The sequence below is a fragment of the Bartonella sp. AU55XJBT genome (genome assembly GCF_028618525.1).
The window spans coordinates 1-57,671 of the sequence record NZ_JAQITC010000005.1; the positions used below are offsets into that span (position 1 = coordinate 1).

Annotated in this window: 48 protein-coding genes (1 of these 48 running past the window's edge); 25 read left to right on the forward strand and 23 right to left on the reverse strand. The window is 36.8% G+C overall.

The window, feature by feature from the left end; genetic code table 11:
- Positions 1 to 329, reverse strand: a 329-nt coding sequence (locus PVV70_RS03520) for an ABC transporter transmembrane domain-containing protein (protein WP_273757915.1), incomplete at its 3' end; no start/stop codon positions are given.
- A 253-nt stretch (positions 330 to 582) separates the two neighbouring features.
- Between PVV70_RS03520 and PVV70_RS03525 the strand changes: the two genes are divergently transcribed.
- Positions 583 to 891 carry a hypothetical protein gene (locus PVV70_RS03525; protein WP_273757916.1) on the forward strand — a complete coding sequence of 103 codons (309 nt, stop codon included), beginning with the start codon at positions 583 to 585 and terminating at the stop codon, positions 889 to 891.
- Between the two features lie 1,444 nt (positions 892 to 2,335).
- Here PVV70_RS03525 and PVV70_RS03530 read toward each other — a convergent pair.
- Complete coding sequence (locus PVV70_RS03530; protein ID WP_273757917.1) at positions 2,336 to 2,743, reverse strand: ABC transporter transmembrane domain-containing protein; 408 nt, start codon at positions 2,741 to 2,743, stop codon at positions 2,336 to 2,338.
- 251 nt (positions 2,744 to 2,994) lie between these two features.
- Here PVV70_RS03530 and PVV70_RS03535 point away from each other — a divergent pair, with 251 nt between their 5' ends.
- Positions 2,995 to 3,318 carry a hypothetical protein gene (locus tag PVV70_RS03535; RefSeq protein ID WP_273757918.1) on the forward strand — a complete coding sequence of 108 codons (324 nt, stop codon included), beginning with the start codon at positions 2,995 to 2,997 and terminating at the stop codon, positions 3,316 to 3,318.
- Positions 3,319 to 4,436: 1,118 nt separating this feature from the next.
- Here PVV70_RS03535 and PVV70_RS03540 read toward each other — a convergent pair.
- The 4 genes from PVV70_RS03540 to PVV70_RS03555 all read right to left on the reverse strand — a co-directional run bounded on the left by PVV70_RS03540 (position 4,437) and on the right by PVV70_RS03555 (position 9,534).
- Complete coding sequence (locus PVV70_RS03540; protein ID WP_273757919.1) at positions 4,437 to 5,222, reverse strand: DUF1499 domain-containing protein; 786 nt, start codon at positions 5,220 to 5,222, stop codon at positions 4,437 to 4,439.
- 1,015 nt (positions 5,223 to 6,237) lie between these two features.
- Entirely contained in the window at positions 6,238 to 6,777 is a 540-nt protein-coding gene (locus PVV70_RS03545; protein WP_273757920.1) for a hypothetical protein, read from the reverse strand.
- Positions 6,770 to 7,366, reverse strand: a complete 597-nt coding sequence (locus PVV70_RS03550; protein WP_273758028.1) for a DUF1214 domain-containing protein — start codon at positions 7,364 to 7,366, stop codon at positions 6,770 to 6,772. The genes PVV70_RS03545 and PVV70_RS03550 overlap by 8 nt, the downstream gene beginning before the upstream one ends.
- Before the next feature lie 17 nt (positions 7,367 to 7,383).
- Positions 7,384 to 9,534: a transglycosylase domain-containing protein gene (locus PVV70_RS03555; protein WP_273757921.1), complete on the reverse strand. Its 2,151-nt coding sequence runs from the start codon at positions 9,532 to 9,534 to the stop codon at positions 7,384 to 7,386.
- A 347-nt stretch (positions 9,535 to 9,881) separates the two neighbouring features.
- Between PVV70_RS03555 and PVV70_RS03560 the strand changes: the two genes are divergently transcribed.
- The 12 genes from PVV70_RS03560 to PVV70_RS03615 all read left to right on the forward strand — a co-directional run bounded on the left by PVV70_RS03560 (position 9,882) and on the right by PVV70_RS03615 (position 24,964).
- Positions 9,882 to 10,118 carry a hypothetical protein gene (locus tag PVV70_RS03560; protein ID WP_273757922.1) on the forward strand — a complete coding sequence of 79 codons (237 nt, stop codon included), beginning with the start codon at positions 9,882 to 9,884 and terminating at the stop codon, positions 10,116 to 10,118.
- An 18-nt stretch (positions 10,119 to 10,136) separates the two neighbouring features.
- Positions 10,137 to 10,805: a response regulator transcription factor gene (locus PVV70_RS03565; RefSeq protein ID WP_273758029.1), complete on the forward strand. Its 669-nt coding sequence runs from the start codon at positions 10,137 to 10,139 to the stop codon at positions 10,803 to 10,805.
- Positions 10,802 to 12,220: an ATP-binding protein gene (locus PVV70_RS03570; RefSeq protein WP_273757923.1), complete on the forward strand. Its 1,419-nt coding sequence runs from the start codon at positions 10,802 to 10,804 to the stop codon at positions 12,218 to 12,220. The genes PVV70_RS03565 and PVV70_RS03570 overlap by 4 nt, the downstream gene beginning before the upstream one ends.
- Before the next feature lie 286 nt (positions 12,221 to 12,506).
- Positions 12,507 to 13,280 carry a tetratricopeptide repeat protein gene (locus tag PVV70_RS03575; protein ID WP_273757924.1) on the forward strand — a complete coding sequence of 258 codons (774 nt, stop codon included), beginning with the start codon at positions 12,507 to 12,509 and terminating at the stop codon, positions 13,278 to 13,280.
- Between the two features lie 301 nt (positions 13,281 to 13,581).
- A complete protein-coding gene (gene ccmE, locus PVV70_RS03580; protein ID WP_273717646.1) occupies positions 13,582 to 14,061 on the forward strand; it encodes a cytochrome c maturation protein CcmE in 480 nt (159 codons plus the stop codon).
- Between the two features lie 7 nt (positions 14,062 to 14,068).
- Positions 14,069 to 16,048, forward strand: coding sequence for a heme lyase CcmF/NrfE family subunit (locus tag PVV70_RS03585; protein ID WP_273757925.1), 1,980 nt, complete (start codon positions 14,069 to 14,071; stop codon positions 16,046 to 16,048).
- Position 16,049: 1 nt separating this feature from the next.
- Positions 16,050 to 16,502, forward strand: a complete 453-nt coding sequence (locus PVV70_RS03590) for a cytochrome c-type biogenesis protein (RefSeq protein WP_273757926.1) — start codon at positions 16,050 to 16,052, stop codon at positions 16,500 to 16,502.
- Positions 16,503 to 16,675: 173 nt separating this feature from the next.
- Positions 16,676 to 18,187: a Do family serine endopeptidase gene (locus PVV70_RS03595; protein ID WP_273757927.1), complete on the forward strand. Its 1,512-nt coding sequence runs from the start codon at positions 16,676 to 16,678 to the stop codon at positions 18,185 to 18,187.
- Between the two features lie 82 nt (positions 18,188 to 18,269).
- Complete coding sequence (locus PVV70_RS03600; RefSeq protein WP_254472850.1) at positions 18,270 to 18,956, forward strand: response regulator transcription factor; 687 nt, start codon at positions 18,270 to 18,272, stop codon at positions 18,954 to 18,956.
- A complete protein-coding gene (locus PVV70_RS03605; RefSeq protein WP_273757928.1) occupies positions 18,953 to 20,335 on the forward strand; it encodes a HAMP domain-containing sensor histidine kinase in 1,383 nt (460 codons plus the stop codon). Before PVV70_RS03600 ends, PVV70_RS03605 begins: the two co-directional genes overlap by 4 nt.
- A gap of 98 nt (positions 20,336 to 20,433) precedes the next feature.
- Positions 20,434 to 23,358: a bifunctional [glutamine synthetase] adenylyltransferase/[glutamine synthetase]-adenylyl-L-tyrosine phosphorylase gene (locus tag PVV70_RS03610; RefSeq protein WP_273757929.1), complete on the forward strand. Its 2,925-nt coding sequence runs from the start codon at positions 20,434 to 20,436 to the stop codon at positions 23,356 to 23,358.
- 781 nt (positions 23,359 to 24,139) lie between these two features.
- Positions 24,140 to 24,964: an outer membrane protein gene (locus PVV70_RS03615; RefSeq protein ID WP_273717639.1), complete on the forward strand. Its 825-nt coding sequence runs from the start codon at positions 24,140 to 24,142 to the stop codon at positions 24,962 to 24,964.
- 1,413 nt (positions 24,965 to 26,377) lie between these two features.
- Here the strand turns inward: PVV70_RS03615 and PVV70_RS03620 are convergent.
- The 5 genes from PVV70_RS03620 to PVV70_RS03640 form a co-directional block, all read right to left on the reverse strand.
- A complete protein-coding gene (locus tag PVV70_RS03620) occupies positions 26,378 to 27,268 on the reverse strand; it encodes a metallophosphoesterase (protein WP_273757930.1) in 891 nt (296 codons plus the stop codon).
- Positions 27,269 to 28,053: 785 nt separating this feature from the next.
- Complete coding sequence (locus tag PVV70_RS03625) at positions 28,054 to 30,150, reverse strand: glutamine amidotransferase (RefSeq protein WP_273757931.1); 2,097 nt, start codon at positions 30,148 to 30,150, stop codon at positions 28,054 to 28,056.
- On the reverse strand, positions 30,147 to 32,945 hold the full coding sequence (locus tag PVV70_RS03630) for a DUF4159 domain-containing protein (protein ID WP_273757932.1): 2,799 nt from the start codon (positions 32,943 to 32,945) through the stop codon (positions 30,147 to 30,149). Before PVV70_RS03630 ends, PVV70_RS03625 begins: the two co-directional genes overlap by 4 nt.
- Positions 32,942 to 33,853 (reverse strand): DUF58 domain-containing protein, encoded by a 912-nt coding sequence (locus PVV70_RS03635; RefSeq protein WP_273757933.1) that lies wholly within the window; start codon positions 33,851 to 33,853, stop codon positions 32,942 to 32,944. The genes PVV70_RS03630 and PVV70_RS03635 overlap by 4 nt, the downstream gene beginning before the upstream one ends.
- On the reverse strand, positions 33,854 to 34,885 hold the full coding sequence (locus tag PVV70_RS03640; RefSeq protein ID WP_273757934.1) for a MoxR family ATPase: 1,032 nt from the start codon (positions 34,883 to 34,885) through the stop codon (positions 33,854 to 33,856).
- A gap of 247 nt (positions 34,886 to 35,132) precedes the next feature.
- On the opposite strand from PVV70_RS03640, the gene PVV70_RS03645 reads away from it, so the two are divergent.
- Positions 35,133 to 36,386 (forward strand): CCA tRNA nucleotidyltransferase, encoded by a 1,254-nt coding sequence (locus tag PVV70_RS03645; protein WP_273757935.1) that lies wholly within the window; start codon positions 35,133 to 35,135, stop codon positions 36,384 to 36,386.
- 355 nt (positions 36,387 to 36,741) lie between these two features.
- Here PVV70_RS03645 and PVV70_RS03650 read toward each other — a convergent pair whose 3' ends face one another.
- Complete coding sequence (locus PVV70_RS03650) at positions 36,742 to 37,218, reverse strand: tRNA (cytidine(34)-2'-O)-methyltransferase (protein ID WP_273757936.1); 477 nt, start codon at positions 37,216 to 37,218, stop codon at positions 36,742 to 36,744.
- A 576-nt stretch (positions 37,219 to 37,794) separates the two neighbouring features.
- On the opposite strand from PVV70_RS03650, the gene petA reads away from it, so the two are divergent.
- The 4 genes from petA to PVV70_RS03670 all read left to right on the forward strand — a co-directional run bounded on the left by petA (position 37,795) and on the right by PVV70_RS03670 (position 41,039).
- Positions 37,795 to 38,343: a ubiquinol-cytochrome c reductase iron-sulfur subunit gene (gene petA / locus PVV70_RS03655; protein ID WP_273757937.1), complete on the forward strand. Its 549-nt coding sequence runs from the start codon at positions 37,795 to 37,797 to the stop codon at positions 38,341 to 38,343.
- Positions 38,344 to 38,347: 4 nt separating this feature from the next.
- Positions 38,348 to 39,604, forward strand: a complete 1,257-nt coding sequence (locus PVV70_RS03660) for a cytochrome b N-terminal domain-containing protein (RefSeq protein WP_273757938.1) — start codon at positions 38,348 to 38,350, stop codon at positions 39,602 to 39,604.
- Positions 39,598 to 40,488: a cytochrome c1 gene (locus tag PVV70_RS03665; RefSeq protein WP_273757939.1), complete on the forward strand. Its 891-nt coding sequence runs from the start codon at positions 39,598 to 39,600 to the stop codon at positions 40,486 to 40,488. Before PVV70_RS03660 ends, PVV70_RS03665 begins: the two co-directional genes overlap by 7 nt.
- 110 nt (positions 40,489 to 40,598) lie before the next feature.
- Entirely contained in the window at positions 40,599 to 41,039 is a 441-nt protein-coding gene (locus PVV70_RS03670; protein WP_273757940.1) for a PRC-barrel domain-containing protein, read from the forward strand.
- A gap of 158 nt (positions 41,040 to 41,197) precedes the next feature.
- On the opposite strand, the gene ychF is transcribed toward PVV70_RS03670, so the two are convergent.
- Complete coding sequence (ychF, locus tag PVV70_RS03675) at positions 41,198 to 42,301, reverse strand: redox-regulated ATPase YchF (RefSeq protein ID WP_273757941.1); 1,104 nt, start codon at positions 42,299 to 42,301, stop codon at positions 41,198 to 41,200.
- Between the two features lie 268 nt (positions 42,302 to 42,569).
- Here ychF and PVV70_RS03680 point away from each other — a divergent pair, with 268 nt between their 5' ends.
- The gene (locus tag PVV70_RS03680) at positions 42,570 to 43,310 is read left to right on the forward strand and encodes a L,D-transpeptidase (protein WP_273757942.1); all 741 of its coding nucleotides are present in this window, start codon (positions 42,570 to 42,572) and stop codon (positions 43,308 to 43,310) included.
- Positions 43,311 to 43,729: 419 nt separating this feature from the next.
- Here the strand turns inward: PVV70_RS03680 and pth are convergent, their stop codons facing one another.
- Both pth and PVV70_RS03690 read right to left on the reverse strand, forming a co-directional pair.
- Complete coding sequence (pth, locus tag PVV70_RS03685; RefSeq protein WP_273757943.1) at positions 43,730 to 44,311, reverse strand: aminoacyl-tRNA hydrolase; 582 nt, start codon at positions 44,309 to 44,311, stop codon at positions 43,730 to 43,732.
- A 76-nt stretch (positions 44,312 to 44,387) separates the two neighbouring features.
- Complete coding sequence (locus PVV70_RS03690; protein WP_273757944.1) at positions 44,388 to 45,017, reverse strand: 50S ribosomal protein L25/general stress protein Ctc; 630 nt, start codon at positions 45,015 to 45,017, stop codon at positions 44,388 to 44,390.
- A gap of 286 nt (positions 45,018 to 45,303) precedes the next feature.
- Here PVV70_RS03690 and PVV70_RS03695 point away from each other — a divergent pair, with 286 nt between their 5' ends.
- Entirely contained in the window at positions 45,304 to 46,803 is a 1,500-nt protein-coding gene (locus PVV70_RS03695) for an ATP-binding protein (RefSeq protein WP_273757945.1), read from the forward strand.
- Here the strand turns inward: PVV70_RS03695 and PVV70_RS03700 are convergent.
- The 4 genes from PVV70_RS03700 to lgt all read right to left on the reverse strand — a co-directional run bounded on the left by PVV70_RS03700 (position 46,800) and on the right by lgt (position 51,125).
- Complete coding sequence (locus PVV70_RS03700; RefSeq protein WP_273757946.1) at positions 46,800 to 47,732, reverse strand: ribose-phosphate pyrophosphokinase; 933 nt, start codon at positions 47,730 to 47,732, stop codon at positions 46,800 to 46,802. The two genes, PVV70_RS03695 and PVV70_RS03700, sit on opposite strands and share 4 nt — an antisense overlap.
- Before the next feature lie 581 nt (positions 47,733 to 48,313).
- Complete coding sequence (gene pgeF, locus PVV70_RS03705; protein WP_273757947.1) at positions 48,314 to 49,093, reverse strand: peptidoglycan editing factor PgeF; 780 nt, start codon at positions 49,091 to 49,093, stop codon at positions 48,314 to 48,316.
- Between the two features lie 99 nt (positions 49,094 to 49,192).
- Positions 49,193 to 50,272 (reverse strand): class I SAM-dependent methyltransferase, encoded by a 1,080-nt coding sequence (locus PVV70_RS03710; protein ID WP_273757948.1) that lies wholly within the window; start codon positions 50,270 to 50,272, stop codon positions 49,193 to 49,195.
- A complete protein-coding gene (gene lgt / locus PVV70_RS03715) occupies positions 50,247 to 51,125 on the reverse strand; it encodes a prolipoprotein diacylglyceryl transferase (protein WP_273757949.1) in 879 nt (292 codons plus the stop codon). Before lgt ends, PVV70_RS03710 begins: the two co-directional genes overlap by 26 nt.
- Positions 51,126 to 51,188: 63 nt before the next feature.
- Between lgt and PVV70_RS03720 the strand changes: the two genes are divergently transcribed.
- The 3 genes from PVV70_RS03720 (at position 51,189) to PVV70_RS03730 (ending at position 52,586) form a co-directional block, all read left to right on the forward strand.
- Positions 51,189 to 51,329 (forward strand): hypothetical protein, encoded by a 141-nt coding sequence (locus tag PVV70_RS03720; RefSeq protein WP_273757950.1) that lies wholly within the window; start codon positions 51,189 to 51,191, stop codon positions 51,327 to 51,329.
- A 99-nt stretch (positions 51,330 to 51,428) separates the two neighbouring features.
- Positions 51,429 to 51,707: an accessory factor UbiK family protein gene (locus PVV70_RS03725; RefSeq protein ID WP_273757951.1), complete on the forward strand. Its 279-nt coding sequence runs from the start codon at positions 51,429 to 51,431 to the stop codon at positions 51,705 to 51,707.
- A 378-nt stretch (positions 51,708 to 52,085) separates the two neighbouring features.
- Positions 52,086 to 52,586 (forward strand): YbjN domain-containing protein, encoded by a 501-nt coding sequence (locus PVV70_RS03730; protein WP_273757952.1) that lies wholly within the window; start codon positions 52,086 to 52,088, stop codon positions 52,584 to 52,586.
- Between the two features lie 46 nt (positions 52,587 to 52,632).
- Here the strand turns inward: PVV70_RS03730 and PVV70_RS03735 are convergent, their stop codons facing one another.
- Together PVV70_RS03735 and PVV70_RS03740 are read right to left on the reverse strand one after the other, a co-directional pair.
- The gene (locus PVV70_RS03735) at positions 52,633 to 53,973 is read right to left on the reverse strand and encodes an ATP-binding protein (protein ID WP_273757953.1); all 1,341 of its coding nucleotides are present in this window, start codon (positions 53,971 to 53,973) and stop codon (positions 52,633 to 52,635) included.
- A gap of 12 nt (positions 53,974 to 53,985) precedes the next feature.
- Positions 53,986 to 54,690, reverse strand: coding sequence for a response regulator (locus tag PVV70_RS03740; protein WP_273757954.1), 705 nt, complete (start codon positions 54,688 to 54,690; stop codon positions 53,986 to 53,988).
- A 154-nt stretch (positions 54,691 to 54,844) separates the two neighbouring features.
- On the opposite strand from PVV70_RS03740, the gene PVV70_RS03745 reads away from it, so the two are divergent.
- Entirely contained in the window at positions 54,845 to 55,495 is a 651-nt protein-coding gene (locus tag PVV70_RS03745; RefSeq protein WP_273757955.1) for an MBL fold metallo-hydrolase, read from the forward strand.
- A 62-nt stretch (positions 55,496 to 55,557) separates the two neighbouring features.
- Here the strand turns inward: PVV70_RS03745 and PVV70_RS03750 are convergent, their stop codons facing one another.
- Positions 55,558 to 56,280, reverse strand: a complete 723-nt coding sequence (locus PVV70_RS03750) for a BA14K family protein (RefSeq protein ID WP_273757956.1) — start codon at positions 56,278 to 56,280, stop codon at positions 55,558 to 55,560.
- 1,150 nt (positions 56,281 to 57,430) lie between these two features.
- Positions 57,431 to 57,671: the end of an excinuclease ABC subunit UvrB gene (gene uvrB / locus PVV70_RS03755; RefSeq protein ID WP_273757957.1), read on the reverse strand. The gene runs 1,895 nt beyond the window's last position; only the last 241 of its 2,136 coding nucleotides appear in the window; its start codon lies off the right edge, out of view; its stop codon occupies positions 57,431 to 57,433.

The window sequence follows — 57,671 nt, forward strand, 5'->3', positions numbered from 1 at the left end:
GAGAGACTTAAAAGATGGGTGTAAATGCGCCGTCCAAATTCTAGCGTAAGCCGATTGGCTAAATAAGCTCCTAAGTAGCCTGAAAGAGTGCTAAGAGCTGTGCTAAACAGCATGATAGCAACCATCAAGACAACGATAGCATAGAGACTTTCAATACGCTGAAAAGGGAGAATACGGTCGATAATCGCTTGAAAAATAAAAGGATTCACCAAGCCCAGCAAACGCAAAACAACAGCAACGCAACTGAGTTCGATGACATAATAGATATATTTCTTTGTTGTTCTTGTAAACCAAGAGAAGGATACTGGTTTTTCTTGTGAATGACTCATTTGAATTTATGATTTTGTTTAAGAGAAAGAGCGATTGATGTCGCATACTTAAACAGTATTGTAAATAGTATTATTGCTTAATTTAAATATACATTTTATATGAATATAATATAAACATAATGTATTTATTATTTATAAAGTATTTTTATTGTTATTTTTACAAATTATATTTGACATTTGCTAAAATGAATAATAACAGAGTTACCACTGTATCGTTGTGATGCAGTTTTTTAATAATATAAGGAGACTAAAAATGGGTAGTTCAAGCTCGTCACATGGCTCGAATCTTTCATGTAGCCCTTCGGGTTATTGGGACGAAATGAAAACAACAGGAACAGTAGGAAGAGAGGTAGGCACAGTTGTTGGGGCAGCTGGAGGAGGTGTGCTTGGAGCAGTCGCAGGAGTAGCTGCGACAGCTGCAACAGGCGGTATAGGTGCAGTGACGCTCCTTTCGTCGTCTGCAGCAGGTTCTGTAATAGGTGCAGCAGGTGGTGCTCTCAGTGGCTCTTTATTAGGAGCAAGCGTGGGAGCTATACATCATACTTATCTTTGTTTCCGGTAAATTATGAAATATTTAGCACTATATATCTAAATTTATGGTAATATTGTAGGCATGTTATCAGTAAACATGTCTACATTCACTGATAAAATAATATATATTTTAATTAAGAAATTTTATGTGTTATGGATAAGTTAAATATAATTAATAATTTATTTTTATCATTAAGCTCTATAGTTATATTTATATCTTTATTTAAATTATATTATGGATCTAATTCGTATATTAAAAATAACATTATACAAAAATCATTAATAAGAGTAATTTCATTTTTTATATTATTCTTTATGTTGTTTTATTTAGTTAATTTTTATTTAATGGGGTTACTTAATAAAGATTATAAAATATTTTTTATATATATATTATTTTTTAAAATATATTTTAGTGGAAATATTATAACTTATATTACTTTTATTGTTAAAAACGCATTGTTTGCAACAAATATTTTTGTACTTTTAAGTATATATTTTTATAAATTAAATTTTCCTACTTGGTGGCAGTCTATAAAATTAGGATCAGTTATCATTATTACATACTGTATAATATATTTTGGACTTTATTATTTGTTTAATTAGTATCAATTATTTCATAATTATTAACAGTATTCCTACTTTTTCAACTGTAAAAATCGTATAATGAAAGCTTTATAAGAGTCAATACGGTGTTTTCAATAGATTTTATTGAAATATTTGTATATTTTAGTTTCTAATTGTTATGGTGGATATTATTGATGTGGATAGATTTTATTAACTTTATTTTAGAAATATTGCGTTCAATTCTTATCGTTTTTACTGTTATATTCTCAATTATTTTGTATTTTGAATCTAAAGGATACAGTAAAAAAGAAACTAAGAAAAAACTATTATCATTAGTTAAGTTATTTTTAATATTTATGTCCATAACTTCTTTTATTACATTAATTATTATTATAATATATCTATATTATAGATAAATATATTATATTTTGGTGCTTTCTTATTATGGATAATTTAGAAATTATTAAAACTGTGTTAGTTTTAATAAGTATTATTGGTTTTTTTAAAATTTTTTCTTATATACTTAGATTCAGAAGTTGGAAAAAATATATAAAATCAGATTTAATTGAGTTAAGTTTATTATTTATAGCATTCTCAATTTCTGTCTATATTTCTATATATATAAAATCATTCGTAAAGTAGATAAATTATTTTAAATTAAAATATTATGATATATGATATGTTTTTTATCAGGTTAAATAAGATTTATTTTTAGTAATTTTTTTATATCTATATCTATGTAGAATTTTACATTTCAAAAAATGAGTTGCCTTAGTTAAAAAGAGATAGAAAAAACAACATTTTATACGAGAATTCTATTTTTTGTTATAGATTATTTGCGTATCTATAAATTTATGTAGCTATAAGTTTATAATGAAATTTGCTAAATTTATTTTTTACAGAGTTTTTTCTTAAAAAACACAAATTGTATCAACTTCTCCAATACGTGACAACAGTTTCCCCACTTGCCAATGGCGTAAAGTGGGCAAGGAGAGACTTAAAAGATGGGTGTAAATGCGCCGTCCAAATTCTAGCGTAAGCCGATTGGCTAAATAAGCTCCTAAGTAGCCTGAAAGAGTGCTAAGAGCTGTGCTAAACAGCATGATAGCAACCATCAAGACAACGATAGCATAGAGACTTTCAATACGCTGAAAAGGGAGAATACGGTCGATAATCGCTTGAAAAATAAAAGGATTCACCAAGCCCAGCAAACGCAAAACAACAGCAACGCAACTGAGTTCGATGACATAATAGATATATTTCTTTGTTGTTCTTGTAAACCAAGAGAAGGATACTGGTTTTTCTTGTGAATGACTCATTTGAATTTATGATTTTGTTTAAGAGAAAGAGCGATTGATGTCGCATACTTAAACAGTATTGTAAATAGTATTATTGCTTAATTTAAATATACATTTTATATGAATATAATATAAACATAATGTATTTATTATTTATAAAGTATTTTTATTGTTATTTTTAAAAATTATGTTTGACAGTTGTTTAAACCGCATGCTAGCCATTTTAATTGTATCGCTCTGATACGTTTTTTTAATAAACAAGGAGGTTTTATATGTTTCGTTCATTTGGTTCTAGTTTTTCTAATGGTTGGTCTTATGTTTCTAATACGTGGTCAAATATTTCATCAATGAATTTTTCAAGCAGTGGATCACGACCTGGGTGTACTGTTGGGGATTACCTCACTACAGCAAATTCATACGGAGGGGTGGGGAGAGATATAGGAAGAACTGGTGGAGTATTTGTAGGCGGTATAGCCGGAGGTATTGCATCAGGCGGATCGGGTATCGTTTTAGGTGCAGGAATCGGTGCAGGTCTTGGCTATGGGGTAGGAGCAGGTATAGGTTTAAATGCTCAGTATAACGCGTGCTATTATTAATTATAATATTTTAATAAGTTTTTAAATTGTTAATGATGTTGTAGATATATTTTAGTGAATATATCTACAAACATTTGTAACTAAAATATATTATTAGTAATAATTTAAATTATAATTATATTAAGTTGGAAATTTGTACATTATGTATATTTTAAATATTATTAATGAATTATTTTTATTAGTTTGCTTTTTAATTATATTTATATATTTATTTGAATTGTATTATAAATCTAAGGGATGTAATGAAAAAAACATTAAAATAAAATCATTAATAAGAATAATTTCATTTTTTATATTATTCTTTATACTATTTTCCCTAGTTCAAGTTTTATATTAATACAATTTAATTAAATATATATATTTATTTTATATAATTTTAAGTGGAATTTATTATGGGTGATATTTTATTTAATATTAAAAATGCATTACTTGCAACAAATATATTTCTATTTTTAAGCATATTTTCCTCTAAATTAAAATTCCCTACTTGGAAAAAGTCTATTAAATTAGGATTTATTATAATTATCATATACTTTACAATATATTTTGGACTTTATTATTTTATAAACTAATATCATATAAAATATCTATGTATTTTATATTTTTATTGTCGATTATTGTAGTTGGTATGGTTAATGTGGACAGATTTTAGTAATTTTGTTGTAAATATGTTATTTTCAATAATAAGTGTAGTTACAATTATATATTATTTATTATTACTAAATAAATATAAAAATTATAATAAAAAAGAATACAAAAAAAATATATTATTGTTAGTGATAGGTTTAATTTTTGTAATTGTTTTTATAATAATTTTTATGAATATATACTATAAATTTAATTTATTTAATAGCATATAATCTTAAAAAAATGTTTGCTGATTACAGTGAGACAGTGTCTTTAATAAATATCAAGCATTATCATCAAGAGTTCTGTTTTTTATTTCCTATTTTTGAATCTTTTTAATTATTTCAAGCATGGGTTATTTTGAGATTATTGTCTTTTGTATAAGCATTGTCAGTTTATAGTTTTTGAAAAGTGATTGTTTGCTTATGTATCATGATTTATTGAAAAATAAGCAATTTTTATGAAATAAAGTGTCTTATCTCTCTTGATTTTTATCCATCATCTTGAGAAAGAGGGAGAGAAGCGATTTCTGTATCAAGTGCATCCATAAAATTGATAATAAAAGCAGCATTCATTCCCAAATCTCTTGGTAAATAGCGAGAAGCAGAGCGCATATCAACAAAAGTAGTATCCCCTTCATCAGTTAAACGAATGATAATGTCTGAAATAAAACCAAGGTAAAAAGTTTTAGCTCTTGTTTCAATATAAATCTCATTGTCTTCGCCTTTGAATTCTCGTTGTGCGACAATAGGCCAATCATAGGCTTCTAAAACATTGAGAACGGATTCGCGAATACGGTTAGGTGAGCCATCATAACGGCGCCCCGACATTTCTGGCCATTGTGAGCTCTGTAATGTTGCTTGTTCAGTTAAGGTACTTTTAACTGGCAAAGCATCATTGGGGCGTATTGTGCGAAAAAAAGCCGGTGGCCTTTGTGTATCGGTAGAAACATCATAAAGAGCAGGTAAGGTAAACCAAAGTCCAAAAAAGAGCATCAATGGTGTCGCAGTTATTAATGAATAAACGATCCCCTTTAAAGCTTTCATTCCTCCTAGGGCTCCATAGACCCATAAACTATGAAGTGCTTTAATCGCGAGAAAAAGAGAAATAATCACACAACAAGTAGAGATTCCTATCAAAATTATAAAGTCGCTTACGTTAAGCACGGAAAAACGTTGTAAGATGATCGAAAATAATAAAATAAAAAACGCTAATCCACCAAAGCGAGGGGACCATACCGCTGCTCTTGAAATTAATCGAACATATTTCTTCTTCATGAAGTTTTTCCCCTCAATTGTAAATTATAAGCAAAGTTTTTTCAGATTACCTATCTTACAAAAAGCTTTTGCTTATAAGACAAAAGTAAAGCACTTATTTTTGAGGTCAAGGATGCGAGATGTCTCATCAATTTCTAGCGATTATTTTAGCGCTTCATTGAAGGTAATAAGTATTTCTTCAGCACTTTATTATGTCATTGATCGAACTTTATAAGAATGTTCGTAAATACGTAAAAATAAGATCAACGAACAAGTTTTCCAGTTGTTATCAGCATATAGAACTTTCCTCTTTTTCCTCTCATTGCGGAAAATTTTTTCTGTCAGATAAGCCTATCGAATAACGCAACACCATTAGGTTGCCAATTTACGCACTTGTTTTTAAGATATATCTCTTAACGCTTGTCACACTCATTGCGCGACAGTGTCTATGAAGGGTAATAACGATAAAGCGATTCAACATCCCCACTTTTACGTTTATGAAGAAGAAAACCAGCATTATCATTCTATTTGTTCGCTCCAATGTTGCGATAGCTTTTGAGCAGACGGTTCATAAGAGACATCTTTAGTTCTTTCTCGTACAGTTTTTATTTACACGCCAATCTCGCTTTTGACGTGCAAAAGACATGGTTTTGATTGATTCAATATGGAATAAGTTTGGAATGAGAGGATTCTGCGATATTCGGAGCACTCATTCAACAGTTAAAGAAATAAATTATCATTATAAATAAAAGTATTTTGCAAGTATAATATGAATATGTAAAACAGAGATTTTATCTTATATTACTAATTAATAGGCTACTTTTTTCTTTATACATGTGGTTTGTATTTTAATAGAGGATTATGTGAGAGGATTAAAAATATTTTTCTATCTCAATAAAAAATTTAAGCATCTAAAATCAGACAAACCGGAATTCGAGTATTCGCTGAATAGAGGAAAAAGATAACCGTTTTGATAGATTTTGTTTCGTTTTTATTAAGAAATAGGTCGTTGTACAAATGAGAAGTGAGAATATTTTTATTCATAAAATATGCGGCAGGTAGCAGATGAAAGAAAAGCTTCACTTTCTTTTTTTGCAAGGGAAGAAGGGAAAAAAATGCGTAAAATGACAAAACCTTCATTCAAATTTTTAGCAACCAAAACTGAATTGGCATTTTTTTGAGGCTTTGACTTTTTGAGTTCTATGATTTGTATTGGTTTTCCAATGATAAGATCGAGTGTAGCATCAGGGGCTGTTCGGTCATTAAGGCTATAGAAAATAATTCCGTTGTGTGTATAGGCTGCCAGTGACCAAAATTGTCGTGTTTTTAAAGCTTTTAAATGAACAGGTCCATTTTCAAGATTAAATCTGCAGACTTTAAGAAGAAAGAGTGGATCAGCAGATTGTTGAATAGGATTATCGGGAGGTAAATCAACAAATTGATAAGGGGCTCCAGATTTTTTAAGGCTTGTCCATATATTATTTTGTGCCCAAGTGGGGATCATAAAGAGAACACAAATATGAACGATAATAGCGCCAATGATTGCAAGAAGTGCGATATAAATGAATCTAGTCACAATTTATTTGTCCTGATGGAATTTGTTCTATTGATGGCATTGTAAGCTTTTGTAATGCCGTTGCTGAGATGATTGAGGTATCGTATAAGGTGAGAATAAGCCCGAATTCTTTTTGGCTCACTGCTGCAAGCCAATTTCCCGCTTGCGGTGTGGATGAAATATTGATGCGCAAGGAGCCATCATGTTCATAAGTAATAGCGTTCGTGTGGAGTTCAAAAGGTATATCTTCCGATGAAGTATAGGGTTTAAGGGATTTATCTGCGGTATAAAGGGTAAAAAGACGGGTTTCAGGGATGGTGCCTTGGAGCAAATAATGACAGCGAGGGTGGAGTGGGCGCCCTTGGTTATCTTGCCAAATCTGGAACCTAATACCTTCAGTGCGTCCGAGTGATACAATGCCTTGTTTGGCGGTGCGGGCACGGGTGTAAGGATCCATATTGGCGGTTCCTACTTGTGGGTAAGCACTCCATTTTCCAATTGTAAAGCGTCCAAAATGAGGAAAGGAATTGAGCACATAATCGACGCTCAGTATTCCCCATAAAACCGAAAACGCGAAGATAAAAAAGAAAATGGTAATATTAAAAAGCAACCGTGAATATCTTGAATTCAAAATGTTGAATCTCCCGTTGTTTTCATTTTAAAAAAAATTGCAGATTGTTTTTTCAGATCTTTGTTAATCAATCGCACGATATGCAATGTTTCAGGAGAAAGCGTAGAGGGTATTGGGGGGGAAAATTCAGAATTAGCATGGGAGGGAAGTGCTGGGGGCTGATAAGGAAGGAGGGAATCTTTAACACCGTAGAGCTGCTTGAGCATGATATTTTGGTGTGCTGCGAGCATGATGCGATGCCATATCATGGCAGGAACGCCCCCCCCAAAAGCACGATTCATTGGTGAAAAGTTATCGTTTCCTATCCATACCGCTCCAGTATAATTGCCCGTAAAGCCAACAAACCAAGCATCACGATAGGATTGTGATGTTCCAGTTTTTCCAGCAACAAGAGTCATGGGTAGAGCAGCACGCTTACCGGATCCTCGTGTTGTGACACCCACCATCATTTGGTTCATATAAGCCGCTGATTGACTGCTGAGAACTCGGTGTAGTTTTTTTCCGTTATGTTCGAAATCCCACACTAAATGACCATCGAGTGTTCTGATTTGCGTGAATCCATGACGATTACCAGCTATCCCACCATTCGCAAAGACATTAAAGCCAGTTGCTTGATCCATGGGGGTCATGTTGGAAGTACCAAGAACCATCGTTTTGTGTGATAAAATATGTGCGTTGATCCCCATATTCTTGATGAGATCTATGATGGGTTTTGTATCGCGGTGAAGATATTGATAGGTGAGGTAAACAGGAACTGTGTTAATGGAAAAGGCTAAAGCCGTTGCTAAGTCGATTTTTCCCATATAACGGCCAGAATTATTTTTGGGTGTCCAACCGCCCCAATTGATAGGGGCATCTAAAACAATTGTTGAAGGTGAAAGACCGTGTTCCAGTGCGGTTGCGTAAACATAAGGTTTGAATGAAGAACCAGTTTGCCGTCCACCTTGTGTTGCTCTATTAAATTGACTCTTTTTATAGTCTAGTCCTCCAACAATTGCACATACAGCACCGTTATTATCAAGTATAACAGTGGCGGCTTGTGTTACGCGATATTGTTGACCATATTGATGTAAATGATAGGCGATTGATTCTTCTACTACTTTTTGAAGTGCTGGATCAAGGGTTGTTTGAATGACTAAACTATGGCTTGGAAGTTGATCACGCATTTTTTTGACTTCTTCGAATGCCCAATCAAGAAAATAATCCGGTTGATTATTGTCTATTTGGGGAAGTGCCCTAGCAGGGTGGCGATGTGCATTGATAATCTGGCTCTCCGTCATGAAGCCACTGTTAACAAGATTAGAAAGGACAACATTGGCACGTGTTTGAGCCGCAAAGAGATGACTATGAGGAGCATATTTTGTTGGGGCTTTAAAGAGTCCTGCTAACATCGCCGATTCACTTAAAGAAATATGACGTATGTTTTTTCCAAAATAAAATTTTGCTGCTGCTGCAATACCAAAATTATTTCCTCCCATATAAGCACGGTCAAGATAAAGTTGCAAAATCTGTTTTTTGCTAAAGTTAGCTTCGAGCCAAAGAGCAAGATAAGCTTCTTTGATTTTACGTGTTATGGTTCTCTCGTTTGTTAAGAATAAATTTTTCGCCAATTGTTGTGTAAGAGTTGAACCACCTTGTACCACACCTTTCGCTTGCATGTTTTGTGAAATCGCTCGTGTAAGTCCCTGAAAATCAATGCCCCAATGATCGAAAAAACGACGGTCTTCTGTAGCGAGAACAGCTTTAATAACAGTGTCAGGCATTTCTTCAACGGGAACAGAGATCGCCGGCAGTGCACCACGATGACCAATGGAATTTCCATAGCGATCGAGAAAAAGAATGGAAAAATTTTGTGGAGAAGACCAATCTATTTTGGTTAGTTCAAAAACAGAAATTCCCAAAATGGTAAAAAGAGTAAAGCCTATCAACCCTAATGTGAGTATTTCATCAAAAACCTCAACAATAAGGCGTTTCCATCCTTGAAGATGAAAATTTTGTGAGATGATTTTTGCCTTTTTCCAGAAAAAACTGTTAGCGAGGCGAACACGATAAAGCGCTGTATCTAATCGTGCATCTAATTCGATAAGAGTAGGACTGTGAAATGGTTTATACTGTTGTCCTTTCTTTTTTTTTAAAAATTTAAACATTTAAAAAGAGCCTGTGGCAAAGCAATAAAACCAAACAAATCTATAAAATTTATATGGAGTAGAAGTATTTTTTTTCTATAGTGATACAGAGAAAGAGTTTATTGGAGAATTATTTATTTCTTGTAAGACTGTGTATTAAGATTTTATTGTTTTATCCAATAAAATCTATTGTCATTATTAAAAATATTTTATTTTGAATTTTTAAAAATTTGGAGTAATATTAATACGTTATTCTGTAAGACAGAGGATAAATTATTTTTCATTTTTGGTTTTTTAATTGACCCGAAAAAAAACATTATTTCTTTTATCTTATCAGAAGATTAAGAAGATAGGTTATTGAAATATCTATGATGAAAAAAATTTTCTCGTTCGTGATAATAGCATCTTTTTTAGGAGCCGATTCTGTTATGGCTGCTGGGTGTGCTGATGTGGGTAAGAAGATTGCAACTCAGGAGAAGGGGGTTCTCGTTCGTTCAAAACTGGTTGTTGAGGATGGAAGGGATATGTGTGCAATTGTGGTTGTTATCCCAGCCCATAATGGTGAAAAGTTGCGACGCGTTGAGGTTGTGGTTCCCGCGGATTAGCTTTTGGTAGATGTTGTCATGCGTATTTTAATTGCCGAAGATGATCGAAATCTCAATCATCAATTGGCAGAAGCTGTAAAACGTGCAGGATATGTTTCCGATAGTGCTTTCGATGGTGAAGAGGCTTATTTTTTAGGCAGCACAGAGTCTTATGATGCGGTGATACTTGATATAGGTTTACCACAGATTGATGGTATTCGTGTTGTTGAAAAGTGGCGTCAAGAAGGGTGTACCATGCCTGTTTTAATGTTAACGGCACGAGATCGTTGGTCTGATAAGGTGCGCGGTATTGATGCAGGGGCTGACGATTATGTTGTGAAGCCATTTCATTTGGAGGAAGTGATGGCGCGCTTGCGGGCACTCATTCGTCGTGCGACAGGCCATGCCACAAGTACCTTATGTTGCGGGAATGTTTTGTTGGATACAAAGACATCTCGTGTTTTTGTGGATGGTCAATTGATTAAACTAACATCTTATGAATTTAGACTTCTTTCGTATCTGATGCATCATTGTGATAGAGTCATTTCAAGAACAGAGTTGACCGAACATCTTTATGATCAGGATTTTGATAAGGATTCAAATACAGTGGAAGTTTTTGTAGGGCGGTTACGCAAAAAGCTTGGCGTAGATTTGATTGAGACTATTCGAGGTATGGGATACCGCGTGAGAACGCTAGGTGATGAATGAATGTTTTAAGAGAGGGTAATTGGTTTCAGAAATTCTTTTTTGTCATTACGCGATCGCTCAGTTTACGTGTTATGATCCTATCAACTCTATGGGTTGTTATTTCTCTTTTATCGATTTCTGCAGTGAGTATTTTATTTTATAAGCGTTCAACTGAAGAGAGTCTAGAGCGTATTCTTTCTGCTCAACTTTACAGTTTGATTGCAACAGTAACGGTGTCACCGGAAAACACTTTGAAAGGAGGAGCTGGAATCGATGACATTCGTTATGCTGATCCAACGACGGGATGGTATTGGGAAGTTATTGCGATATCCCATAATTTGAAAGGAAGATTGACCTCTCCCTCATTGGGAACAGGAGAGATCTTTACACCCAGCGATGTCGATATACCTTTTGACAATAAATTCTTTCGCTCTTATCGGATAAAGGGAAAGAATGGTCAAAAGCTCCAAGTGATTGAGAGTGATGTTGTTCTTGATAATAAAAATCATATTGCACGTTTTCGGCTTGTTGGAAATATTGATGACGCGCATGCTCAAGTAAAGGAATTTAAGCGAACTTTACAAGTTTTTCTTTGGAGTTTTGGTATCGGGAGTGTTCTTATTAATATGGCTATTATTTTCTTTAGTTTTCAGCCGTTGAAGCTTATTCGACGCACATTGAATGATATACGAGAAGGAAGAGTTCACTATGTGAATACCGATTTAGTTAGCGAAGTGATGCCGCTTGCCCAAGAGATGAATGCTCTCATTAAGAATAATCAGCGTATTATTGAGCAATTTCGCACACAGGTTGGTAATCTCGCACATTCATTGAAGACACCTCTGTCCGTGATTATGAATGAGACAGATAAGATGCGTGGAGAAAAGGCTTGTTTGTTAAGAGAGCAAACGCAAATCATGCAAGCTCAAATCAATCGTTATCTTCAGCGGGCGCGGATTGCCGCGCAATGCGATAGTATTGTCTATCATACATCTGTTCGCAGTGTGGTTGATCGTTTAGTGCGGGTTATGAAAAAGCTTAATCCTGACAAACAAATTGAATTTATTATGGATGTTGATGATATTGTTTTTTCTGGAGAAAAGGAAGATTTAGAAGAAATTATAGGGAATTTGATTGAAAATGCTACTCAGTGGTCTCGCGCAAAGGTGTTGATCTCTTGTTGTTTAGAAGAAAACCTTGAAGAAGAAAAATATTTTAGTATCTTTGTTGAAGATGATGGTCCTGGTTTAACAGAAGATAAAATTGATGAAGCGTTAAAAAGAGGGTGGCGGTTTGATGAAAGTAAACCGGGGACAGGTTTAGGGTTATCTATTGTTGCAGATATGGTCAATGAATATGGTGGTACTCTCTTTTTATCGCGTTCTGTCTTGGGTGGGTTATATGCAAAAGTTTTATTACCTAAAATGGGAGAATAACATATTTTCTTCTTAGCTAGGAAATGTCTATAAAGTTTGTAAAGAAATATTGAGACAACACAAAAAAGGAAGGAGGCATTTCAGAAGATCCGTATTTATAATCAAAATATGAAAATAAAGCCTTGTTTTTATTTTCTTGATATAAGTGATCTATTGAGAGAAATGAACAATAGATTTTATGATGTTCATCATAAAAAGATAAATTTTTATCATTTCACATCACTCTTCTCATGAAGAGGGTAAAAGATAAGTGCTTTGTCTTTGGTTTGTATTGGAAAAAAATGATATGCTCTTACATATTTTTGCAGCATTTTTTCTCACTGTTCTGGCAAGTATTCTTTTTTTTTCACTACGTTTTGATGATGGGGTCAAGAAAAATTGGCAAGTTCAAACCATGAATGGTTATAGAAGTCATATGCATACGGTTGATTCTCATAAGTTTTATAGGCATTATAAAAAAAGAAATATTCTTAAAGCTTTAAGTGTTTTGTTTGTTCTGCTTATGACTTGGAGTATCTATGGGCTGACAGGCAATCCAGAAGTGAAAAGTTATTTTTTTAGCGAATTAATGGATAAGAATCCTAAAATTCTAAGTCAGCAAGAAAAGCTTGTTCGTCTACAAGTGCTTTTTTTCCGCTCCCCTCATGATGGCAAGTTAGCAGATGCGTTAGCGGTAGGGTATCTCGAAGAAAGCCATTTTCAAGAAGCTGTGAATACTTATTTAGATGCACTTCGTTTGAATGGAGAAACAGCTCCAAGGCTTGTAGGATATGGTTTAGCATTGGTTGGTTCTGAAGGGGGAGTGATAACGCAAGAGGCACAAAATGCTTTTCAAAAAGCAGCAGATTTAGCGCCAACAGATTTTTATCCGCGTCTATTGTTGGCCGATGCATTTTATCAAGCCGGAAAAACGGCGCAGGCAGTGCAGTTTTTACAAAGCTTTCTTGATACAATGCCTGAAAGTTTTGTAGGACGCTCACGGGTTGAAAAAATGATGTTTCAGTTACTTGGCACAGCAAGTGAACAGACAAAGAAAAGTGATCGTCGCCAATTGAGATAGAGAAATAAAAAGAGAAAAGCTATTTAGAACGACAAGAGCAGTAAACATCTAGAAGTGGAAGGTACATGTGGAGGGGGTAAATAACAGAAATGAAAAATGTCAAGAACACGGCACAAGCCGTTATAGATTAAATAAAAATTGGTGTAAAAATCAAAAAAGGAAGAAAAGTATTGATAAGCTTGTTTGCAAAGGTGAGGTATTTGATAAAAAGTTGCACCTCTATAGAAGATGTGCAAAGCTCTTAAAAAAATAAAATATGGATACTTATAGAACGTGTTGAAAATTTTTTCGTAGAGTGTCTATGAACAATCAATCTTTAAAGAATTCTGCTTCGTTGAAGCTTATTTTAAAGCAGCGAAAAAAAAAGCGCTTACTGATCATCTTATTGTGTTGTTTGGTTATGGCAATTGCAGCAAGTCTCATTGTGTATGCAATGCGTCATGCGGTCAGTTTTTTTAGAATGCCCTCTGATATTACAAGAGAAGATATTTTAACTGGACGCTCTTTGCGTTTGGGCGGCTTTGTTGAAAAGGGGACCGTTCAATATACGGGAGAGAGAGGCGTTATTTTTTTTGTAACGGATAACACAAAACATGAAAAAGTGGTTTTCAATGGTGCCTTACCGGATCTTTTTCGTGAAGGTCAGGGGGTGATTGTAGAAGGGCATTTCGACAAACAGGGTTTTTTTATAGGGACGCGTGTTTTAGCAAAACATGATGAAACTTATATGCCTAAAGAAACCGCTGATCGCTTGAAAAAACATTACAGTATGGAGAAATAATTCGATTGTGCTTGTTGAACTGGGTCATATTTTTTTAGCCGCAGCATTTGCCGTAAGCTTATTAGAAGCTTTTTTGCCTGCTTTAGGTTTTTGGAGGCAAGAGCGTTTGTTAATGCAAACAGCTATTCCCCTAACATATATCACTTTCACATTATTGCTCTTATCTTTTTTAGTGATGATTTACACTCATGTTGTATCTGATTTTTCTGTTTTAAATGTTGTTGAGAATTCTCATTCAGAAAAACCGATGCTTTATAAAATCACCGGTGTTTGGGGCAACCACGAAGGCTCTATGTTGTTATGGGTTTTAAGTCTCACTTTTTTTAGTGCATTGATGGCTTTCTTTAGCCAATATGTGCCGGAAGATTTCAAGACACTTGTTTTAATTTGCCAAAGTTGGATTACAAACGCTTTTCTTTTATTTATTCTTTTTGTATCCAACCCATTTTTACGTGTGAATCCACCAGCATTACAGGGAAATGATCTCAATCCTCTTTTACAAGATATCGCATTAGCGATTCATCCCCCCCTTCTTTATTTAGGTTATGTTGGTTTTTCACTTTGCTTTTCTTTTGCTGTTGCAGCATTGATTATGGGGCATATTGATAAGATTTGGGCGCATTGGGTCCGTCCTTGGCTTCTACTTTCTTGGTGTTTTTTGACATTGGGGATTATGGTTGGCTCCTATTGGGCTTATTATGAGCTAGGGTGGGGAGGGTATTGGTTTTGGGATCCTGTTGAAAATGTTTCGTTTATGCCTTGGCTTTCAGGAACGGCTCTTTTACATTCTGCTCTTGTTCTCGAAAAACGAGGAATATTGAAAAGTTGGACTTTGTTTTTAGCATTGCTTACTTTTTCCCTTTCTCTTATGGGAACGTTTCTTGTTCGTTCGGGACTTTTAGTTTCTGTTCATAGTTTTGCTGTTGATCCAGCACGGGGACAAGCAATTCTTGCACTTTTATTTTTCTTTACGGGAGCGGCTTTTCTTCTTTTTGCTTTGCGCATCCCTCTTGTAAAAACAGAAAGATTTTTTCAACCAATTTCGCGCGAAGGGTTTATTGTTTTAAATAATTTGTTACTGACAACAATAACAGCCACAGTATTGATTGGTACACTCTATCCTTATTTTATTGAGATGTTAACAGGGCAAAAAATTTCTGTAGGGGCTGCTTTTTTTAACCTTACCTGCGGACCACTCATGCTTTTGCTGTTGTTGTTTGTTCCGTTTGGATCAATGATGGCGTGGAAACGCGGTGATTTTCTCGCAGTTTTTGAACGGTTGTGGTTTGTTTTTGTCTTGGTTGCTACCATCTGTTTTATACTATTTTATGCGACATCTGTGCGTGATATTCTTGCAGTTTTAGGCATTGGGCTTTCAGCGTTTGTTTTTTTAGGCAGTTTAGCGGACCTGTGGGGAAAAAGTGGATATGGCAAGAGAGCTTTTTCAGTACGCGTTAAGAGATTTTTTGGATTGCCGTGGTCTGTTTTTGGTGCAGCAATGGCACATATGGGACTAGGCGTTACATTATTTGGTATTGTCTGTGTGGCAAGTTTTAGTCAAGAACGTATTTTAACCATGAAGATAGGAGAGTGGGTGACAATAGCAGGTAAAACGCTTCATTTTGATGCCGTGGATAATCGTTTTGGTTCGAATTATTCGGCAATGGAGTTTTATTTTAAAATATATGAAAATAAAAAAATCGTGGGTCATATCACAGCTTCAAAGCGATTTTATTCTAGCCAAAATACATCAACAACGGAAGTTGGCCTTCAAAATTATGGCTTATCGCAGCTCTATATTGTGCCAGGACATCTCGATAATCGGGGTCTTGTTGTGCACATATGGTGGAAGCCTTATATAATATGTATTTGGTTAGGGGCATTCATGATGGCTATGGGCGGATGTCTTTCTCTTCTGGGGTATTGGTTTCGCACTGGAGACTACAAGAGGGTGTTGCTTACTTTAAATTTTAGGAGAGAACATTGAGATGAAAAAAAATCTTTGGATTTTATGTTTTTTAATTGCAATGTTTCCTTTTCGATTAGCGATAGCAGTAGAGCCGGATGAGATTTTAAAAGATACAGTTCTTGAAAGGCGAGCGCGCGATATTTCATCGCATTTACGTTGTCCTGTTTGTCAAAATCAATCGATTGATGATTCAGATACTTCTCTAGCACGTGATTTAAGGCTTTTAATTCGGGAGAAATTAAAAATGGGCTATAGCAATCAGCAAGTGATTGACTTTCTTGTTGAGCGATATGGTGAATTCATTCTCTTAAAACCACCATTGAATAAAACAACTTGGTTTTTATGGTTTTCGCCTTTGATGATTATCATCATTGGTGCAAGTGTCATATTTTTCCAGTTAAAACGGTATAACCGCGAGAAGATAATGATTGTAAATGCAACGGAGAAAAACAGTCAAAAAGATATTACATAAAGGGGAAAATTTAACGCATCTGCAATGAATAATCAACCTTAATTATAAATGATATTGGTGGATACTAAAATCTTACAAAACTTTAACAATTTAGACAGAAAACGGTAAGGTCTGGTATTTTATAGGTGATCAGATTGGGATAGAAAGTATGATTGAATAGGAGCATAGAGTAAATGTTAAAAAAAACTTTCTTTAAAACATTTGTCGCAGTAAGTTTTTCCGCAGTATTGGAGAGTGCACTGTTTTTTAGTGGATGTACATCAAGCTTATGGACGACAAAGGCTCATGCAAGTTCTGTATTTACTTCGTTAATGCAACAACAAGGATTTGCAGATATCGTTGCTCAAGTAAAACCAGCGGTTGTTGCAGTACAAGTAAAGAGCAATAAAAAGAAAGAAGATTGGTTCTTTAGTAACTTTTTTAGTGGTCCAGGGATTGATCAATTACCAGATCAACATCCTTTGAAAAGGCTTTTTAAAGAGTTTTATGATTTTGATAAGCCTAAAAATAAATTTCCCAATCATTCACAGAGACTCCGTCCTATAGCTTTTGGATCGGGTTTTTTTATTTCGTCTGATGGTTACATTGTGACCAATGATCATGTAATTTCTGATGGGACAAGTTATACAGTTGTTCTTGATGATGGTACAGAATTGAACGCAAAGCTTATTGGGAAAGATCCCAAAACTGACCTTGCTGTCCTAAAAGTAAATGATAAAAGAAAATTTTCCTATGTTGATTTTGGTGATGATTCAAAGCTTCGCGTTGGAGATTGGGTTGTTGCTATTGGTAATCCATTCGGTCTTGGTGGAACTGTGACAGCAGGTATTGTTTCGGCACGTGGACGTGATATTGGCACGGGTGTTTATGATGATTTTATTCAGATTGATGCTGCTGTTAATAGAGGAAATTCTGGAGGTCCAACTTTTGATTTGAATGGTAAGGTTGTTGGCGTTAATACGGCGATTTTTTCTCCTTCAGGAGGCAATGTTGGGATTGCTTTTGCTATTCCGGCAGGGACAGTGAAACAGGTTGTGCAACAACTTATCGAAAAAGGTTCAGTTCAACGTGGTTGGCTTGGGGTTATGATTCAGCCAGTAACGAAGGAAATTTCTGATTCGATAGGTTTGCAAGAAGCGAAAGGTGCTTTGGTTACTGATCCATTAAAAGGACCAGCAGCAAAGGCTGGTATCAAGGCAGGTGATGTTATTATTTCAGTGAATGATGAAAAAGTTAATGATTCTCGTGACTTGGCAAAGCGTATTGCAAATATGAGTCCGGAAGAAACCGTGACTTTAGGGATTTTTAGATCCGGTAAGGAGGAAAAGATCAAAGTTAAACTTGCTGCAATGCCTGAAGATGAAGGTAAGAAAGAAAATTCAAAATATTTAAATGAACCGGGTAACTCAGATGAAACATTGGAAGATTATGGGTTAATTGTTGCTGCTTCTGAGGATGATTTAGGATTGGTTGTAACGGATGTGGATTCGGATTCAGATGCTGCAGATAAGGGAATCCGCCCAGGTGATGTTATTGTGACAGTGAATAATAAATCTGTTAAAAAGACCTCTGATATTACCAATGCAATCAAGAATGCCCAAAAGCTAGGGCGAAAAGCTATTCTCCTACAAGTGCGAACAAATGATCAAAATCGTTTTGTCGCTCTTCCAATTTTCAAAAAATAGCACTTTATTCATGAGTGGGACAGAGATTTTGTAGATTTCTGTCCTACAATGCGATTTTATAACAATAACGGAGATGCGTTTTATGAAAATACTCGTTATCGAAGATGATCGTGAAACAGGACGTTATCTCGAAAAAGCTTTTTTGGAAGTAGGACATTCCGTTGATGTTGCCTATGATGGTGATACTGGATACGCTTTAGCTGAAACAGAAAATTATGATGTTATGGTTGTTGATCGGATGCTTTTGCATCGTGATGGGCTTTCCATTATTTCACAATTGCGTGCTAAAGGCAATGAAACACCCGTTCTCATCCTTTCAGCTTTAGGGCAAGTCAATGATCGAGTGACGGGTTTGCGTGCAGGGGCGGATGATTATTTGACAAAGCCTTATGCTTTTTCTGAACTTCTTGCGCGTGTTGAAGTATTACAACGGCGGAAGAATCCTAAAGAAGCAGAAACTGTTTATTGCGTAAGCAATCTTGAGCTTGATCGGTTAGCACATACGGTAAAACGGGGGGATAGAAACATTCTATTGCAACCACGAGAGTTTCGTTTACTTGAATATTTAATGCGCTATGCGGGGCAGGTGGTTACACGCACTATGCTTTTGGAAAATGTTTGGGATTATCATTTTGATCCACAAACAAATGTCATTGATGTCCATATTTCTCGTTTGAGAGCCAAAATTGAAAAAGATTTTGATGTTCCGCTTCTTCATACTGTGCGAGGCGCTGGATATATGCTGAAAGCACCAGATAACAAAGCATGAATCGTTTGATTAATATAATGCGCACGACAGCGCTAAGGCTTTCAGCGCTTTACATTTTATTGTTTGGATTGGTGGCAACAGGTCTTTCTATTTATATGACGGCATTTTCTGCTTCGTTGTTAACAGAGCAAACTGAACAGGCTTTACATGAAGAATTAAAGTATATTGAAAATGCTTATAATTATGGAGGGCTCCCTTTATTAATACGCACGATAGATTATCGTTCAAGACAACCAGGGGCATTTCTTTATCTTGTCACAGATCCTATGGGGCGTATTTTAGCAGGCAATGTAGCACGTATTGAATTAGGTCTTTTGAAACAGAGTGGTTTTATTTCTACCTCCTTTTTGTATTCACGTTTTGGAGAACATGGCAGAACAAGTGAACATCGCGCTTTGGCGGTCGTTTTTGATTTGCCTAATGCTATGAAGATTCTTATAGGACGCGATTTGGATGAGCCCGAACGTTTTGCGGCGGTTATTCGTAAAGCTGTGATCATTGCACTTGCTGCAATGGTGGGAGGCGCTTTACTCATATGGTTTTTTGTTGGCAGGAGAGCTTTACAAAGGATTGATCAGGTCACGGCAGCATCACGGCGCTTGATGGAAGGTGATTTCAGTGGGCGTTTACCTGTTTCAGGGGTAGGGGATGAGTTTGATCGATTGTCAACGAATCTTAATGTTATGTTAGACCGCATTGAAGAGTTAAATATTGGTTTACGTCAAGTATCAGATAATATTGCTCATGATCTGAAAACACCGTTAACGCGTCTTAGAAATCGTGCTGAAGAGGCGCTTTCGGCAAACAAGACAAAGCTTGAATATCGTCAGGTCCTTGAGAGTGTTATTACTGAATCAGATCAACTTATTCGTACGTTTAATGCGATTTTAATGATTTCACGCATCGAAGCGAGCAGTGCAATTGAGCATCTTGAGATGATGAATATGAAACTGATCCTTGAAGATGCTGTTGAGCTTTACGAGCCTTTTGCTGAAGAGTCAGGTGTTTTACTTCAGTTAGGAGATATATTTGATAAAGAGCTTAAATTGAATCGTGAGCTTGTTGCGCAAACAATTTTTAATCTTATCGATAATGCGATTAAATATGCATCTAAAGATGGGAAAAAAGCGAAGGTTTGCTTATCAATGGAATATCGTGATGAACATTTATTAGTTGTTGTAAGCGATAATGGTCCAGGAATAGCAGAGGATAAACGTGAAAAAGTAACAGAACGATTTGTTCGTCTTGAAGAAAGCCGTACACAACCTGGTTTTGGGATTGGTTTAAGTATAGCAAAAGCAGTTATGAAGCTGCACGGGGGTGAATTGTTACTTGAAAATGCAAATCCAGGGCTTAGGGTTGTTTTGTTATTTCCTTAAAGATATTTTCTTCAGTTTTTTCTTTTCATACGGAACGATTATTTTACAAGTATAATGCAATGGATAAGGAAGGCAAAATGCTTTTCAAGGGAGATGAGATGAAACAAGCTTTTTTAAAAACACAGCTTCTCTCTTTATGCCCTCTTAATGAAAGTGGTTCCCAATGGTTAAAAGACATGGAAGAACAAGCAAGGAAAGAAGGTTTAGAACCGCTTGTTTCCATCATTTCAGAAAATGGAACGCAAATTGATTTTATCCGTGCGGTTATGACTTTATCTCCTTTTTTGCGTGAGGTTTTAATTTCCAACCCATCATATCTTAGTCCTTTATTGCATGTTGATATAGAAACAAGGCTGAGCGAAATTATCGATGATATTACGGTTATTGATAAGGATAAATCTATAAATGAAACTTCATTGATGGCTGCTTTAAGGCGCAAAAAACGAGAAGTGCATGTCCTCATTGCTTTAGCTGATTTGAGTGGTGTTTTTACTTACGAAGTTTCATGTGCTTGGTTGACACGTTTGGGTGAAGCTGCACTAGGTGTAGCATTGCGTTTTCTATTAAGAGAAGCACATGATCATGGTAAGATCAATTTGCTGAGCCGCGAGAATCCAGAAAAAGACTGTGGTTTAATCATTTTAGGGATGGGAAAATTAGGAGCAGGAGAACTTAATTATTCTTCTGATATTGATCTTATTGTTTTCATTGATGAAACGTCCCCTCATATTGGTAATCTTTCTGAAAGTGTCGACGTATTTTCTAAAATGGTACGTCGATTAATCCGTATCATTCAAGAGCGCACTGCGGAAGGATATGTTTTTCGTCTTGATTTTCGTCTTCGTCCAGATCCAGGATCAACGCCTCTGGCCTTACCGGTCAGGACTGCCTTGCGTTATTACGAAGGGCGTGGACAAAATTGGGAACGAGCCGCTATGATTAAAGCACGTCCAGTTGCTGGCGATAAGAGAGCAGGTTTTAACTTTCTGAAAGAACTTTTTCCCTATGTGTGGCGAAAATATTTAGATTATGCTGCGATTGCTGATATTCATTCGATCAAACGTCAAATTCATGCGCATAAAAGTTACGGTCAAATTGCAGCTTATGGACATAATATAAAGTTAGGTCGTGGTGGTATTCGTGAAATTGAGTTTTTTGTTCAGACACAACAGCTTATTGCTGGTGGACGTTTTCCTCAATTACGTGGACGTCAGACAGTTGCAATGTTAGCAGAACTTCACACGCTTGGTTGGATCAGTGAGAAAACGAGAGATAGTCTTATAAAAAGTTATGCTTTTCTAAGAAATGTGGAACATCGTATTCAGATGCTTGCAGATGAACAAACGCATCTTCTTCCCAATGATATTTCTCAATTCACGAGCGTTGCTTATTTAATGGGCTATCACGACAGGAGCAGTTTTATCCGCGATTTATTAAAAACACTTCAGGTTGTTGAAAAACACTATGCAGCACTGTTTGAGAATGAACAAGAACTTGGTTTAGAAATTGGTAATTTAGTTTTTACAGGAGAAGAAGATGATCCGGAGACATTAATAACATTAAGCCGTTTAGGTTTTGAAAGAGCGAGTGATATTTGTCGGATTATGCGCACCCTCCATTTTGGTCGTTATAAAGCAACGCAATCCGCTGAAGCGCGAGAGAGATTAACAGAATTAACACCAGCTCTTTTGAAAGCTTTTGGCGCAACAAAACGAGCTGATGAGGCGATGTTGCGTTTTGATAGTTTTTTACAGGGCTTGCCCTCAGGAATTCAGCTTTTTAGTCTTTTGCAGTCTAATCCCTCTCTTTTAGATATGCTTGTCCTTATTATGGGGGCTGCGCCACGTCTTGCGGAAATTATTACACGCAGATCTCATATTTTTGATGGAATGTTAGACCCAAATATTCTTTCAGAATTACCGACAAGAACCTATTTAGAAAAACAGCTTGAATATTTTCTTGAAGATGTTCTTTCTTATGAGGAAATTCTCGACCATTTAAGGATTTTTGCAGATGAACAACGTTTTTTGATTGGTATTCGAATTTTGAATGGTACAATTACAGGGGAAAGAGCAGGTTTTGCTTTTACTGCGCTTGCTGATCTGATGATTACAAAAACATTTTCTGCCGTTCAAGAGGAATTTTCTCGTCTTCATGGCCGTATTAAAGGGGGACGCGTTGGCATATTGGGAATGGGAAAGCTTGGAAGTCGTGAATTAACAGCGGGTTCGGATGTTGATATCATTTTACTTTATGAACACGATGATGATGCAGAAATATCTGATGGAGAAAAGCCTCTTTACATCTCTCAATATTATACGCGTTTAGCACAGCGCCTCGTTTCTGCTTTATCCACACTTACAAGCCAAGGTGTTCTTTATGCCGTTGATTTAAGGTTACGGCCTTTAGGCAATAAAGGACCTGTTGCTGTTTCTTTTCCATTTTTTAAAAAATATTATCGTCAAGAAGCATGGATATGGGAATATCTTGCTTTAACAAGGGCTCGAGGCATTACAGGAGATCCAGATTTTTTACAAAAGCTAGAAAATGAAGTGTGTGCAATTATTGCTATTTCTCGTAATAAGAACGAAGTTGCAAAAGAAGTATGTGAAATGCGCTCTTTGATTGCAAAAGAAAAGCCGCCAAAAAATCAATGGGATTTGAAAACGATGTCTGGTGGCATTATGGATTTGGAGTTTATCGCTCAATTTGCTCTTATTACGCATGTCATTGAGTTTCAAATTGGAGCGACGACCGCGGATATTTTAGACCACTTACCGAACAGTTTTCTTAATCAGTCATGTATTGCTGATTTACATTGTGCCTATGGTCTCTATACAAATTTGAGTCAAATTATACGGCTTTGTTTAAATGATCTCCTTGATCCCAATGATATGCCTCCTGGATTAAGTGACCTTTTGCTAAATAGTGTTGGGGAACCTGATTTGCTTCGTGTTGAACAATTAATTGCAGAAACTGGGCAATTGGTCTGTTCAGTTTTTACAAAAATTATGAAATATTAATATATTTTATAATAATTTTATGAAAGCATTGAATGTGATTGTTAGATAAAACATAAACAGATATTATAGAATAATAAAAACTGTTCATTCCATTTTTATATCTTAGTTTTAATATTTTATTATATACTTGACAGTTTTAGAGAGTGAAAATTTTTCTCTATTGATTTCTCAAGTGAGATGAAAGAATTTCATTTATTAAATGAGCTTGTTTCTCCGCATCATTCTTTATAAAAAAGCAATCTAGTGACGACCTTTTAGTGAATGATACTCTATGGTCTTAGCTCATGGGTATGATAAAAGCATATGGCTCATTTATTAAGCAGCATTCTATCAGATACACTGATGAATTGAGAGATCTTCAACACAAGAATATGGGAAAGAGTGTTTTTTATCACGCAGCTTTAGATAAAAACTTATAGAGGGAGTGGCTATATATGATTTCTTATAACACTAATATTACGAAGATATTTTAATTAGATAAGACAAAAACTTTTGTTGATTATCTCTATCATTTTTTCAAAAAATTGATATTATAATTATTTATACAATGCTCGCTAATAATAAAAAATATGAAAATATAAAAGATAATATAGAGTAATAATTAATGTAAAATTAATAATATTTAAAAGTTTTATAATATATTTATTAATAAACTATTTTTATTTTTTAATGTAAACTTTAATTTTTTATAACTGTGTCATTTTTGTTATAGATTTTTTGCAAAAAGTGTGAAACGATTTACTATTATTTATGTATCACATTAGCTTTTAGGGGAGCAATTATGATTACAAAGTATTTAGTCTCAACATCTATCTTTTCTTTAATTTCAATTTCTGTATTACAGGCAGGAGATGTCGTTGTTCGTGAGCAGCCTGTTTCTGTTATTACAGCACCTGCTTTTTCTTGGACAGGGTTTTATCTTGGAGGACAGATTGGCAATTTTTCAGGTAAAACAACTGCAAGTTATTTAAAGGCTGCTGGAAAATGGGAGCGAGTTCCAAAAGAAAATTTACCTAAACTTTCTGGTTTTATAGGGGGGATTTATGCAGGTTCCAATATTGATATCGATAATGGTCTTATTATAGGTATTGATACGGATATTATGTGGTCTGATAAAAAGAATGCGAAGGATATTCCTATACCCCAAAAAAAACAAACTGGAGAAACATCAAAATCTTCAGAAAGAACAAGTCTAACAAGAGATTCTCATGAGGAGGAATCTCCAGCGTTGCTTATTGAGGCTATACGTCATACTTTAAAACAAAAATGGTCTGGTGCTACGCGGGTGAAAGTTGGTTTTGCGATTGAGCGTATGATGCCCTATGTTTCTGGAGGGGTTGCTTATACGCAGCTTCAGAATATTTTTGCGTCAATAGCTGATAGCAAAAGTAGAGCAATTGATCTTTCTGATTTATTGCATGATGAGAAAAAGACCATGATTGGTTATACCCTTGGAGGGGGGGTTGATTTTGCAATGACTGATAATGTCATTGTGCGTGCAGAATATCGTTATTCAGATTTTGGCAAGAAGAAGTTCGTACAGGATAAATATGAAATAGGCTACAAGACAAATGATTTCCGCGTGGGTGTAGCTTATAAATTTTAATTTTTTGCAGAATTAAACGGTTTAAAAGTCTCATTTTCAAATGAGGCTTTTATTTTTTAATAGGTACAGGAAAATATTCCTGCACTCAGAAGGAATGCTGTTTTATTTGAACAATAGTTTGATTTATAAAGATAATTCACTATTTATGTGGAATGAGAATTACGAATATCATAAGATTTTCTCATTTCAAATCTATTCTATGTTGAAACAATCAAAACCATGTCTTTTGCACGTCAAAAGTCGGGAGAGCCGTGAGGATAAAAAACATTAAAGAAAGAAAAAATGCCTCTAATGAACCGTCTTAAGTACCGAGAGCCATTGCAATATTGGGGGAAAAGAGTGTAATGGTAGCGATTTTCTCCCTCATAAACGTAAAAACATAGTGTTCAATGGATTTTACCATTAATCCATTCATGGGTTGCCGTCGTGAAATGAGCTTAAGTAGCAAAGATGCTTATTTAAAACAAACGTGTAAATTGGCAACCCAATGGCATTCTATCGTATTTGAAAAGCCTCTCATACAATCGACTTTTCTATTTTACGCTATCATAAAATATTTTATTTAATAACAAAAAATTTCTTTTAAAGCACGTTAAAATTACATCAGCATCATAACTCAATAATAATGAAAATTCATATTATAATTTTTTATTATTATTGGATATTTTATGCTTTATTATAAATAATAATACAGAGTAATACAATAATTATAAAATAATTTATAGGAAAAATAGATAGAAAATTAATAATTTATCGTGACATAAAAAACATTATTATCTATGTCTATTATTGAAATAGAGTCTATTATTTTTCATAAATTCTTCAAATTTACGATAATAACTGTCGAGTATAAAAGTAGGGGATCATTTCAAATTTATTTATCATAAATCAATCAACATCATTTGTTTATGAATTACAAGGGGATGGATTATTGAAATTATATGTTTTAGTTATTATTGGGCTTTTTATCGTCATTGATATTGAGGTATAGAAGCTAAATAAGCTTCTCTATTATCCTATAAAATATCATTAAGTGGTATGAGGATTTTGCGTATGAGATGCTTTGGTGGGAGGGGTAAAGCAAGGTTTGTAGAAATTTGTGAAGTAAATCGCATACACAATCGGCAGAGGAAACCCGTACGAAAAGAATCCGGATTATTGATAGATCAGATAGGATAGAAATTTTCGTCCTTGAGAATGGGAAGGACGTAAACCAATGAATTTGTAAAGTTAGTCACATCAGTGGGCAAGCCAATGGAGCTTTTCTGAGAGAAATTGATTTATCGACAAAAGAAGGGTAAACTTTGTCTTGTTAAGAAGAGAAGGGCAATAAAATTATGATTTACAAAGGGATATGAAGTAAAAATATTTTCGCTTTAGATTGTTTGGGTAACGTTGGAAGTGTTTAAGCATTTAAAGATTAATTGTTTCAGTACAGGCGATCTCGTTTTGGGGGTTGATAATGCTATAACGTTGCAACTGACAGTGCCATTGTTTTTGTAAGCGTTCAATGGAAAATAAATTAAAGCCTGCGGGTGGTTTTTTATCACCAAAAGCTTGTGATGCGGAAGGAACACCAACAATAGGGATTTTTTTAATTGGTCCTTCAATGTATTTTAAAGTGGGTAAATGAGTATGTCCGTGAAGAATAAGTTCGCAACCGTGACGTTTTATAACGTCTAGAAAACGTTTTATATCCCGTAATTTTTTATGCCAAGACGTTGCCTTGGGAAAAGGAGGATGATGGATCATGACGACACGAAAAAGGTTGCGCTGTGCTGCTTCATTTAAAAGGTGCGGTAACGTTTGCGCTTGCATTTTACCAAAATAACCAGAAGCTTGAAAAGGAGGTGTCGCAATGGCTGAAGAAGCAGCTATGATGGCGACATCTTCGCGAATGCGCATATAAGGAAAAGGAAAGGCGCTTTTTTGAGGCACATCACCTGTGATCCAAGGTTTAAAGAGAGTACATGCTTTTTGCAAGGCTCCACGGACATAGGCATCATGATTGCCAAATGTCAAAGAAATATCTTGAGGTTGTCCCAAGTTAAGGAGCCAACGACGGGCTTGTTCAAATTCCTTATCGAGAGCAAGGTTCACAAGATCACCAGAGATCACAAGATGATCAGGCTTTTTTTTGTTCAAGGCATCTATTAAAGTTTCAAGAACATTTGTTGCCATTTGACTCTTACGTTTTTTTTGCCAATTCAGATAACCGGTAAGACGCTTTCCAGAAAGTTCAAAAAGGGAAGGTTTTGGGAGAGGGGAAAGATGTACATCCGATATATGGGCAAGATAAAACATAAAAGCTCGTAGAGTATTAAAGGCGATTTAAAGAATAAACATAAGGTAAGTTAGTGCTTAAAGGCAAGAAGGATTGTAAAATGAAAAGTTGAAAATATGAGAAAATTTTGAGGAGAATTGGTGTTGTATTATCTTTTTTATGAAAAAGGACAGCGTAATACAACAGATCATTCCTAGCAACCGATATGTCTTTTGTATGATGGGATAAACTTTAAAATGATGGTCATAAAGTTTCAAGATTTTTAAACGGCTTTTATACGACCACACATTATCATAAAAAATCTTATCACTCAGTGTAACATGCAAAAGAATGTATTGTATTTATCAGGAATTTTTATGGTTTTGCACTGCCATATATCACTTTTATGGGAGATGTTTTTACGCAAAACAAAAACACCTCACGAGGAATATTCCCAAAAGAATATCTCAAACGAAATATCATTTTTACCTTTATACAAGGAGCTAACTAAAACCATTATACGATTCGATCCCAATTTTATAAAAATCCTTGCCTTAAGAGGATTCATAAGAGACATCTCACTCTCTTTTTCAATGGTTTTTATCTATATGGCGCCCCTTCTAATGATATGCAAGAGAATGATTTTAATTGATTTAATATGGAAAGGATTACAAATAAGGAAAATCCTCCTGAGAATAATAACGCAATATGAAAAAATGATAAATTACTCATTATAAGTTAATGTTTTGTCTAATTGTAAAAAACAAGTCAATATACAAAAATATAAGCTTAATTTTAAAACTACTCTACGAAATTTCAGGACTCTTTAACGACCTTCACGATACCACATGCTGCTTAACAATAAAAGGCAAATAAGCAGTGCCAAAAAACCAGAAAATACCGAAAAATAAAAGGTATTGATTAAACGAGTTTCTGTCGCTTCTTTCAAAATAATTGAATGTGCTGGGGAAGATGACAAGTTTATTTTTGATTGAATCAGCTGGAAAGGAGGAAGATGAATGTTTGCTTTTCCTTCAGAGTGTAACCGTCCAATGTAGCCACCAGAGTGCTTAATAATGGGGGCTAATTTTTCTTTTGTTGAAATTAAGTCAAACAATTCAAGATTATCGAGCATCCCTACAGAAGACAGTATTGTCAAACCGCCATTTTTGATGGTAAAAATCCCTGTCTCATCAGTGGCTACAGTTGCGGTGAAGAGACCTTCTTGCTCTTTAGTAAGGATGATCTTTTGTTTTTTCCCAGAAGGAAAAGTTATTTCAGCGGGTTCTGGATAGTCTTTCAGAGTTTGGCGGCGAATTGTTAAATGATGATGGCTGTTGGTTGAGCTTAATTTTTCTTCCTCAAGTTCCGGTTCTTTCATTAGCCAATGGGCAATTCGGCGATAAAGAGCCGCATAAGGACCACCACCTTCAAAACCTCGTGCCCAAAGCCAACTTTCATCGGAAAGCAACATGCCTACACGCCCTTTATCAACATGGGAAAGAAGTAAAAGTGGTTGTTCATCGGCTCCTTTCATGAGAGCAATTCCGTTGTTACTATTTTGAATAGCAATTTGTCGCAGCCATCGCCCCCATTGAGAGGCTGGAAGGTTAAGCGTTGCAAGATCCCTTGTTACAGGATGGCGCTCACCCTCTCTGGTTAATGCGGGACGAAAAGGTTTTTCAAGAATAGCTCCATTAGGCAATGCCGGTAGAACGCTTATTAAAGGTGTTTTCGCAAGTGAGTTTTTTTGGGTGAATTCAGGTCCTGTTACCATCAGCAATGCACCACCCTTTTGTACGTATTGGGCGATATAATCATAATAGATTAAAGGCAGAACAGAAGAGTGTTGGTAACCATCAAGGATGATGAGATCAAAGTTATTAATCTCTTCAACAAAGAGTTTTCTTGTGGGAAAGACCACCAAGGATAATTGGCTTAAAGGCGTATTATCTGCTTTGGTGGGGGGACGCAAAATCGTAAAGTGAACAAGATCAATATTGGAATCACCTTTTAAAAGATCTCTCCATGTCCGTTCTCCATTATAAGGGGCCCCTGAAATAAGAAGAACGCGCAAATTTTCTCTGATTCCTTCAATGGTTGCTATGGCGCGGTTGTTTTCAAAGCTTAGTTCACCTTTGTAAGGTTCAGTTGTTGCTTGGATAATATTTTTTTCAGCATGGGGAAGGGTAATTTCAGTTTCAAAAATAATACCAGGAGTCACAGAATAATGGCCAACTTCTTGCCCATTAACGCTAAGTGTAATATTGGCTTTCTGGGGTATTGTTTCTTGGGGGGCTCCTTGATCTTCTACCAAAATGGAGAGCTTTTGTGGTTTATTGACAAGAGCAAAGCGTGGAGGAGAAATAAACTTGATTTGACGATCAAATTCATCCGAACGCCCTGTGATCAAAGCATTAAGAGGTGCTTCATGATGAAGATCTGATAGGTTTGGAATGTCATGCACTTGTCCATCAGTGATAAAAATGGTTCCTGCATAACGAGAGGGCGGTACATCAGAAAGTGCTTGTGTTAAAGCATCAAACAACTTCGTTGAGGGAGCATATTGATTATCAGCAAGTTTTCCAGCTTCAATAAAACGTGGTTCAAATTGTGGATAATGCGCCAATGTTTTGATTAATTGCGCGCGCGCTTCATCACTTTCGTTTATCCGTGCTCCAAAAGTTTGGCTTTTGCTGCGATCAATAACAATACCTACTGTGCTTTTCAGGGGTTCGCGCTGTTCTTTGATAATCATTGGATTGAGCAAAGCAAGAATGAGAGCGCTCAATGTCATCAGACGAAATAAAGACCCTTGACGCCGTGTAACGAGACCAACAACGACAAAAAGAATGGATATTCCGCTTAACAGTAGAATCCAAAAGAGCGGTAAAAAAGGCTGAAAAGTGAACAGTGGTATCATTGCCTTCTTTCTCTTTTAAAGCGTTCTAAGAGCGCTGGAACATGAACTTGGTCCGCTTTATAGTTTCCAGTAAGCACATAAAGGACAATATTGAGTCCTGCACGAAATGCCCATAGACGTTGCATCGGATCATTGGGAACAAGGGGATATTTCCATGACCCTTTTTCATCGAGTGCCCAAGCACCAGCAAAGTTATTTGCGGTGATAAGCAGGGAACTTACATTATCGCCGCTAGCAAGGGAATTTTTATTTTTTTTGTTCGTTGATGAGGATTCAACCCATAAAGGTGAACCACGGTAGAGACCAGGAAAATCTGGCATAATATAAAAAGAACGCGCAACAACATGATCTGTTGATGCGGGCTCAATAGAGGGAATGTTTAATCCTTTTAAGATGGTTCGTAATCTTTGCGTTTCTGGAGTAGCATCTCCTTCAAGATTAAGATTGCTCTTTATCTGATCGCGCGTGTCAAATAAAATGGTTCCCCCATGCTTCATAAAGTTATTTATTTTTTCAAGGGTTTTGGGGGGTAGTATAGGGCTCTTAACATCAATGGGCCAGTAAATAAGAGGATAAAAGGAGAGTTCATCTTTATCGAGATCAAGTGCTGTAACAGAGCCGGGAGTAAGCATTGTGCGCTCTGCGATAAATTGGCTTAAGGCTTCTAGACCACTTTTACTTGTTGTATCAATTTCATGATTGTTAGTTATAACGTAGGCAAGATGTGTTGCACCAGCGGCCTCTACACTATCATGATGGTTTTCTGTCGTTTGTGCATGAAGCCTTGGATCATATGAAAACAGGGCAATTAGAATGATGAGAGGGAGGAGAAACATATTACGCCGTTTATTAAAAGAAAAAATACCTCCCATCCATAAAATGAGAAAATTATCAAAGGCAAATAATAAGAGGGCTAATCCTAAAAGAGGACCGATAAGATTTTGTTCTTTTGTATTATAAGATAAAGGGCTCTTATGAAGAGAAGTTGGCAATGATGATTGTTTTATCAAGCGTGATGTATCAGTTAAGAGATTGAGTGCATAAAAATCGTTTTTGACCCCATAAAGTCCTGGAGGCGTATGATAGGAAGGATGGGGTGGATTTTGAGCATCAAAGACCAGTGGAACAACATCAGAGGGTGGTACTTGTAATCGTCCGTCAGCGGCTATAGTTCGCCAAGGATTTTGGACCATTGTTCTTTTTTCTTTGTGTGTTAGATTTACGTTTTCGTAAGCCCCGAATGTGATTAATTTTTGCAACATTTGTGCAAAAAAGCCAGAAAGAGGAAGATTAGACCATGTAGGGTCAGGGGCAATATGAATGAGAATGAGGGTTCCTTTACCACGTTTTGCTGCGGTAATAAGAGGAGTTCCATCCGAAAGGCTAAGCCACGTTTTTTCAAAAAGATCTGGGTTTGGTTCTGCGAGGATTTGGCGCGAGACAGTGACATCTTCTGGAAAAGGAAGATCAAAGAAAAAACTATTTTTTGCAAAAGGGGCAAGCTTTTGTGGTTTCGTCCAAGACATAATACTTCCAAGGGAACGTTGCCCCTGACGTAGCGGTACAGGAAGGAGACTGTCGTAATGTTCTGCACTACTGAGCTTTTCTCCTGCAAAGCGGATGAGTGTTCCCCCTTTATTCACAAAATCAGAAAGCTTTTTTTCTGCTTTTTCAGGGATATTAACCATGTCGCCCATAATGAAAACAGATGGATTTTGTTTAAGCAAATGATCAATATCTGTTGAAAGTTCTCTTCCAGTGGAAGTTATAAGCTGTGTATGACCTCGTAGTGCTTTGATAATATAATAAAATGGAGAAAGTAAAGGCTGTGCCATTTCATTGGTATCGGGGGAGAGAAGAGCAACACGGTTCACTCTGTTATGGCTGTCTACTAAGAAAGTTGCAGCAGCATGGTTTTGGTTATTGATTTTTATCCAAGCGATATCGTTGCGTAGTTCAAGGGGGACATCAAAAGGAACAAGAGCTGTTGTTTCGCCTTCAGAGAAATTTTTTGTAAATTGACCGAGAAGTTGATTGTTTGAATCGTAAAGACTCAGCGTAGCGGGTGTTGTGCCGTGTGTTGTTGAGCGAATAATACGCGCGACCATATTTCCATCGTTATTTTCTATGGATGTTATGCCGGTTAAATCGGAAATATCAGCCAAATACCATAAGAAGTTTTTAGGTTTTAATTCTTCAAGCAGAGCAAAAGTTTGCTCATCCTCATGTGTTTGTAATCCATCACTTAAATAAGCAATATCAAGAAGTTTTCCCTTGTTTATTTTACTAAGTTTTTTTAAGGAATGCACACGGTTGACAGGCCACGGACGCGGTTGCAAATGCATTAAATGCTTCTTTATAATCTTTGCTGGTTGGGATTCTACATTGGAGATATCATTTTCAGCCGTTGCAACAAGATAAATATTTTTTTGCTGTTTTTCTGCCTGTGCAAGGAGCGTTTCAGCAATAGAGATGCGTTTTTTCCATTCTTTTACAGATGCCCAACCATTATCAATAATGAGTGCAAGGGGGTGAGATCCGGAAAAGCTTATTGGTTTTTGATTCCAAGTGGGGCGGGCTAGAGCTATGATAACAAGTGCAGCTATGGTTAAACGCAACAAGAGCAACCACCAAGGGGTATGTTTTGCTTCTTTCTGCTGATGAGTTGGTTTGGGTAAAAAATGGAAAGGCGGAAAGAGCTCTTGACGCGGAGATGGAGGGGTTATCCGCAACAGCCACCAAATGATCGGTAGAAACAAGAGCCCTAGTAACAGAAAGGGAGCAGCAAAACTCAAAGTGCCCTCCTTTTTTGCAATGAAGAGTCACTCATTGTATTTGAAAGATGCAAAATGGTTTCTGTTAAAGGTTGATCCGTTGTACTCACGTGATAAGACCACCCTTGGCGTGCGCAAAAATTTACCAATTCTTGTCGCCGTGCTTGATATAGCTTACAATAGCTCTTACGAAGATTTTCTGCTTTTCCAAAAATGTGTTTTTCTTTCGTTTCAGGATCAAAAAATTCTGTATGACCTGTGTAGGGAAAACTTTCTTCTGCAGGATCAGCGATTTCAATTAAATGAGCTGTCACTTGTTTTGTCAATAAAACGTTTAAATGTTGGATGATTTTTTCAGGATGGTCGAGAAAATCACTCATTATAATGGCATGTGAAAAGCGTGTAATCGTTGAGAAATCCGGAAATGAATTTTTATCTGAATAATCTTCTAAAGCAAAGGCTATTCGTTCTACAACATTGGATGTCATTGTGGGAGGCATTAAGTTGGGAATAGCAATATGTTCACCGCTGCGTGCAAGAAGTGATGCCAAGGTAAGGGTCAGAATGATGGCATGATTGCCTTTAGAGATTTTAGAAAAGCGTGAACAGTAATGCATCGATGCGCTCTGATCAGGCCAAAGCCAAACAGTTTGTGTCATTTGCCATTCGTGCTCGCGTAGATACGTATTTTCATCACGCGCTGAGCGGCGCCAATCAATGCGGGTAATGGATTCGCCTTCCATATAGGGACGAAATTGCCAAAAATTTTCTCCATTACCGCGTTTGCGTTGCTCATGCCAGCCGGTTATCAGTGTATTGGCAATATGACGTGCTTTTAAAAGGAAATATGGCATTGTGCCAGTATCCTTATACAGCTCTTTTGCCAGCGACAATGGAGGCTTTTGTAAAACTTTTTTGCCAAGTGCCATTCAAAGAGCATCTTTCACAAGGTTATTGATAATATCTTTTACGGTTATATCTTCAGCACGAGCAGAAAAATTAAGGGCCATGCGGTGTTGTAATACGGGATAGGCTAATGCTTCAACATCATCAAGTGAGGGGGCTAAACGCCCATAATAAAGAGCACGAGCGCGAACACAAAGTGAAAGGGCCTGTGATGCGCGCGGTCCAGGTCCCCAAGAAACATAAGTATTGGCAAGGCTGTTGTCTTTATCAGGGCGGGCTGAGCGGACAATTTTTAAAATAGCTTCGATCACGTTTTCTGAAAGAGGCATTTTGCGAACGATATTTTGAATTTTTTGCAATTTTTGGGCGGATAAAATTGCTTTTGCATTTAATTTTTTTTCTTTTGTTGTTTCTAAAATGATCCGTCGCTCTGTTGTAAGATCAGGATAGTCAATATCAATTTGCGTCAAAAAGCGATCTAGTTGAGCCTCGGGAAGTGGATAGGTCCCTTCTTGTTCGAGAGGATTTTGCGTTGCAAGAACGTGAAAAGGTTGAGGCAAATCATAACGAGTACCTGCAACGGTTACGTGATATTCCTGCATAGCCTGTAAAAGAGCTGACTGCGTGCGTGGAGAGGCACGATTGATTTCATCGGCCATGAGAAGTTGCGTAAAAATGGGACCTTGAACGTAGCGAAAAGAACGTTTTCCCTCTTTATCTGAATCCATAATTTCAGAACCGATAATGTCCGATGGCATTAAGTCTGGGGTAAATTGGATACGTTTTTCATCAAGTCCTAAAACGGTTCCCAATGTTTCCACAAGACGTGTTTTTGCAAGCCCTGGAGCGCCGACAAGAAGAGCATGACCACCAGCAAAAATAGCCGTTAAAGCATATTCAATGACATGACTTTGCCCAAAAATAACTTTGTCAATTTCTTGTTGTATAATATCTAATTCTTTGTGTGCTGCATCAATATCCTCAATAATGACTTGGGCTTCATGCTTGGTATTAACCTTTTTCACAGAATTAGATGCTGCATCACGGTGACTCATATTTTTTCCTTAAGGCGTTTGTCGCAAAAATAGTAATTTTCTCTGCATGATAATGGACATTTTATTGTTTGTAACAGAAAATGAGAAGAAAAGAAGCATCATAAGGCGTTTTTTTCATAATCGTATATAGAAGAGAAAAATTTCTTTGAAAGAAAGAGGCATGTTTTATAAGGGATGTCTTAAAAATTTTGTTTTATGAAGAGAGTTTCTGAAAGCAATGAAGACAACTTTTTTGAAAGGTTAAAGGGTGAATATAAGGCAGAACTTCAAACAGGTTGCGTGGTTACAACAAAGGGATATCCAAACACTTCTTCGTGTTTTATCTTTAGAGGGGGAAGAGGCGCGTATCGTGGGGGGAGCGGTGCGCAATCAACTATTAGGGCAGCCTATTAGTGATATTGATATTGCGACAACTTGCTTACCGCAACAGATTATCACGCGTGTAGAAGAAGCAGGATTTAAAGCTATTCCTACAGGGATTGCGTTTGGTACAATCACAGTGGTTGCGCATTCATGTGCTTATGAGGTCACAACACTTCGCAGTGATATTGAAACAGATGGTCGTCATGCAAAAGTGGCATTTGGTCGTGATTGGAAAAAAGATGCTGAACGGCGTGATTTTACGATAAATGCCCTTTATTGTGATGCTGCTGGCAACCTTTATGATGATGTAGGAGGCTTGAGCGATATTGCGAGCCGAACGGTTCGTTTTATTGGTGTTGCAGAAAATCGTATTAGCGAAGATTATTTGCGTATTTTACGATTTTTTCGCTTTTTTGCGTGGTATGGAGCGGGACGACCTGATGGGCAAGGATTGAAGGCATGTGTTCGTTTAAAGCACGGTTTAAAAAAACTTTCTTCTGAGCGTATTTGGGCAGAAATGAAAAAGCTTCTTTTGGCTTTAGACCCAACACGTGCTCTTTTATGGATGCGACAAAGCAGAATTTTGTCACTCATTTTTCCTGAAACAGAAAAATGGGGCATTGATGCAATTCACGCATTGGTGAAAACAGAACAGACACTTGGTTGGAAAGTTGATCCATTTTTACGGCTGGAAAGTCTTCTTCCTCCTGATCCTATACGTCTTCATAAAATGGCACAGCGTTTGCGTTTTTCCCATAAGGAAACAACACGGTTAAAGGAATGGGCAGAGTTAGAAATAATAAGCCAAAACTGTTCTGATCATTTTGTAAAAAAATTGATTTATTTTCATGGGCGACAGCCGGTTTTAGATCAATTATCCTTGTCTGTGGCTGCATCACATGTTGATATTCCAGAAAAAGGGGATGCTTTGCCAAAAAAAGAAGATTATCTCAAACTTTATCAGCTTGTTCAAAAATGGCAGATTCCAACATTTCCCATTAATGGTAATGATTTAATAAAAAAAGGTTTTTCAAAAGGTATTCTTTTAGGAAAAAAGCTCAAAGAACTAGAAATGATATGGATTGAAAGTGGATTTTTAATGGATCGACATACATTATTAGAAAAAATTGATTTATAATATCGCTGTTTATAAACACACTGTTGTTTTTACTTTTTAAGCCAACATAATGTGAAACAAGAGTTTCGAATATAGTAAGGTTATTTCAAATCTATTCATATTGCATCAATCAAAATGATTGCCTTATACGTCACAAGTGAGGGAAGTCGTGTGAGGAAAAACGATTACAGAGAGGGAAAATGCTTCTTTTAAACCATATCAAAGATAAGAGTTCTCGAAAGTGAAAACGGATAAAGAGAATAGTGATAGCGGTTTGTACTCTGTGTGAGAGCATAAAGAGGGGGATATCCAATGGACTTTTACTATGAGGGGAATTGAATCATTCTATTAAAGTTTTGATAGAATTGTTGTATTTTTATAGATTACAGTTTCCTTCATGATAACCAATTTGGCGCAGTGCTTCTCCTGTTGTTATGGCTACACTCATGGCAAGATTGAGAGAACGGGCCTGTGGTTGCATGGGGATTTTCAATGTATAATCGGCAGCTTCATGAACATAATCGGGAACACCAGCTGATTCACGACCAAAAAGTAAAACATCATTTTTTTGATAGCATATCTGCGTATAGCATGTTTTTGCTTTTGTACTCAAAAGCAACAGACGACGGTTAAAGTGTTTCATGGAACTTATAAAATGTTGCCAATCAATGTGTCGTTCTAAGGAAGCATATTCGAGATAATCCAATCCTGCACGTTTGAGATTGCGGTCCGACAGATTAAAGCCTGCGGGTTCAATAATGTGCACATGTAAACCAAAACAAGCACTAAGACGTAAAATCGTTCCGGTATTACCAGCAATATCAGGTTGGAAAAGTGCTATATGAAGTGTCATATTCTCTGTAATATGATTTTTTTCAACTTTGTAAAGAAGCGCCGTAATTTATTCGAAAAAATATAGTCGAAAAATATATGATTTTTGCATTTAGTTTTTATGCACTTTAAATTTTAGGGAAAAAGTTACGGTCAAAGATTTTTTTTGAGATAAGAGGGAATCTGATGATTTTGGATTTCTTCTGATTTAGCAATACATGAAATGGATTGGTTCATTATGGTAAAAAGGAGGATGCTTAATGAGGTTGGATTCTTCATTGGGACGGAGATTTGACCATAACAAGAAAGTTTTTTCTTTAAGGGTTTCGGTTTTTATCAGGCAAGGGAAGGGTTTTGATTGATTAAATAGGACCAGAGATTTGAAATACAAGAAACTTACGGTATTTGAGTTTCTCATTCACTTTGTAGAATGATAAATTATCATTAAGCAAGATTTTTGTATCCATCATACAAAGAGTAGAAGTTTTTTACAGGGGTATTTTATGAGTTAAGACAACGGACTGATCCAAGCATTGTACAATGGGAGAGGGTATGATAAAAAGATGTTTTAGTCAAATGTCTCTTTGAAGTTAAGGCAATGGGTGAGCAGACGAGGCGGGATTTTCTGTTTTTGGTAACAGCTGTTGCAGGAGCAGTTGGAATGGGGATTGTTGCGTGGCCTTTTGTCCGTCAGTTGCGCCCAGATGAGGCTGTTTTGGCATCTTCTTCTGTTGAGGTTGATCTTTCCGGTATTGAAGAGGGGATGTCGGTGACGGTGAAATGGCGAGGACAGCCTGTTGTTATTCGAAACCGTACGGCAAAAGAAATTGCTGATGCGCGCGCTACAAATTTGAGTCTTCTAAAAGATCGTCAAGCCCGCAATCCTAATCTTGACGGTGAAAAAGAAGCGACGGATTTTGCACGTTCAGCCGGTAAAGGGCGTGAAAATTGGCTTATTGTCATTAATCTTTGTACGCATTTAGGCTGTGTAACACTTGGGCAATCGGGGAAATTTGGAGGGTGGTTGTGTCCGTGTCACGGATCTGTTTACGATACCGCTGGAAGAGTGCGGTCAGGTCCAGCAAATTATAATTTGGCTATTCCTCCTTACCAATTTCTTTCTGATACGTTGCTCAAAATAGGATAAGGTCATGACAAGGTTTCCTCCTTATTGTCCTAAAAGTGCTCTTGCCCGTTGGTTTGATAAGCGTTTTCCTCTTCCTCGTTTTTTTTATAATGCATTTGTGATTTTTCCTGTTCCGCGTAATCTTAATTACTTTTATACATTTGGTGGTATTTTGACCCTTATGCTTTTATCACAGCTTTTGACTGGTCTTGTCTTGTCACTACATTATGTTCCAGATATTCATTTGGCTTTTGAAACGGGGGAACGATTTCGGCGTGAAGGCCAGTTTGGATGGCTTTTTCGTCCATGGCATAGTGTAGGCTCTTCGTTTTTTTTTATTGCCGTTTATATCCATTTGGCGCGCGGACTTTATTATGGTTCTTATAAAAATATGCGAGAAATGGTGTGGATCACAGGGATTTTTATTTATATCATCATGATGGCAATCGCATTTTTTGGTTATGTGCTTGTTTGGGGGATGATGTCTATTTCAGCCGCTTCAGTGATTGCAGGACTTTTTAAAACGATACCTTTTGTGGGAGCATGGTTACATGAAACACTTCTTGGTGGTTATGGCGTAGGACAACCAACATTGAACCGTTTTTATGTTTTCCATTATGTTTTATCCTTTATTTTACTTCTTTTTGTGGGGCTTCATATTTGGGCAATCCATTGTGTTGGGCAAGGAAATCCAACGGGTCTTGCGATACAATCAGATAGGGAAACGGTACCGTTTTCGCCTTATGCACTTATCAAAGATATTTTTGCCATTACTGTTTTTCTGATCTTTTTTGCTTGGTTTTTATTTTATATGCCCGATTATATGGGGCAAGCCGAAAATTATAGCGTAGCTGATCCTTTAAAGGCGCCGCTTCGTGTGGTTCCAGAATGGTATTTCTTGCCTTTTTATGCGATGCTACGTGCTATAACTTTTGATATAGGTATTTTTTCTTCAACTTTTGTGGGCTTTGTTCTTTTCGTCAGTTCGATTCTCGTGTTAATTTTTGTTCCGTGGTTAGATCGCTCTAAAATATGTTCGGCAAGGTATCGTCCTATTTATAAAATTTTCTTTTGGGCGTTGGTTTTTGATGTCGTTTTTCTTGGTTGGCTGGGGTCAAGAGAAATAAGTGACAGAATTCTTTTATGGACGCAATTGGCTACGATTTATTATTTTATATTCTTTTTGGTTATTTTGCCGGTTTTGCCTACGTTTGAAAAAAGTCGTTCTCTTCCTTCTTCGATTATGCAAGATCTGAAACAGGAAAAAAAGAGACTATGGTAAATGTTTTTATTGGATTGATTATTATTGCTATGAGCTTCTCTGTTCAGAGTGGGGTTAGTAATGCTTCTGATCGATTGGATCAAGAGGAGGAACTTATTTCTTTTCCCTCACGGATTCCTACAAAACAAGAATGGAGTTTTTCAGGGCCATTTGGGTTTTATGATAAGGCGCAATTGCGGCGTGGGTTAAAGGTTTATAAACAAGTTTGTTCCAGCTGCCATGGGCTAAAATATGTGGCTTTTCGCCATTTAAAAGCTCTTGGATATGATCAAGAACAAGTTAAAGCTTTAGCAGCACAATATGAAGTGCACGATGGGCCTAATCGAGAAGGAAAAAATTTTAAACGTCCTGGGGTCGCAACGGATTATTTTCCTTCTCCTTTTGCGAATGAAGAAGAAGCAAGATTTATTTTAAATGGTACTTATCCTCCAGATTTATCATTGATAGCACGGGCACGTGGTGTATCTTTGCCATTTCCTGCTTTAATTACGGATGTCTTGACTCATTATGATACAGCTGGTCCTGATTATATTACAGCTCTTTTAACAGGATATCAGGAAGCACCAAAGAAGGTAGAAGTTGCAGATGGTTATTGGTATAATCCTTATTTTATTGCCAGTAATTCTTTAACCATGGCGCCTCCTTTGAGTGATGGTGTGGTTACTTATGAAGATGGAACCCCTCAAACTGTTGAACATTACGCGCGTGATGTTTCTGCTTTTTTGATGTGGGCGGCCGATCCTCATATGGAAATTCGTAAAAAAACCGGTTTTCGTGTTATTTTATTTTTAATTATTTTTGCAGGGCTTGTTTATATTTTAAAAAATCGTATTTGGTGTCATTTAGAGAAAGAAACAGAAGATAAAATAAAGATAAAAGGATAAAGTGATTGCGCTTGAAAGAGTAAAAAGTATAAAGAGCATAAGGAACAAATCTGTTTATGATGCATTGAGTTTTTATAAAGTAAAAGCAAAGTAAAAACGGAGATGTTAAAATGAAAAAAATTGTATGTACTACTCTCATGTCAATTTTGATGGTTTCTAGTACTTATGCTCAGTCTTTTGAAGTGCCTTCTAAACCTGAAATAATTTCTTCAACGGGTATTGTACAGGTGGGGATCGATAAGTCTGTGCGCTATGTAACACCTTTAGCAACGGATTTTGTCGCTTCCAGTCTTATAGGCGCCGATGTCTATAATATAGAAGATGAAAATATTGGTGAAGTAAAAGATATTATTATACGTGAAAATAATATTGCGGGGTTTGTGATTGCTGTTGGCGGTTTTCTTGGCATAGGGGAGAGTTATGTGGTCGTTTCTCCAGAAACAATCCAGATGACAAATGATTATGGTAAGTGGAAACTTATTACAAATGCGACAAAGGATTCTTTAAAAGATGCTCCAACATTTAAATATGAAGGGCATTGGATGCGCTAATTGTATATTTTCATTCTTTAATTGATAAAAAAGTTGCTACCATAATAATATGGTAGCAACCGGATTTTTAGTTCAGAAGAACTTGGGAGTTTTTGCAACACCCTTCTATAGACTTATTATAAAGTCTTCAAGATAAAATATTAAGAGAGATTAAAGATTTAAGTATTATGTTTAAATAACATGATATCGCCATCTTGCACAATGTATTCTTTTCCTTCATCGCGTGCTTTGCCTGCCTCTTTTGCACCGCTTTCTCCTCCCAGAGCAATATAGTCATTGTAGCTAATCGTTTGGGCACGAATGAAGCCGCGCTCAAAGTCGGAGTGAATAACGCCGGCAGCTTGGGGAGCTTTTGTACCACGCGTAATTGTCCATGCTCGTGTTTCTTTAGGTCCACAGGTGAAGTAAGTAATGAGATCAAGTAAATGATAACCAGCGCGAATAAGGCGATTTAAACTTGGTTCAAAGAGCTCTAGAGCATCGAGATATTCTGATGCTTCAGCATCATCCAGTTGCGTGATTTCCGCTTCGATAGATGCAGAAATGATAATGCTTTGCGCATTGTGCTCTATTGCCATTTTTTCAACTGCTTGGGTAAAGTTATTTCCATGAGCGGCATCATTTTCGCTTACGTTACAAACATAAAGTACAGGCTTAGAAGTGAGAAGATTTAAACTCTTTAAAATGTGTTGTTCTTCAGAAGAGATATCTTTGAGTAATAATCGGACAGGGTTTCCCTTTTGCAGGATATTTAATGCTTTTTCCATAACGGGGAGAATTGTGAGAGCTTCTTTGTCTTTTCCAGTTGCCCGTTTACGGATTTGTACGATTCTTCTCTCAAGACTTTCTAGATCCGCCAGCATGAGTTCAGTTTCAACTGTTGTTGCATCAGAAATAGGATCAATACGTCCTTCTACGTGGGTAATATCTTCATTTTGGAAACAGCGTAAAACGTGGATAATGGCATCGACTTCGCGAATATTAGCTAAAAATTTATTTCCTAAACCTTCACCTTTTGAAGCGCCTCGTACAAGCCCCGCAATATCAACGAAATTAATGCGAGTAGGAATAATTTCTTTTGAACCAGCGATTGATGCAATTTTTTCCATTCGTAAATCTGGAACAGCAACTTCACCGGTATTGGGTTCAATGGTACAAAAAGGATAATTGGCAGCCTGTGCAGTGGCTGTTTTTGTTAATGCATTAAAGAGGGTTGATTTTCCAACATTAGGTAATCCAACAATACCGCATTTAAAGCCCATGAGAATCTTTCTTTTCTGTTGATTTTATGCTCAAGATAAAATTTTTTATAGCATATTTTCATAAGAGTTATAGTCTTTGTATTGCGAGAAGTGAGAAAAATGTCTACAGCAATAAATAATCTGCTTTTTTTACCCTTTAAAGTTCTTCTTATCTTAATGATCTTCTTAGTTTCAAGGATAAGAAAATTTCGAATTAATGTTAATAATGTGCTAAGTTTTTCATGGTACGCAAATCTGCATAAATAGTTTAATCGGAGAAAATAGAAGAGTGTTATCTCGTTGTGCCTTTTTAATTACAGCACTTTTAGCTTTGGCTGGATGTGCTACACGTCACTCAGATATGTCATCGGCTTCTTTGCAACAAGCTCGATACATTCCACCAGAAATACAGGCTTTGTACGGTCCTGTAACGAATGAAACTTATCCGTTACCTGCTGTTAATCTTGCAACAATTGATCCAAAGTTTTGGCGACAAGAAGTGATTTATTATACAGCTTATCCACCTGGAACGTTGGTTATTGATACACAAGAATGTTTTCTTTACCTTATTGGTGAAAATGGAAAAGCTTTACGCTATGGGATTGGTGTCGGTAAGGAAGGCCTAGCATTTGAAGGTGAGGGGGTTGTACAGCGCAAACGTCGCTGGCCAAATTGGGCTCCGACAGCAGCAATGATGGCTCGAGAACCAGAGCGTTATGGTCATTTGGGGAAAGGAATGCCACCAGGACCTGATAATCCATTGGGGGCGCGAGCGCTTTATCTTTTCAAAAATGGGAAAGATACGCTTTTCCGTATTCATGGCTCACATGAATCTTGGTCAATAGGGCATGCTATTTCAAGCGGGTGTATCCGTTTGCTCAATCAAGATATTATTGATCTTTATGATCGTGTTCCCGTTGGTTCACGCGTCGTGGTGTTGCAAAACAATAGGAGCGTGCCTACAGTTTACAGTCAACAATCAAAAGGCTATGATCCGCTAGAGTCAACCATTCAGCCAAATGATTTTTAATTCTAGGGAGAGAAGATTAGAGAGAGCTATTTGAGTATTTTGGTTTTCTATTCAATCTTCTCTTGCTCCAAAATGAGAGCATAGACCTCTCTTTTTCAAAAGTACGTACAAGCTTATATCATTATTCTATTTTCTAGCTTCTCATGTTCTCAAAAGTTTTTGTCTTTGAGAAGGTTTATAAGAAGCATTTTTCTTTCTTTTTTCAAAAGCTTTTATCAATATGTCTTCGATTTGTGAGGTGTAGATTCATGAGGTTCATGGGTTTGGATTGTTTCACTATCAATAGATTTGTAATAAATCTTATGATATTTGGCGTTTTTATTCAGCTTAAAAAAACAATTAATTTTTATAAATCAATATATTATATAAAAGGTCTTATAGAGAAGCGTTGATTTTTTGCCAATAATAGAAATAAACGACTAGGGTAAGTTCTTATTTTTTATCGTTTGTGAAACTTCATTCATAAAGAGAGAGGTCTCACCTTTTATGAGGAGAGCAATATTTTTTGCAAGGGTATCTAAGAGAGGGAACAACCATTCTTGATCAGATTTGGTAAAATTTCCTAGAACATGCTGATGAACAAATTCTTTACTTCCAGGATGACCAATACCTATACGTATACGACAATAGTCGGTACCACAATGGGCATCAATAGACTTAACACCATTATGTCCATTATTTCCTCCCCCAATTTTTATACGGACTTTTCCCGGTGATAGGTCTAACTCATCATAAATAATGATCAAATTCTTTAAATCTAATTTGTAAAATCGCAAAGCTTCACCAATAGCTTGACCCGATAGATTCATGAAAGTTTGCGGTTTTATAAGAAAAATTTTCTCATTATTTATAAAACCACTGGAGATTTCTGCTTGAAACTTCTTCGACCATGGAGAAAAAGAAAAGGACTGATAAATAGCATCGACAACCATAAAACCGATATTATGGCGGTTATTTTGATATTGCGAACCAGGATTGCCAAGACCAGCAATAAGCCACATATGTACCTTCAGTCAAAGTGTAAGGGGAGTATACGTCTCATAAATGAAGGCGGGAAAAATTCCCGCCTGTTGAGTTTTATGAAGTTTGCGCTTCATCTTCATCCTTTTCTTGTTCGGAAGTTTCATCACTGATATCCATGCTCGCAGGCGCTGCAATGGTTGCAATGGTAAAGTCCCGATCTTGGATGATGGGTGTCACATCTTTTGGTAGTTGCACCGCTGAAATGTGAATAGAATCACCAATAGAGTAGCTGGAGAGGTCAATTTCAATGGCTTCAGGGATGGCATTGGCCGGAGCCGTACATTCAATTTCGTGCCGAACAATATTGAGGACACCACCCTTTTTAAGTCCAGGTGCTGTATCTTCATTGAGGAAGTGGACAGGGATATTCACCTCTACAACGGATTTTGCTGAAATGCGTAAGAAATCAACATGGAGTGGAAAGTCACGCACAGGATCCAATTGGTAATCTTTTGGCAAGACCATAATTTTTTGCTTGTCGAGAATAATTGTTGCAATGGTAGTCCGAAAGCCACCGGCGTGGATTTTGTAGAAAATTTCTTTATAGGGAACTGTTATTGCCAAAGGAGGTTGTTTTTCACCATAAATGACAGCAGGGATAAGACCGTTGCGGCGAAGTTCACGGGAGGACCCCTTACCAACCCGCTCGCGTTTTTCGGCCTTAAGAGTGTAGCTTTTACTCATAATTTAAGTCCTTTTTACATGATTGGAGATCCTGCAAAAACAATAAGAGTTTTTGCATGGATATGAAGATATGCGCTAGAAAACAGCGATTGCTCCATTCTACGTTGCCTCCAAGGGTGTCTACGTAGAAGCTTGTTCTATAATTCAAACTCTTCACAGATGCAAGAGTTGTGGGAAAAATCGATGATTTCTACCGTTAAAAAGGAGGAAATGTTACAAATTGCGGTGCGGATGGAGAATCAACCAATAGGCGCTGATATGTTTAAAATCAAATACTGGAGATGTTATGAAGGTTGAGATTGCCTTGGGTGAGATGTCAGAAAGTCGTGCTTTGCATAAATCGATGCCAGCGCTTCTGGATTTGGAAGAATTATTGGCGACACGTCTTCTTGTACAAGGGAATTCCGGTTCAGGGAAATCACATCTTTTACGCCGTCTTTTAGAACAAAGTGCTAAGTGGGTGCAGCACTGTGTGATTGACCCAGAAGGGGATTTTATAACTTTGGCCGATAAATTTGGTCATGTTATTGTAGAGGCTCAACGGAGTGAATTAGAGTTGACGCGTATTGCCCATCGCATTCGGCAACATCGGGTTTCGGTGGTATTTAATCTTGAAGGGTTGGATACCGAACAACAGATGCGTGCTGTAGGAGCTTTTCTTGGAGCACTGTTTGATGTGGAACGTGATTATTGGTATCCTATGCTTATCGTTGTCGATGAAGCACAATTGTTTGCTCCAACTGCGGCAGGAGAAGTTTCCGATGAAGCGCGTAAAATTTCTCTGAGCGCTATGACCAATCTTATGTGTCGAGGACGTAAACGTGGTCTTGCTGGTGTTATTGCAACACAACGTTTGGCTAAGCTTGCCAAAAATGTTGCTGCTGAAGCTTCAAATTTTTTAATAGGGCGGACTTTTTTAGATATTGATATGATGCGTGCGGCTGATCTTTTAGGGATGGAGCGTCGTCAAGCGGAAATGTTTAGAGATCTGGAGCGGGGACATTTTATCGCTTTAGGTCCTGCTTTATCACGACGTCCCTTACCAATTATCATTGGTTCGGTTGAAACTTTAGCACGCTCTTCTAGTCCTAAATTAATGCCACTTCCAACAGAGAACATAGATGCAAAAGAACTCGTTTTTACGGCTTCACCAGAGGAAATTTTAACGCCATTTAAACAAATACGAGAGCCTGTGAGAGAAAAATCAATGCACGAAATGTTAGGGGAGATGGTGCATAAAAAACAAGAGGACTTAGAAGAAAATCTAAGTTTATTTTCTGAACTTTCTGATGTTGAGCGTAATAGTCAAGCAGAACATGTTATTCGGGAAATTCTTGAAGATCCTGAGGCTTTTTATCGTTCAACAGCGGTGCTTTATCAAGATTTTTCGGTTCGTTGCCGTATCCATGGTATGTCTAAGGTTCCTTTTAATCTTTCACAATTTCGGCGTAAATTGGCGATTGCTCAAGCTTTTGTCGATGAACAAACAGCTGTCAGTGAACATTGGAAATATATTTTGCAGATATCAGAAAGTTTGGAAGACGATGTTCAAGGAGTCTTCTTGAATGTGGCACAGTCCGCATTGGGTGGAAAGCCATGCCCATCTGATGCATTTTTAGCCCGTCTTTATGGAACACACTCTCTAAGTCGTGCACGTCGGCTTTTAACCTACTTTGAAGAACGCGGCCTCATTGTTATTCATACGCATTTTAGTGGTCAACGTATTGTTGCATTTCCTGATCTTGGTGTCGAAACAGCACCAGGAGATCCCAAAGAACCACTTTAACCAAATAGGCTGGAAACGGATTGCTCTGCTGCTGTTCTGGCGATTGCTTCTCCAATGAGATCGGCAATGGGCAAAACGCGAATATTATGGGCTTTCTCAATGGCTCCTGTTGGCATAATTGAATCTGTAATAACCAATTCTTTCATTTCTGAATGGGTGATGCGTTCGATTGCATTCCCAGAAAGAACACCATGCGTGATATAAGCCGTGACACTATTGGCACCGTGTTTCAAGAGAGCACTTGCTGCGTTGCATAAAGTTCCACCAGAATCAACAATATCATCCAGCAGAAGACAATCTTTCCCCGATACATCTCCAATAATGTTCATAACTTCTGATTCACCTGGACGTTCACGACGTTTATCAACAATAGCAAGCAAACTGTTCAAGCGCTTGGCGAGTGAGCGAGCGCGGACCACACCACCCACATCAGGTGAAACAACAATAACATTTTCAAGAGAATAATGCATTTTGACATCGCGAGAAATGACAGGAACAGCATAGAGATTATCCGTAGGGATATCAAAAAAACCTTGAATTTGTCCTGCATGAAGATCCAATGTTAAAACGCGATGGGCGCCTGCTTCAGTAATCAGGTTGGCAACAAGTTTTGCAGAAATGGGAGTCCGTGGTCCAGGTTTTCTATCTTGGCGGGCGTAGCCAAAATAGGGGATGACAGCTGTAATACGACGCGCAGAAGAACGACGAAGGGCATCAATCATGATGAGCAATTCCATTAAATGATCATTTGCAGGATAAGATGTAGATTGCAAAACAAACACATCTTGTCCTCGTACATTTTCATGCAATTCTACGAAAATCTCTTGATCAGCAAAGCGCTTTACTGTTGCCTTGCCTAAGGGGATGTTCAAATAATTTGTAACATCTTCAGCTAGGCGTGGATTAGAATTTCCGCAGAAAAGTTTCATAGTAGAACCTCTGAATAATCATGGTAGGAATGCGACACGGTTTTTAATTTCTTTTTATTAAATTGCAAGAAAACAATTACAAAAGCCTTACAATTTTATTGATTATTGTTAAAGAGCTATGCGGTATGTTTTCTCTTTTTCCCAAATTTTTGTTCCCTGTAAAGTTGATTCTTGAAATTGTTAAGAAAAAACAAAGGTTGTCGTTTATTTGTACGGGAGGATCTGCGATAGAAAAATATTTTTTAGCTCTATAAATTTTATATATTACTTGTTCTAAGGATGCTTTTGCGGATTGTGACGCGTATCATGTTTTTTTATTTTTGGGTATTTTTCGCTGTTTTCTTCAATTACTTGATTTAAAAAACAGCTTCAATACTATTTTATGTTTAAATAATTATGTGTTAAAGGTCATTATAATCAAACGTTGAAAAGAAGAGTTCGTTTTATTTCTCATTGCGACAGTTTTCGTGTTTTGTGACGCCAATAAGAATTTTTATGAAAAAGCATTGTAGAAAAAAGCGTACTTATTTTATCGACATTATTTTATTTGAGGTTTTGATCTTTTTGTGTGGAAAGAAATATTATTTCAACATAATAGCAGAAATTTGTCTTCCATCATCCGGTTCGTTGCGGTGTATAGCGCGCCGATGAGAAAAAAAGCGCTGTTCATCTTGATAGGTACAAAGCTCTACACAAGAAGCATTAACGCCTGCTTCTTTGAGTTGATTGATAATAAATGCCCATAGATTAAAATGAAAGTGATTGACTTTTTCTGTTTTTAAAAAATATTTTTGAAATTTACTATGACATTCAATAAATTGGTTGTAAAATTCACGTGTTACTTCGTAGTGGTGTGGTCCAATACAAGGTCCAAGGGCTGCTATTATTGATTGTCTTTTGGCTCCCTGTTTTTCCATAACAGCAATTGTTTTCTCAATAATTCCATTTAAGCTTCCGCGCCAGCCAGCATGTGTTGCGGCAATGATCCCAGCTTGTGGATCAGCAAACAGTACTGGGCCACAATCTGCTGTAAGAACCCCAATAACGAGACCAGGTATGGTTGTCACAAGAGCATCTGCTTTAGGGGGGGCACCGATAATTGGCTGATGAGCGACGATGACATCAGAAGAATGTATTTGATTGACCGTGACTAAATTTTGTACCTCAACACTAAAATAATCAGCGATTAAAAGACGATTTTGTACAATATGTTCAGGTTGGTCATTTGATCTTTTTCTGACATTAAAGCTATGAAAGTTTTTTGAAACACCAGCTTGACGTGTAAAAAATCCATGTTTTATCCCATGGGTGTGTAAAGTAGAGAGATTTTTTGCAAGGATGGGATGAGGGATAGGCTTCATAAAAGTTCCTTATGGGGTTATTTGAATGGTGGAGTGATGTTCCTATTTGTCGACGAACATTTCAGAGAATGATATGCTTATTGACACAATTGTCGATCATTAAAATTGGGGAGGTATAGATATATTTTTATCACTGAAATGTAAAACTTTAAATAGTTTTCCCATTTGATCTGGGCCAGCGAGCCGTTCGATATCTTGGCGGATTTTGTCTTGTAAGGAAACGCTTTTTCCCATTCCAAGTTGTTTTGCACGCTCCATGAGCCCCATTTTAAAAAGAAATTCTCCTTGCTCTAAGATTTCAGCAAAACAGCCCTGTTCAAGAGCTATATTTTTTAAAAAAGAAAAATCAACATGGGATGTTAAGTCATGTTCACCAGGGGCATCAAAAACATCCCGAAATTTATGTTTTGAGAGTGCTTGCAAGGTATCGCCAAAGGCAAGATCACACGCACCATAATCGATAAGCAAAACAGAGCCTGTGACTTGCACTAAATGATGACTGATTTGTTGTATGAATTGATGTCGTAAGGGAGCATGTTCAAAAATTGTTCCATCAGGGACTTCAGAGCAATAGGTTTGTAGACAAGAAGAGGAAAGTTTATGCGGGGCAGCAATAAAGATGAAATCTCCATCTTTATTGCTTGTGATGCGGCGTTCTCTCCATTCACCATCGATTTTAATATATTGGTTTATGGGAAGTGTATCGAGGAATTCATTACCAATGAGAAAGAGAGGTTTTGAAGGAATTTGATTTAAATTTGCAATGCTATGGATTTGTTTTTGATAAGAGAAAAGGCGTTTTTTTTGTTCTTTTGCAAGTTTCTTACTTATTTCGATCAGAAAAATTTCAGCAACATTAAATGCTGTTGTAGAAAGCTTTTGGATGGTTCGCAAAATGTCATCCATCAAAGTTCCACGTCCTGGTCCTATTTCCGCGAGAATAAAAGGGTGAGGGCAACCATGAGCATTCCAATTTGCAAGAAGCCAAATGCCAATCATTTCTCCAAATAATTGGCTTACCTCGGGTGCTGTTATGAAATCACCAGTGCGTCCAAAAGGTGTTTGTGTTTGATAATAGCCAAATTGAGGATCTGTGAGCGCCAATGTCATATATTCACTGACAGTAATGGGGCCATGAGATGCGATGATTTCTTTAATTTTTTCTTTGAGGGATGTCATTTTCGGTAGATTTATCTTTAAATGCTTGAAGGAGGAGATAAAATCCTAAAAGAAGCATGGGAAGAGATAAAGCCATGCCATAGGTAAAGCCTATAGAATGGAAAAGGGTCGAGAACCATTCTGGATCTTCTTGGGGAGCACGGTAAACTTCTGAGATACTGCGTGCTATTGCATAGCCCATAATAAATATTCCTGATACAGTCCCACGGCGTTTGAATGCTTTGAAGGCAAAAATAACAATGAAGAGAAGAATGAAGAGAAGAAATCCTTCCATAAATGCTTCGTAAAGTTGGCTTGGATGGCGTGGTAAATAGTAAGGATCTAGGGGAAAACAAACTGCCCAAGGTTGCGTGGTAACGTTACCCCATAATTCTTGATTGATGAAATTACAGATTCGTACAATGCCAATACCGATAGGGGCACCGGCAGCAATGATATCAAACATCACTCGTATGTTTATGTTATTTTTACGGGCGAATAAAATCATTGCAATGATAATGCCAATAAGACCACCGTGAAAAGACATCCCCCCATCCCATACAGCAATGATAGCACTTGGATGGCTAAAGTAATAAAGAGGATCCCATACAAGGACTTGTCCTAAACGCCCTCCAACAACAACACTTATGGCAGACCAGACAACAAAATCTCCGATCTTCTCTTTATCCATAGGAGGGTGGTTTTTATGCCATAAAGATGGTTTTTTAAATAATTTTTGCGCATACCACCAAGCAAAAAGAATACCCACGACGTAACCAAGACCATACCAATGAAGCATTATGGGTCCTAGTTGGATAATGACAGGATCAAGAAAAGACGGAAAAGCAATGGCTGGACAGACAAGATTGTTCATGAATTAAGCACTTTACATTATATAAGATGGATATGAAGTGACTCTGATGGCAAGGAATGACAGATGAATGCACAATGGTCAAGTCAGGAAGATGATAAGTCAGAAAGGGTAACAGATTTCTACTCGTTTATTGTGGTAAAAAATTACGGCGATAAAAAGAATATAAAAATTTTAAAACAAACTCGTCATGAAAAATCGGCATAATAGGTAAAAATAGGATAAAAGGAACAAATTACAGTATCTAAATGTTATGAGAATACGCTATAATGCGTGCCTCAATATTAAAATTTAAGGAAAAATGTTATGCGTAATGGATCAAACCGTATTCTTGATGAATTAGCAAAATTAGCAACAGATGCCGCTGACGTCGTGCAAGGTATACGACGTGAAGCTGGAACAGCTTTTCGTGTGCAGGCTGAAAAGATAGCCAACAAACTTGATCTTGTTTCACGCGAAGAATTTGAGACCTTTAAAGAGATGGTGCTGAAAGTCCATGCTGATAATGCTGATTTGAAAAGGCGTCTTGATGATTTAGAAGAAGATGATTTAGAAAAAAAGCAGACACGAAAAAAAGTAAAATAGTTTTTCTAAAAAAAGAATTTTCAAAAAAATATCCCCAATTTTTCAATATGATGCGTGAAACTAAAAAATGCTTAATCTTGAGTCTGTTAGAGGGGAGCATTTGTTTATTTTTAATTTTTTTTTGGGGTAAAATACATTTTTTTGAATCAGGGGGGCTGGCGCTATGAAATTGTATCAATACACTGAAAAGACTTGATGATTCGTTTTATGATTATCAGGTTGCCCTAAAGAGCGCGATTGTGTTCTGGGGGGGTGTGTAGTGTCGATGTTTTTAATGTGTATTTGTTTGGTGTAAAGGTTCTGATTGTAACAAAATATTGTTACAATTTAAGCCGTTTATATTCTGTTGACAATGTTTTAAGATGATTGAGGATTGTGATGAGGCTTGCATTTTGCGCCACAGAAAGAAAAGAGCATCCTGTTGATTTTATCGAACAGATTGCCTGTGAATATGATTGGTCGTTTGAGCGGAATGCACAAGATGAAATTAGCGTTTGTGTGGAAGGAAAACGGGCAAATTATCGTCTTGCTTTTTCGTGGATGGAAGAGCATGAAGCACTTCATTTGGCTTGTTCATTTGATCTTTCTATTGAAAATGCTCGAACAGCTGAAATACAACGCTTATTGCTCGCGATTAATGAAAAGTTGTTGTTGGGACATTTTGATTACTGGCAAAGAAATAATTCTGTTATTTATCGGCAAGGTCTTCTTTTGGCTGGCGGAGTGCATCCATCTCATATACAGGTTGAAACATTGTTGATACACGCACTTAAAGCCTGTGAAAGCCATTATGTTGCCTTTCAGATGGTGGCTTTATCGGGGGAAAGCGCTTACAAGGCATTGCAATACACTTTGTTTGAAACTGTAGGGAATGCTTAAAATATCAAGCCTGTTATTTTTTACAGATGGTTTGCTGAAAGATTGCTCATAGGGGGATATCAAGAATAGCGCGTACTCCCCCAAGAGGACTCTCATCGAGTTGTATATTGCCACCATGGCTGCGTGCTATGTCTTGGGCAATAGAAAGACCAAGTCCTGTTCCACTTGCATCTTGATTACGAGCTTTATCAAGTCTAAAGAATGGCTTAAAAACTTCTGTACGCATATCTTTATGAATTCCAGGTCCATCATCGTCGATGATCAATATAAAAGATTCCTGTTGAGAGTTAGCTGTTAGTTTAATGGTCATGCCGTAACAAAATGCATTTGAGACAAGATTGCTGACTAAGCGTGTAAAAGCACGGGGGCGTACTTGTATTTGTGTAGGGCCTTCAATGGTGTAAGAAAATTGACGTTTGTGAAGATGAGCATCAGCGGAGAATTTTTGCATAAGAGCATTTAAATCAAAGGTCTTGACACTTTCACTTCCTTCACCACGGGCAAAAGCAAGATAATCTTCTAACATATTTTGCATATCACTGACATCTTGCTCAAGCGGTTTAATATCAAAATCGGTATTTGCTAATGCTAGCTGAAGTTTAAAACGTGTAAGAATAGTTCTTAAATCATGGCTTACACCTGAGAGCATCATAGTGCGTTGTTCTATTTGCCGCTCAATACGTTCGCGCATGCGTAAAAAAGCAATGCCAGCACGACGAACTTCATCGGCTCCTTGTGGTTGAAATCCTTTTGGTAAAGGACGACCACGTCCAAAACTTTCAGCCGCTTCAGCCAATTGTTGAATGGGTTTGATTTGGTTGCGCAAGAAATAAATTGCTATCAGCAATAAAACAAGGGCTGTTCCTACCATCCAGCTCAAAAAAATAGCGGTGTTGGAAGCATAAGCTTGGCTGCGTGGAGCAAAGACGCGCAAGATGTTGTGACCAAGATGGATACGGATTTCAACAAGATCAGAATCCCCTACGGTATCAATCCAGAAGGGGCGATTAATTTGGCGGGTGATTTCTTCACTGAGAAAATAATCAAGAATTGCAAAAAATGGCTTAGGTCCTGGAGGGGGTAAGGGGGCAGGAGAGAGAATAGAAATGTTTAATCCCATACGTTGTTGTGCAATACGCTTGATATCTTCATAATTATCTTGTTGCGGATATGTCTCAATAATATCAATAATGGCTGAAATATCATGTACGACAGCTGTTGAAAGACGCTCAGTTACCATTTGCCAATGACGTTCCATAAAGACGTAAGCAATGACCGTTTGCAGAAGTACCATGGGAGCGATAATAATGATCAAAGAGCGAGCATAAAGCCGTTTAGGCATCTTTTTCGTTAACCATCGAAAAAAAAATCTTAAAGGTTTGATCATTTTTGCGTGTGCCTATTCAATTGAGAGTTTATACCCTATTCCTCGCACGGTTTGGAGCCATATGGGCAGTGCTGGATTTCTTTCGATCTTACGACGAAGACGGTTGATTTGTACATCAATAGCACGTTCACCGATAGTTTTGTCATCCATTGCAAATTGATGGCGCGGAATGATGCTCCCTGCATTTTCGGCAAAAATGACCATCATTTTTTGTTCTTTATCGGTTAATTTAATAATTTCTCCTCCCCTTTTGAGTTCGCGCCGTGAAATTGAAAATATATAAGGCCCAAAAACGATTTGCTCAATTTTTGGTTGGCTAAGGGGCAGACCTCGTCGTAAAATGGCGTTGATGCGAAGGAGAAGTTCACGAGGATCAAATGGCTTAGCCAGATAATCATCTGCGCCTGCTTCTAATCCACGGATACGACTGTCTGTTTCTGATAAAGCTGTTAGCATGAGGATAGGAACCTCTTTTGTTTGGCGGAGTGAATGGGTAAGGTTGATACCGTTTTCGCCAGGCATCATGACATCAACGATAAGAAGATCAAAGTCTAAACGTGCCAACAGTCGTCTTGCTTCATTAGCATTGGCTGAAATTGAAACACGAAATCCATTGTTAATAAGAAACTGAAATAAAAGATTGCGAATACGTGTATCATCATCAATTACAAGAAGGTGAGGGGCATCGTCACACAAAACTTGAACGTGATTGGTCATTCTTCAAAACCTTTAAATTATTTCTTCAAAAAATTTAACTTTACATAAGTTGCACAAAGCTGTCGAGCAGGCTATCCTATAGAAAAAAGGGAATGTTCCTTGTAAGCTTGAAGAAGGTAAGCTTCAAAAAGATTTACTTTAAATAAAGGATTTCATGAGTCATTTTAGTGCACATATTATTCCGGTTACGCCTTTTCAGCAAAATTGCACTCTGCTTTTTGATAAGGAACAAAAAGTAGGGGTTTTAGTGGATCCTGGTGGAGATTGGCTTCTAATTCAAGAAGTCATTAAAAAGGAGGGTATTACCGTTGAAGCGATTTGGATAACACATGGTCATTTTGATCATGTGGGAGCGGCAATGCAAGCAAAAGAAGCATTGGGCGTTAAAATTATCGGTTCACATTGCGATGATAAGCCTGTGATGGATTCTGTGGTTGAGAGTGCAAGAAGCTATGGTATCACGGATGCTTCTGTGTGTCTTCCTGATCAATGGTTAGAAGATAACGATAGTGTCCATTTTGCTGAACATGTATTTAGGGTTTTTCATACACCAGGGCATTCTCCTGGTCATGTTATTTATTTTAATGAAAAAGAACGTTTCGCTTTACTTGGTGATGTTCTCTTTCGTGGTTCTATTGGACGTACAGATTTTCCTTTTTGTTCTCATGAAAAATTGATGAAATCACTTCGAGAAAAAGTTTTACCTTTAGGGGATGATGTTCGTTTTATCTGTGGGCATGGTCCTGGAAGCTATATAGGTTATGAGCGTCAGCGGAATCCTTTTCTTCAAGATTTAAGGACATAACCCCCAAAACGCTTTAAAGCGTTTTGAGGTTACTTAAAATTTTCTAAGCCAAAGCAAAGATGTTAGTTCAATGGAGCATAACAAAAATGGTCTTGCCCATCATAGCCTCGAAAAGTACCTGTTTGGGGATTGAATGAACGGTACTTTTTCTTGCAATATTGAAGCCAGCTACGAGTCCATGGTTGCTGGAGTGTCTGGTATGTGACTGTTGATTGAGATTCATAAATGATTTGGGTTTCAGGAACTTGTTGATACATCTCTTGCGGAACTTCTTGATACACGACCTGTCTTTGTGGAACGGGTTGATAGATAATTTGTGGCTGTTCTGGTTTTTTCAAAACATTGCCAAGAATTGCTCCAGCTGCGAGACCAAGAATGCCTGCTGCTAAAGCATCTCCTGAGTTATCGCGCGTCAGATGATGCTCATATATATGATGATGTGTTGTCTTTTTGCGTTCAACATAACGATATATTTTGCGTTCAACATGATGACGATTATGTTCTCGCCTTTTATGGTCACCATGATGGTAGGGGTGCGTATGAGAAGAGTGATGTCTTTCAAAAGTAGAATGGCTGTTAGAATGATAAGAAGGAAAATAGGAATGCATTCCGTTCCTCATATCCCCCATTTGTTTATCCATATTTCTTCTCATATCATTTATCTGCTTCTCAATATGATTTTCACTATGCTTCCATTTCATATCGGCAAGCGCTGTGCTTAATGGGACAAAAACAGTTGCCATTGATACCACTGATAACACCGCTAATTTACTCGATCTTCTCATAGCGACACTCCTTAACTTAAATCCATATTTTTTCACATCATACACGTGACAAACTGAATATAATCTGAACAACTTTTGATTTTATTTTGACAAAACGAATAAAGAGCTATTTGGTTGACAAATAACGATCAAATAAACAAAGAATAAAGATCCTTTTTCATAAAAAATATTCTATTGATATTGATTGACAAAAATCATTTTATAAAATCTTATTTTTACAAAAGTAAAAAAACTTTTTATTGGATAGAAAATTCTTGTATCATATGATTACGTATAACCTAAAAAAATAAAAATATGAATCAAAAATATCATTAATGTTATCATAAACTTATACTTTTATAATAAGGGGATATGCTTATATTTTTTTCAGTAGACATGGAAGAAAAATGAGTAAGCAATGTGCTTTTCTTCAAGGATTTGCAATCTTCTTACCGAAAAGAGCAAATGGTTATTGTAAAGATTTTTACAATTAGGTTTCCGTATTTATTTCACCGTAATATTATTGATATGTTTCCTAGAATTTTTTGTTGTTCTCAATCTCATTTCAGCATATTGCTCATGAATGGTATACAGCATCATCTTTACACTTATAAAAATACAGGGGGGGATGATATCATTATATTTATGAGTTCTTCATTTTACGATCAGTTTTGGTATTGAGATAGTTTAGAAGAGGTGATAATCTTTTTTTTAAGAAGAGATCGTACGGCACTTTTGGTTCTTATGCACTATAAAAAACGATAAATTATGTTTATAAATAAATTTTGGGGGTCATAGAAAATATTTTCTTTAATTTATTATTATTGATTGAGAATTTAGATTTTTTTAAATCTTATAACTTTCGAGTATAACATATTTAAATTAAGAAAAAATTTTCTAAAAAGATTCATATTTTAAGTTTTTTAAGGGATCCTTATTTTTTTATATAAGACAATTTCTATTGAAGTATAAAGTATGTTTTGTTTGTGAGTGTTTCGCGTGGGCATTCACAAATTCAGCGTTTATTTGAGAATCTTTGAGATTTTTAGATTATTTGTTTGGCGTATTTTTTCTTTATTTTTCAAAACGTTGGTATCTATGAGTGAACTTTCGTGATCAATATTTGTGTCACTTAAGAGTTAATGGAAGCGCGAGTGGGGTATTTTCTGTACTATTTTAAGGGATCATCCGCGATTGCGAGTTCTATTTTCTGGAGTTGTTTTATTTCATCACGAAGGCGTGCTGCTTCTTCAAAATTAAGATCGGCTGCTGCTTCACGCATTGATTTTTCCAAAGATTGAATATGGCTGGCTAAATTGTTGTGAGCCATATTACTTCGCGTGATAAAGTCAGGAATATTTGTAGGAGTTTGATGGTTTTCACTACTTGCATTGAGAATATTGTCAATATTT

Coding starts and splice junctions, on each gene's coding strand:
- PVV70_RS03525 (WP_273757916.1), top strand. CDS start 583: ATGGGTAGTTCAAGCTCGTCACATGGCTCGAATCTTTCATGTAGCCCT.
- PVV70_RS03530 (WP_273757917.1), bottom strand. CDS start 2,743: ATGAGTCATTCACAAGAAAAACCAGTATCCTTCTCTTGGTTTACAAGA.
- PVV70_RS03535 (WP_273757918.1), top strand. CDS start 2,995: ATGTTTCGTTCATTTGGTTCTAGTTTTTCTAATGGTTGGTCTTATGTT.
- PVV70_RS03540 (WP_273757919.1), bottom strand. CDS start 5,222: ATGAAGAAGAAATATGTTCGATTAATTTCAAGAGCAGCGGTATGGTCC.
- PVV70_RS03555 (WP_273757921.1), bottom strand. CDS start 9,534: ATGTTTAAATTTTTAAAAAAAAAGAAAGGACAACAGTATAAACCATTT.
- PVV70_RS03560 (WP_273757922.1), top strand. CDS start 9,882: ATGATGAAAAAAATTTTCTCGTTCGTGATAATAGCATCTTTTTTAGGA.
- PVV70_RS03565 (WP_273758029.1), top strand. CDS start 10,137: ATGCGTATTTTAATTGCCGAAGATGATCGAAATCTCAATCATCAATTG.
- PVV70_RS03570 (WP_273757923.1), top strand. CDS start 10,802: ATGAATGTTTTAAGAGAGGGTAATTGGTTTCAGAAATTCTTTTTTGTC.
- PVV70_RS03575 (WP_273757924.1), top strand. CDS start 12,507: ATGCTCTTACATATTTTTGCAGCATTTTTTCTCACTGTTCTGGCAAGT.
- ccmE (WP_273717646.1), top strand. CDS start 13,582: ATGAACAATCAATCTTTAAAGAATTCTGCTTCGTTGAAGCTTATTTTA.
- PVV70_RS03590 (WP_273757926.1), top strand. CDS start 16,050: ATGAAAAAAAATCTTTGGATTTTATGTTTTTTAATTGCAATGTTTCCT.
- PVV70_RS03595 (WP_273757927.1), top strand. CDS start 16,676: ATGTTAAAAAAAACTTTCTTTAAAACATTTGTCGCAGTAAGTTTTTCC.
- PVV70_RS03600 (WP_254472850.1), top strand. CDS start 18,270: ATGAAAATACTCGTTATCGAAGATGATCGTGAAACAGGACGTTATCTC.
- PVV70_RS03605 (WP_273757928.1), top strand. CDS start 18,953: ATGAATCGTTTGATTAATATAATGCGCACGACAGCGCTAAGGCTTTCA.
- PVV70_RS03610 (WP_273757929.1), top strand. CDS start 20,434: ATGAAACAAGCTTTTTTAAAAACACAGCTTCTCTCTTTATGCCCTCTT.
- PVV70_RS03615 (WP_273717639.1), top strand. CDS start 24,140: ATGATTACAAAGTATTTAGTCTCAACATCTATCTTTTCTTTAATTTCA.
- PVV70_RS03620 (WP_273757930.1), bottom strand. CDS start 27,268: ATGTTTTATCTTGCCCATATATCGGATGTACATCTTTCCCCTCTCCCA.
- PVV70_RS03625 (WP_273757931.1), bottom strand. CDS start 30,150: ATGATACCACTGTTCACTTTTCAGCCTTTTTTACCGCTCTTTTGGATT.
- PVV70_RS03635 (WP_273757933.1), bottom strand. CDS start 33,853: ATGGCACTTGGCAAAAAAGTTTTACAAAAGCCTCCATTGTCGCTGGCA.
- PVV70_RS03640 (WP_273757934.1), bottom strand. CDS start 34,885: ATGAGTCACCGTGATGCAGCATCTAATTCTGTGAAAAAGGTTAATACC.
- PVV70_RS03650 (WP_273757936.1), bottom strand. CDS start 37,218: ATGACACTTCATATAGCACTTTTCCAACCTGATATTGCTGGTAATACC.
- petA (WP_273757937.1), top strand. CDS start 37,795: ATGGGTGAGCAGACGAGGCGGGATTTTCTGTTTTTGGTAACAGCTGTT.
- PVV70_RS03660 (WP_273757938.1), top strand. CDS start 38,348: ATGACAAGGTTTCCTCCTTATTGTCCTAAAAGTGCTCTTGCCCGTTGG.
- PVV70_RS03665 (WP_273757939.1), top strand. CDS start 39,598: ATGGTAAATGTTTTTATTGGATTGATTATTATTGCTATGAGCTTCTCT.
- PVV70_RS03670 (WP_273757940.1), top strand. CDS start 40,599: ATGAAAAAAATTGTATGTACTACTCTCATGTCAATTTTGATGGTTTCT.
- ychF (WP_273757941.1), bottom strand. CDS start 42,301: ATGGGCTTTAAATGCGGTATTGTTGGATTACCTAATGTTGGAAAATCA.
- pth (WP_273757943.1), bottom strand. CDS start 44,311: ATGTGGCTTATTGCTGGTCTTGGCAATCCTGGTTCGCAATATCAAAAT.
- PVV70_RS03690 (WP_273757944.1), bottom strand. CDS start 45,017: ATGAGTAAAAGCTACACTCTTAAGGCCGAAAAACGCGAGCGGGTTGGT.
- PVV70_RS03695 (WP_273757945.1), top strand. CDS start 45,304: ATGAAGGTTGAGATTGCCTTGGGTGAGATGTCAGAAAGTCGTGCTTTG.
- PVV70_RS03700 (WP_273757946.1), bottom strand. CDS start 47,732: ATGAAACTTTTCTGCGGAAATTCTAATCCACGCCTAGCTGAAGATGTT.
- pgeF (WP_273757947.1), bottom strand. CDS start 49,093: ATGAAGCCTATCCCTCATCCCATCCTTGCAAAAAATCTCTCTACTTTA.
- PVV70_RS03710 (WP_273757948.1), bottom strand. CDS start 50,272: ATGACATCCCTCAAAGAAAAAATTAAAGAAATCATCGCATCTCATGGC.
- lgt (WP_273757949.1), bottom strand. CDS start 51,125: ATGAACAATCTTGTCTGTCCAGCCATTGCTTTTCCGTCTTTTCTTGAT.
- PVV70_RS03720 (WP_273757950.1), top strand. CDS start 51,189: ATGAATGCACAATGGTCAAGTCAGGAAGATGATAAGTCAGAAAGGGTA.
- PVV70_RS03725 (WP_273757951.1), top strand. CDS start 51,429: ATGCGTAATGGATCAAACCGTATTCTTGATGAATTAGCAAAATTAGCA.
- PVV70_RS03730 (WP_273757952.1), top strand. CDS start 52,086: ATGAGGCTTGCATTTTGCGCCACAGAAAGAAAAGAGCATCCTGTTGAT.
- PVV70_RS03735 (WP_273757953.1), bottom strand. CDS start 53,973: ATGATCAAACCTTTAAGATTTTTTTTTCGATGGTTAACGAAAAAGATG.
- PVV70_RS03740 (WP_273757954.1), bottom strand. CDS start 54,690: ATGACCAATCACGTTCAAGTTTTGTGTGACGATGCCCCTCACCTTCTT.
- PVV70_RS03745 (WP_273757955.1), top strand. CDS start 54,845: ATGAGTCATTTTAGTGCACATATTATTCCGGTTACGCCTTTTCAGCAA.
- PVV70_RS03750 (WP_273757956.1), bottom strand. CDS start 56,280: ATGAGAAGATCGAGTAAATTAGCGGTGTTATCAGTGGTATCAATGGCA.